The sequence below is a fragment of the Paenirhodobacter hankyongi genome, from assembly GCF_003664585.1.
Lineage (GTDB): Bacteria > Pseudomonadota > Alphaproteobacteria > Rhodobacterales > Rhodobacteraceae > Rhodobacter > Rhodobacter hankyongi.
Genome location: NZ_RCHI01000006.1, coordinates 1 through 56,208 on the forward strand (window position 1 = coordinate 1; position 56,208 = coordinate 56,208).

At 68.2% G+C, this 56,208-nt stretch carries 50 protein-coding genes and 1 tRNA gene (1 of these 51 only partly in view); 24 read left to right on the plus strand and 27 right to left on the minus strand.

Translation table 11 applies throughout. The features are described from left to right. Positions 1–343 precede the first annotated feature (343 nt). The 4 genes from DYS74_RS07730 (at position 344) to DYS74_RS07745 (ending at position 5,557) form a co-directional block, all read left to right on the plus strand. Positions 344–1,858, plus strand: coding sequence for a sulfatase-like hydrolase/transferase (locus DYS74_RS07730; protein ID WP_183077485.1), 1,515 nt, complete (start codon positions 344–346; stop codon positions 1,856–1,858). Positions 1,859–1,921: 63 nt separating this feature from the next. Further along, positions 1,922–2,791, plus strand: a complete 870-nt coding sequence (locus DYS74_RS07735) for a formate/nitrite transporter family protein (RefSeq protein ID WP_121532552.1) — start codon at positions 1,922–1,924, stop codon at positions 2,789–2,791. Between the two features lie 207 nt (positions 2,792–2,998). Beyond that, positions 2,999–3,571 carry a CHAP domain-containing protein gene (locus DYS74_RS07740; protein ID WP_245965232.1) on the plus strand — a complete coding sequence of 191 codons (573 nt, stop codon included), beginning with the start codon at positions 2,999–3,001 and terminating at the stop codon, positions 3,569–3,571. Positions 3,572–3,700: 129 nt separating this feature from the next. Beyond that, a complete protein-coding gene (locus DYS74_RS07745) occupies positions 3,701–5,557 on the plus strand; it encodes an OmpA family protein (protein ID WP_121532554.1) in 1,857 nt (618 codons plus the stop codon). A 109-nt stretch (positions 5,558–5,666) separates the two neighbouring features. On the opposite strand, the gene DYS74_RS07750 is transcribed toward DYS74_RS07745, so the two are convergent. From DYS74_RS07750 to xdhA, 8 genes are all read right to left on the minus strand, one after another. Further along, the gene (locus tag DYS74_RS07750) at positions 5,667–6,950 is read right to left on the minus strand and encodes an NAD(P)/FAD-dependent oxidoreductase (RefSeq protein WP_121532555.1); all 1,284 of its coding nucleotides are present in this window, start codon (positions 6,948–6,950) and stop codon (positions 5,667–5,669) included. Between the two features lie 170 nt (positions 6,951–7,120). Then, positions 7,121–8,203, minus strand: coding sequence for a BMP family ABC transporter substrate-binding protein (locus tag DYS74_RS07755; RefSeq protein ID WP_121532557.1), 1,083 nt, complete (start codon positions 8,201–8,203; stop codon positions 7,121–7,123). Between the two features lie 43 nt (positions 8,204–8,246). Further along, complete coding sequence (locus DYS74_RS07760; protein ID WP_121532559.1) at positions 8,247–9,179, minus strand: ABC transporter permease; 933 nt, start codon at positions 9,177–9,179, stop codon at positions 8,247–8,249. Beyond that, positions 9,176–10,255, minus strand: coding sequence for an ABC transporter permease (locus tag DYS74_RS07765; RefSeq protein WP_121532561.1), 1,080 nt, complete (start codon positions 10,253–10,255; stop codon positions 9,176–9,178). Before DYS74_RS07765 ends, DYS74_RS07760 begins: the two co-directional genes overlap by 4 nt. After that, entirely contained in the window at positions 10,252–11,769 is a 1,518-nt protein-coding gene (locus DYS74_RS07770) for an ABC transporter ATP-binding protein (protein ID WP_121532563.1), read from the minus strand. Before DYS74_RS07770 ends, DYS74_RS07765 begins: the two co-directional genes overlap by 4 nt. Continuing rightward, positions 11,769–12,713, minus strand: a complete 945-nt coding sequence (xdhC, locus tag DYS74_RS07775) for a xanthine dehydrogenase accessory protein XdhC (RefSeq protein ID WP_121532565.1) — start codon at positions 12,711–12,713, stop codon at positions 11,769–11,771. Before xdhC ends, DYS74_RS07770 begins: the two co-directional genes overlap by 1 nt. After that, positions 12,710–15,058: a xanthine dehydrogenase molybdopterin binding subunit gene (gene xdhB, locus DYS74_RS07780; protein WP_121532567.1), complete on the minus strand. Its 2,349-nt coding sequence runs from the start codon at positions 15,056–15,058 to the stop codon at positions 12,710–12,712. Before xdhB ends, xdhC begins: the two co-directional genes overlap by 4 nt. Next, on the minus strand, positions 15,055–16,443 hold the full coding sequence (gene xdhA / locus DYS74_RS07785) for a xanthine dehydrogenase small subunit (RefSeq protein WP_121532569.1): 1,389 nt from the start codon (positions 16,441–16,443) through the stop codon (positions 15,055–15,057). The genes xdhB and xdhA overlap by 4 nt, the downstream gene beginning before the upstream one ends. 218 nt (positions 16,444–16,661) lie before the next feature. Between xdhA and dnaE the strand changes: the two genes are divergently transcribed. Then, positions 16,662–20,162, plus strand: a complete 3,501-nt coding sequence (gene dnaE, locus DYS74_RS07790; RefSeq protein WP_121532970.1) for a DNA polymerase III subunit alpha — start codon at positions 16,662–16,664, stop codon at positions 20,160–20,162. 50 nt (positions 20,163–20,212) lie between these two features. On the opposite strand, the gene DYS74_RS07795 is transcribed toward dnaE, so the two are convergent. Beyond that, positions 20,213–20,419: a SlyX family protein gene (locus DYS74_RS07795; protein WP_121532571.1), complete on the minus strand. Its 207-nt coding sequence runs from the start codon at positions 20,417–20,419 to the stop codon at positions 20,213–20,215. A 73-nt stretch (positions 20,420–20,492) separates the two neighbouring features. Between DYS74_RS07795 and hisS the strand changes: the two genes are divergently transcribed. Genes hisS through hisG form a run of 3 tightly spaced genes read left to right on the plus strand, consistent with a single transcriptional unit; the run spans position 20,493 to position 23,748 of the window. After that, complete coding sequence (hisS, locus tag DYS74_RS07800) at positions 20,493–21,986, plus strand: histidine--tRNA ligase (RefSeq protein ID WP_121532573.1); 1,494 nt, start codon at positions 20,493–20,495, stop codon at positions 21,984–21,986. Next, a complete protein-coding gene (locus tag DYS74_RS07805; protein WP_121532575.1) occupies positions 21,986–23,059 on the plus strand; it encodes an ATP phosphoribosyltransferase regulatory subunit in 1,074 nt (357 codons plus the stop codon). Before hisS ends, DYS74_RS07805 begins: the two co-directional genes overlap by 1 nt. Then, entirely contained in the window at positions 23,056–23,748 is a 693-nt protein-coding gene (hisG, locus tag DYS74_RS07810) for an ATP phosphoribosyltransferase (RefSeq protein WP_121532577.1), read from the plus strand. Before DYS74_RS07805 ends, hisG begins: the two co-directional genes overlap by 4 nt. A gap of 3 nt (positions 23,749–23,751) precedes the next feature. Here hisG and DYS74_RS07815 read toward each other — a convergent pair whose 3' ends face one another. From DYS74_RS07815 to DYS74_RS07865, 11 genes are read right to left on the minus strand one after another with little or no spacing between them, the layout of a single operon-like run. Next, a complete protein-coding gene (locus tag DYS74_RS07815) occupies positions 23,752–24,591 on the minus strand; it encodes an urease accessory protein UreD (protein WP_121532579.1) in 840 nt (279 codons plus the stop codon). After that, positions 24,591–25,277 (minus strand): urease accessory protein UreG, encoded by a 687-nt coding sequence (gene ureG / locus DYS74_RS07820; RefSeq protein WP_121532581.1) that lies wholly within the window; start codon positions 25,275–25,277, stop codon positions 24,591–24,593. Before ureG ends, DYS74_RS07815 begins: the two co-directional genes overlap by 1 nt. After that, on the minus strand, positions 25,274–26,986 hold the full coding sequence (gene ureC / locus DYS74_RS07825) for an urease subunit alpha (protein ID WP_121532583.1): 1,713 nt from the start codon (positions 26,984–26,986) through the stop codon (positions 25,274–25,276). Before ureC ends, ureG begins: the two co-directional genes overlap by 4 nt. Before the next feature lie 3 nt (positions 26,987–26,989). Continuing rightward, entirely contained in the window at positions 26,990–27,685 is a 696-nt protein-coding gene (locus tag DYS74_RS07830) for an urease subunit beta (protein ID WP_121532585.1), read from the minus strand. Positions 27,686–27,698: 13 nt separating this feature from the next. Next, positions 27,699–28,367 carry an urease accessory protein UreF gene (locus DYS74_RS07835; protein ID WP_121532587.1) on the minus strand — a complete coding sequence of 223 codons (669 nt, stop codon included), beginning with the start codon at positions 28,365–28,367 and terminating at the stop codon, positions 27,699–27,701. After that, entirely contained in the window at positions 28,364–28,822 is a 459-nt protein-coding gene (gene ureE, locus DYS74_RS07840) for an urease accessory protein UreE (RefSeq protein WP_121532589.1), read from the minus strand. The genes DYS74_RS07835 and ureE overlap by 4 nt, the downstream gene beginning before the upstream one ends. A 48-nt stretch (positions 28,823–28,870) precedes the next feature. Next, positions 28,871–29,566: an urea ABC transporter ATP-binding subunit UrtE gene (gene urtE / locus DYS74_RS07845; RefSeq protein WP_121532591.1), complete on the minus strand. Its 696-nt coding sequence runs from the start codon at positions 29,564–29,566 to the stop codon at positions 28,871–28,873. Then, complete coding sequence (gene urtD, locus DYS74_RS07850) at positions 29,566–30,315, minus strand: urea ABC transporter ATP-binding protein UrtD (protein WP_121532593.1); 750 nt, start codon at positions 30,313–30,315, stop codon at positions 29,566–29,568. The genes urtE and urtD overlap by 1 nt, the downstream gene beginning before the upstream one ends. A gap of 3 nt (positions 30,316–30,318) precedes the next feature. After that, positions 30,319–31,464 carry an urea ABC transporter permease subunit UrtC gene (gene urtC, locus DYS74_RS07855; protein ID WP_121532595.1) on the minus strand — a complete coding sequence of 382 codons (1,146 nt, stop codon included), beginning with the start codon at positions 31,462–31,464 and terminating at the stop codon, positions 30,319–30,321. Positions 31,465–31,469: 5 nt separating this feature from the next. Further along, a complete protein-coding gene (urtB, locus tag DYS74_RS07860; RefSeq protein WP_121532597.1) occupies positions 31,470–32,363 on the minus strand; it encodes an urea ABC transporter permease subunit UrtB in 894 nt (297 codons plus the stop codon). Between the two features lie 60 nt (positions 32,364–32,423). Next, the gene (locus tag DYS74_RS07865; RefSeq protein WP_121532599.1) at positions 32,424–33,671 is read right to left on the minus strand and encodes a transporter substrate-binding domain-containing protein; all 1,248 of its coding nucleotides are present in this window, start codon (positions 33,669–33,671) and stop codon (positions 32,424–32,426) included. Between the two features lie 847 nt (positions 33,672–34,518). On the opposite strand from DYS74_RS07865, the gene DYS74_RS07870 reads away from it, so the two are divergent. The 4 genes from DYS74_RS07870 to DYS74_RS07885 all read left to right on the plus strand — a co-directional run bounded on the left by DYS74_RS07870 (position 34,519) and on the right by DYS74_RS07885 (position 38,572). Further along, a complete protein-coding gene (locus DYS74_RS07870) occupies positions 34,519–35,562 on the plus strand; it encodes an aliphatic amidase (protein ID WP_121532601.1) in 1,044 nt (347 codons plus the stop codon). 63 nt (positions 35,563–35,625) lie between these two features. Continuing rightward, complete coding sequence (locus DYS74_RS07875; RefSeq protein WP_121532603.1) at positions 35,626–36,732, plus strand: AAA family ATPase; 1,107 nt, start codon at positions 35,626–35,628, stop codon at positions 36,730–36,732. A gap of 33 nt (positions 36,733–36,765) precedes the next feature. Further along, entirely contained in the window at positions 36,766–37,914 is a 1,149-nt protein-coding gene (locus DYS74_RS07880) for a transporter substrate-binding domain-containing protein (RefSeq protein WP_121532605.1), read from the plus strand. A 7-nt stretch (positions 37,915–37,921) separates the two neighbouring features. Further along, entirely contained in the window at positions 37,922–38,572 is a 651-nt protein-coding gene (locus tag DYS74_RS07885) for an ANTAR domain-containing response regulator (protein ID WP_121532607.1), read from the plus strand. An 87-nt stretch (positions 38,573–38,659) separates the two neighbouring features. On the opposite strand, the gene DYS74_RS07890 is transcribed toward DYS74_RS07885, so the two are convergent. From DYS74_RS07890 to DYS74_RS07900, 3 genes are all read right to left on the minus strand, one after another. Then, a tRNA-Glu gene (locus DYS74_RS07890) sits at positions 38,660–38,734 on the minus strand. A 156-nt stretch (positions 38,735–38,890) separates the two neighbouring features. Then, on the minus strand, positions 38,891–40,633 hold the full coding sequence (gene recJ / locus DYS74_RS07895; RefSeq protein ID WP_121532972.1) for a single-stranded-DNA-specific exonuclease RecJ: 1,743 nt from the start codon (positions 40,631–40,633) through the stop codon (positions 38,891–38,893). Between the two features lie 43 nt (positions 40,634–40,676). Further along, positions 40,677–41,264: a TetR family transcriptional regulator gene (locus tag DYS74_RS07900; RefSeq protein WP_121532609.1), complete on the minus strand. Its 588-nt coding sequence runs from the start codon at positions 41,262–41,264 to the stop codon at positions 40,677–40,679. A gap of 115 nt (positions 41,265–41,379) precedes the next feature. On the opposite strand from DYS74_RS07900, the gene DYS74_RS07905 reads away from it, so the two are divergent. The 3 genes from DYS74_RS07905 (at position 41,380) to glpX (ending at position 44,051) form a co-directional block, all read left to right on the plus strand. Continuing rightward, entirely contained in the window at positions 41,380–41,577 is a 198-nt protein-coding gene (locus tag DYS74_RS07905) for a hypothetical protein (RefSeq protein ID WP_121532611.1), read from the plus strand. Positions 41,578–41,653: 76 nt separating this feature from the next. Beyond that, positions 41,654–42,952, plus strand: coding sequence for a homoserine dehydrogenase (locus DYS74_RS07910; RefSeq protein ID WP_121532613.1), 1,299 nt, complete (start codon positions 41,654–41,656; stop codon positions 42,950–42,952). Positions 42,953–43,085: 133 nt separating this feature from the next. Next, positions 43,086–44,051: a class II fructose-bisphosphatase gene (gene glpX / locus DYS74_RS07915; protein WP_121532615.1), complete on the plus strand. Its 966-nt coding sequence runs from the start codon at positions 43,086–43,088 to the stop codon at positions 44,049–44,051. Between the two features lie 85 nt (positions 44,052–44,136). Here glpX and DYS74_RS07920 read toward each other — a convergent pair whose 3' ends face one another. The 3 genes from DYS74_RS07920 to DYS74_RS07930 are packed head-to-tail and all read right to left on the minus strand — an operon-like array spanning position 44,137 to position 47,071. Beyond that, positions 44,137–44,796 carry a TadE/TadG family type IV pilus assembly protein gene (locus DYS74_RS07920; protein WP_147435469.1) on the minus strand — a complete coding sequence of 220 codons (660 nt, stop codon included), beginning with the start codon at positions 44,794–44,796 and terminating at the stop codon, positions 44,137–44,139. Further along, entirely contained in the window at positions 44,793–45,341 is a 549-nt protein-coding gene (locus DYS74_RS07925; protein ID WP_121532619.1) for a TadE/TadG family type IV pilus assembly protein, read from the minus strand. The genes DYS74_RS07920 and DYS74_RS07925 overlap by 4 nt, the downstream gene beginning before the upstream one ends. An 11-nt stretch (positions 45,342–45,352) precedes the next feature. Beyond that, positions 45,353–47,071, minus strand: coding sequence for a TadE/TadG family type IV pilus assembly protein (locus DYS74_RS07930; protein ID WP_183077487.1), 1,719 nt, complete (start codon positions 47,069–47,071; stop codon positions 45,353–45,355). Positions 47,072–47,382: 311 nt separating this feature from the next. Here DYS74_RS07930 and dnaG point away from each other — a divergent pair, with 311 nt between their 5' ends. From dnaG to DYS74_RS07950, 4 genes are all read left to right on the plus strand, one after another. Continuing rightward, positions 47,383–49,389, plus strand: coding sequence for a DNA primase (gene dnaG / locus DYS74_RS07935; protein ID WP_121532623.1), 2,007 nt, complete (start codon positions 47,383–47,385; stop codon positions 49,387–49,389). Positions 49,390–49,524: 135 nt separating this feature from the next. Continuing rightward, positions 49,525–51,537, plus strand: coding sequence for an RNA polymerase sigma factor RpoD (rpoD, locus tag DYS74_RS07940; protein WP_121532625.1), 2,013 nt, complete (start codon positions 49,525–49,527; stop codon positions 51,535–51,537). Between the two features lie 32 nt (positions 51,538–51,569). After that, a complete protein-coding gene (locus DYS74_RS07945) occupies positions 51,570–52,082 on the plus strand; it encodes a mismatch-specific DNA-glycosylase (RefSeq protein WP_121532627.1) in 513 nt (170 codons plus the stop codon). Positions 52,083–52,194: 112 nt separating this feature from the next. Next, complete coding sequence (locus DYS74_RS07950) at positions 52,195–52,587, plus strand: hypothetical protein (RefSeq protein ID WP_147435471.1); 393 nt, start codon at positions 52,195–52,197, stop codon at positions 52,585–52,587. A 9-nt stretch (positions 52,588–52,596) separates the two neighbouring features. Here the strand turns inward: DYS74_RS07950 and DYS74_RS07955 are convergent, their stop codons facing one another. Then, positions 52,597–53,460, minus strand: coding sequence for an SDR family oxidoreductase (locus DYS74_RS07955; RefSeq protein WP_121532631.1), 864 nt, complete (start codon positions 53,458–53,460; stop codon positions 52,597–52,599). A gap of 105 nt (positions 53,461–53,565) precedes the next feature. On the opposite strand from DYS74_RS07955, the gene DYS74_RS07960 reads away from it, so the two are divergent. The 5 genes from DYS74_RS07960 to ribD all read left to right on the plus strand — a co-directional run. Next, positions 53,566–53,931: a winged helix-turn-helix transcriptional regulator gene (locus DYS74_RS07960; RefSeq protein ID WP_121532633.1), complete on the plus strand. Its 366-nt coding sequence runs from the start codon at positions 53,566–53,568 to the stop codon at positions 53,929–53,931. Between the two features lie 57 nt (positions 53,932–53,988). Beyond that, entirely contained in the window at positions 53,989–54,309 is a 321-nt protein-coding gene (locus tag DYS74_RS07965) for a hypothetical protein (RefSeq protein ID WP_121532635.1), read from the plus strand. Next, a complete protein-coding gene (locus DYS74_RS07970) occupies positions 54,309–54,725 on the plus strand; it encodes a secondary thiamine-phosphate synthase enzyme YjbQ (RefSeq protein WP_121532637.1) in 417 nt (138 codons plus the stop codon). The genes DYS74_RS07965 and DYS74_RS07970 overlap by 1 nt, the downstream gene beginning before the upstream one ends. Positions 54,726–54,865: 140 nt before the next feature. Further along, on the plus strand, positions 54,866–55,333 hold the full coding sequence (gene nrdR, locus DYS74_RS07975; protein ID WP_113898914.1) for a transcriptional regulator NrdR: 468 nt from the start codon (positions 54,866–54,868) through the stop codon (positions 55,331–55,333). Further along, positions 55,330–56,208, plus strand: partial view of a bifunctional diaminohydroxyphosphoribosylaminopyrimidine deaminase/5-amino-6-(5-phosphoribosylamino)uracil reductase RibD gene (ribD, locus tag DYS74_RS07980; protein ID WP_245965233.1) — the 5' portion only. Its footprint extends 210 nt past the window's final position; 879 of the gene's 1,089 nt are visible here — the first part of the coding sequence; its start codon is at positions 55,330–55,332; its stop codon lies off the right edge, out of view. Before nrdR ends, ribD begins: the two co-directional genes overlap by 4 nt.

Consider the following 56,208-nt stretch of genomic DNA (forward strand, 5'->3'; position numbering starts at 1 on the left):
TCGTCGAGCTCGCCGATGGCGTGACCGAGGAGCAGCTGCGCGCCGCGACCGAGGCGACGATCGTCGACTGATCCGACCGCCGCCCCCGATCCCGCAAGGCCCCGCCCCACCGCGGGGCCTTCGTCCTTTCTCGCCCCCGGAGCTCCAGTCGCCGCAGATGTCGCCGCAGATATCGACCGCGCAAGCCGAAGGCCGAGGGGGCAGCGCCTCCTCTCCTCAGCCCCGAAAGCCCCGATGCGGTCCTGGCCATCCGATGATCGCACGGGCCGGGGCACGGCAGCGGCGTGACATTCCCCCCGCGCTGCCCGAAGATGCGGCAACTCAGACGGTGCAGGAGGTTGCGGTGCCGATCCAGGACGAAGCGGGCGTGACGAATGGCCTGAACCTGCTGCTGGTCACCCTCGATCAGCTGCGCGCCGATGTGGTTTTCGGCGCGCTTGCGGGGATCGTGCCGACGCCGGCGCTCGACCGGCTGCGGGCCGAGGGGGTGAGCTTTGCCAATTGCTTCACCGCCGCGGTGCCCTGCGGCCCGTCGCGCGCCTCGCTGCTGACCGGGCTTTACGCCTTCAACCACCGCGGCATCCGCAACGGGGCGCCCGTCGCCCGCCATCACGCCACGCTCGCGACCGAGCTGCGCCGCCTCGGCCGCGAGCCGCTGCTGTTTGGCTATTGCGACATGGCCGCCGACCCGGCCGAGCGCGACCCGCGCGACCCGGACCTCGCCACCTACGAGCTGCCCGCCCGCGGCTTTCGCGAAATCGTGGAGATGCGCTTCGAGGCGCCGCTGGCCTGGATCGGGCATCTGCGCCGGCGCGGCTACGACCTGCCCGAGCCGCTGCCGGCGCGCTGGTTCGACCTCTATCGCCCGATGGGCGAGGGGCTGCGCGCGCCCGCCTTCTACCGCGCCGAGGACAGCGACACCGCCTTTCTCACCGACCGCACGCTCGAGGCGCTCGAGGCGCGGCGCGACGGGGTGTGGAGCGCGCATCTGACCTATATCCGCCCGCACCCGCCGCTGGTCGCGCCGGCGCCGTGGAACCGGCTTGCCGAGACCGCGCGCATCCCGGCGCCGGTGCCGGCGGGTGCCGCGCATCCGTTCCGCGACGCCTGGTTCTCGGCGCCGTCGCAATTCGGGCTGCACTGGGGGTTCGACGGCCGCTGCGAGGCACTCCCCCCCGCCGCCACCGCCGATCTGCGGGCCGTCTATCTTGGCCTCGTGGCCGAGGTCGACGCGCATCTCGGCCGCATTCTCGACTGGCTCGACGCGACCGGGCAGGCCGGGCGCACCGTGCTGGTGCTGATGGCCGATCACGGCGAGATGCTGGGCGATCAGGGCTATTGGGGCAAGGACAACGTCCTGGCCGCGGCGCATCACGTGCCGCTGGTGATCCGTGCGCCGGGCGCGCAGGCGGGGCGGGTGGTCACGGATGTGGTCTCGACCGTCGATGTCACGCCGACGCTGCTCGACCTGCTGGGGGGCGTGCCGCCCGCGGCGATGGACGGGACGCCGCTGACGCCCTTCCTGCGCGGCGAGCGGCCGGAGGACTGGCGCGGGGTTGCGCTGACCGAGATCGATCTGGCCGAGCCCGGCGCCCCGACCCGCTTCCAACGCGCCTTCACCCTGCCCGAGACCCGCTGCAACGCCGCGATCCTGCGCGATGCGACGCATACGCTCGTGCATTTCAACGGCGGGCTGCCGCCGCTTCTGTTCGACCGTCAGGCCGACCCCGCCGAGACGCGCGACTTTGCCGAGACGCCGGAAGGGCGGGCGCATGTCGCGCGGCTGCGCGCTGCGATGCTCGACCTGCGGATGGAGCGCGCCGACCGGCGCCTGACCGGGATCAGCGCCTCCGGCTGAGCGGGCGGGAACCGCCGCCCCGCCCCGCGCGTTCCCCGCCCGGGAAAACCGGGGGAGGGTGCGATGAGCGGCAGCGACGGGATCAGCGAACAGGATCTGGCGGCGATCGAGGAGGCGACGCCGATCTCGGCGCCGGTGGTCTTCGAGCTCATCCGCCGCGAAGGCGTCGAGGAGCTGCAGCGCCCGGCCTCGGCGCTGATGATGTCGGCGCTGATCGCCGGGCTGGCGCTTGGCTTCTCGGTGCTGGGCAAGGCGCTGCTTCATGCGCACCTGCCCGAGGCACCCTGGCGGCCGCTGGTCGAGAACCTCGGCTACAGCATCGGCTTCCTGCTGGTGATCCTCGGCCAGATGCAGCTGTTCACCGAGAACACGATCACCGCGGTCAGCCCCTGCCTCGTCGATCCGCGGCGGGCGGTGCTGTTGCGGTTGGCGCGGCTGTGGGGGCTGGTGCTGGTCTTCAACCTGATCGGGGCCGCGGCCTTCGGGGCGGCGCTGCTGGGCTTCGAGGCGCTGAACCCGCCGCTTTTCGCCGCGCTGCTCGAGATCTCGCGCCATGCGCTGGCGCCCGGGCCGCTCGAGACCCTGCTTCTGGGCGTCGGGGCGGGCTGGCTGATCGCGGCGCTGGTGTGGATGCTGCCAAATGCCGGGGGCACCGGGGCGTTCCTGATCGTGCTGGTGACCTGGCTGATCTCGCTGGCGGGCTTCTCGCATGTCATCGCCGGCACCTGCGAGGCGGTGCTTCTGCTGCTGGCGGGGGAGGTGAGCCTTGCCCGCGCGCTCTTCGGCTTCACCCTGCCGGCGCTGGCGGGCAACATCCTCGGCGGCACCGTGATCTTCACGAGTCTGATCTGGGCGCAGATCCGAATCGAGCATGCCCGCCCGGAACCCGAGTTCAGCTATGAAAGATTCTGGCATCGGCGTGACCGCCCCTGATAACAATTCATGAAAAATCCGTTATCGGAATTGGATTGAGCGGAAATCCGCTTGTGCATTGAAACAGTTTCGGCCGTTTCTCGCCCGCTTTCCGGCCGGCGGGACATCTTGGCTTTGCTTGCGGAACCCGATCTGGAATTGCTGTGCACACGGTTTCGCCGCGATGCGGCAGGCCGTTCCTGTCGACCGATCTGCGAGAGCGAACTGATGACCTTGAAGACGCTTGTTGCGACCGCCGTTCTGGGCTGTGCGATGTTCCTGTCCGGCATGACGCCGGTTCATGCGGAAAACCGTCATCAGCAGCGGGAGCAGCAGCAGGAGCAGGTCGTGCGGGTTGCCGCAGTCGCGCCGGAGGAGCTGAAGCAGGCCGTCGCGCAATCTTCGGCGATGCAGACCCGGCGCGGCCGAATCTGGTGCGTGCCCTTCGCGCGCGAGGTGAGCGGCATCAATCTGCAGGGCAATGCCAAGACCTGGTGGCAGAAGGCGACGAACCTCTATCCGAAGGGGCAGCGCCCGGTTGTCGGCGCGGTTCTGAACTTCCGCGCCACCCGCGGCATGCCGATGGGCCATGTCGCGGTCGTCTCGCGCATCGTCTCCGAGCGCCGGATCCTCGTCGATCACGCGAACTGGCACCGCAACAAGGTGTCGCTCGACATGGCGGTGGTCGATGTCTCGCCGGCGAATGACTGGTCGCGCGTGCGGGTGGAAACGCTGCCGAACACGCTGGGCAGCGTCTATCCGACCTATGGCTTCATCTACAAGGCCGCGGCGAACGGCTGAGTTCAGCCGATCCGGGTTCACATCACGCGTATTTTTGCCGCGGATTGAACGACTCGGAACCTTTTTCCGGCAGATATGCTTATATCCCGATAACCGGCGGCCCGTGGCCGTCGTGACGGGAGTTGAGTCATGAAGATCCTCAGGATGACCACGGCGCTGGTCGCCGGTCTTTCGATCCTGCAGCCGACAGTGATCGAGGCGCAGAGCAGCATGGGGTCGGCCTGCATCGCGGCCCAGATCGCTGCCGGCAAGTCCGCAAAGCAGGCGCGGCAGATCTGTGGCGGGGGGGGTGGTGGGGGTGGTGGTGACACTGCCATGAAACCGCCGAAACAGCAGCAGCCGAAGCCGCCGAAACAGCAGCAGCCCCCGGCGCGCGCGATCCCGGCAATACCTGCCAACCCCGGGCTGAGCCCGGCGCAGCCGGCGAAACCGCCGAAGCTGCAACAGCTGCAGCCGCAACTGGTGCAGCCGAAGCCGGCAAAGCCGCAGCAACCCAAGCCCGCGAAGCCGCAGGCCTCGCAGGGCAACGGGGTGGGGTTGCAGAACCAGAACCGCCTGCCGGTGCCCGGCCAGCAGCCGCGCCCGCAGGGGCAGCAGGGCACGCCCGTGCCGACCGCCCCGACCTGGCAGACGCCGCCGCACAGCTCGCTGCAGGGTCTGCAGCAGTCGCCCGACAGCCGGAAGCCGAAACCCGCGAATCCGCAACCGGGGCTGCAGCCGCCGACCGACCAGCTGCCGGGCAACCCGCCGCCGGTGCAGCCGAAACCCGGGAAACCTCAGCCGGGCAATCAGCTGCCGGGCACGCCGCCGATCCCCGGGCAGGTCCGTCCCGGGCTGCAGCAGCCGCAGCCCGAGCGCCTGCCGCCGAACCTGCGCGATGCGCTTGATGCGCAGCAGGGCGGGCGCCGACAGCCCGGTCTTCAGGGGCTGGTGCCGGTGCCGCCGCCGCGCAACGAGGCGCTCTCGGCCGGGATCGACCCGAAGGCCCGGCCGCGCGATGGGGTGCGCGTCGAGCGTCAGGTCTTCACCCGCGACAACACCCGTCGCGCGGGGCAGGACTTCTATACCAACCTTTACGGCCAGCCGCGCGCCCGCAAGAAGGACCACGGTCTGTCCGATCTTGAAAAGCTTGCCATCCTCGGCATCGGCGCGATGGCGGTGGGGGCACTGCTGAGCAACGGCAGCCGCGTTGCCGCGAACTCGGGCGACCGGGTCGTGGTGCGCAACCCTGACGGCACCTATTCGGTGATCAAGGACGATGACGTGCTGATGCGTCAGCCCGGCACGTCGATGAGCTCGGAAAGCTATCCCGACGGCTCGCTGCGCACGGTCGCGACGAAGCCCGACGGCACGCAGATCGTGACCCTGTACGACCCGATGCGCCGGATCGTGAAGCGGGTGCGGATCGACCCCGACGGGCGGCAATATGTGCTGATCGACGATTCGCGCGACCTGGAGCCGGTGGATTACGCCACGCTGCCCTCGCCCACGGGCTATTACTCGTCGAGCAACAACGAGGCGGCGCTGCGTGAGGCGCTGGCCGCGCAGAACCCGGCGAACCGGGCCTTCAGCCTGGCGCAGATCCGCCAGATCGAGCAGGTGCGCGCGCTGGCCCCGGCGGTGACGGTGCAGAACGTCACCTTCCCCTCGGGCTCGGCCGCGATCGGGCCCGACCAGGCGCCGGCGCTGGCCGAGCTGGGCCGCACGATGCAGGACATGATCGCCGCGAACCCCGAAGAGGTCTTCCTCGTCGAGGGGCACACCGATGCGGTGGGCGATCCGGCCTACAATCTGACGCTCTCCGACCGGCGCGCGGAATCGCTCGCCCTCGCGCTGACCGAATATTACGGCGTGCCGTCGGAAAACATGGTCGTGCAGGGCTATGGCGAGGAAGAGCTGCTGGTGCCGACCTATGGATCGGAGCCCGCGAACCGCCGCACCGTGGTGCGCCGCATCACCGGGCTGCTCGACGTGCCGCAGAACTGAGCGCACGGATGAAACCGAAAGGCGGGCCTTGCGGCCCGCCTTTCCTTTGCCCGCCGTGGCGGGCTCGCTCCGAACCGGGCCCGAGTGGTCGGCCCGTCTCCTCCGGAGCTTATCCCTTCTTCGTCGCCTTCAGCTTGTCGATGCCGAGCATCTTCATCGCGGCCTTCTCGTAGAAGGTTTCCGAGGTGCCCTTGCGCAGCTTGTGCATGAAGTAGCGCTCGAACCCTTCCTTCGCCCAGTGCACCCACTTGCCCTGCGCCGACCAGTTCACGTTGCGCGGCGGGATCTGCGGCTGCGCCACGAAGGCGATGCCCTGATCGCCGAAATCGGCCAGGCAGACCGCGTTCCAGGTGCCGACCTCGTCGGGCTCGCTGCCGCGCACGAGGTTGCCGATGTTATGCGCGGTGGCGGCGACCATCGACTCGATCATGAAGCCGGTCTTCGGCACGCCGACCGGCACCGGGGTGGCGGCGACGGGCGGGATCGCGACGCAGACGCCGACGCCGAAGACGTTGCGGTATTTCGGGTTACGCTGATACTTGTCGACGATCACGAAGCCGCGCGGGTTCACCAGCCCCTCGAGCCCGATCAGCGCCGGGATGCCGCGGAAGGCGGGCAGCATCATCGCATAGCCGAAGGGCACTTCCTTCGTTGCCTTGACCGAACCGTCGTCGGCGATCTCCTCGACGGTCATCTTGCCGTCCTCGACCTTCTGCACCTTGCACGACGTCATCCACTTGATGTGCTTGTCGCGCAGGTTCGATTCCATCAGCCCCTTGGTGTCGCCCACCCCGTCGAGGCCGAGATGGCCGACATAGGGTTCCGAGGTGATGAAGGTCATCGGCACCTGATCGCGGATCTTCATCTTGCGCAACGCGGTGTCGAGGATGAAGCAGAACTCGTAGGCCGGGCCATAGCAGCTCGCCCCCTGCACCGCGCCGATGATGATCGGACCGGGATTTTCGCAAAAGCGCTCGAAGGCGGTGCGGGCCCTCTCGGCATGATCGACGTGGCAGATCGACTGGGTGAAGCCCTCGGGGCCGAAGCCCTCGATCTCGTCGAAGGCCAGTTCGGGGCCGGTGGCGATGACGATGTAATCGTAGGAGATCGAGCGGCCGTCGACCAGCTCGACGCGGTTCTCGTCGGGGTGCAGACGGGCCGCGGCGACGGGGACGAAGTCGATGTCCTTTCGCGCCATTGTCGGCGCGAGGTCGACGGTGATGTCGGTGCGGTCGCGCCAGCCGACGGCGACCCAGGGGTTCGAGGGCACGAAATGGTATTTCGGGTCCTTGGTGATGACCGTGATCTTGTCTTCCTTGCGGACGTTGTCGCGCAGCTCGTAGGCCATGATGGCGCCGCCAAGCCCGGCTCCGAGAACCACGATATGTGCCATTCCTCTTCCCTCTCTCCCTGAATGCCGCGACGGTACACGGCAGTATACATGCGCATACCTGAATGTGATGAATTGTTCTGTCAAGCGCAATGATGCAGGTCAATTCGGGAAAGTCCCAATGAAAAAAGGCGGGCCAGAGGCCCGCCTTTCGGTGCGGCAAGGGCCGCGGATCACTTCGGCAGTTCGGCCTTGATGCCTTCGACGAAGAAGTTCATCCCGGCGAGGGTGCCGTCGTCCGGGGTCGCGCCCGCGGCGAGCCAAGCCGAGCCGTCCTGCTTGTTCAGCGGGCCGGTGAAGGGGTGGTACTCGCCCGAGGCGATCTTGGCCTCGAGCGCCTCGACCTCGGCCTTCACCTCGGCGGGCACCGCCGAGCTGATCTCGCCGATCTTCACCATGCCGGTGCCGATCCCGCCCCAGGTCGATTCCGAGGTCCAGCTGCCGTCGAGCATCGCCGCGACGCGCTTCTTGTAATAGGGCTCCCAGTTGTCGATCGTCGAGGTGACGCGCGGCATCGGCGCGAAGGCCGCCATGTCCGAGGCCTGACCGAAGGTGATGACGTTGCCGGCTTCCTGGGCCTTGGCCTGCGGCGCGGTCGAGTCGGTGTGCTGCATGATCACGTCGCAGCCCTCGGCGATCAACGCGGCGGCGGCGTCGGCCTCCTTCGCGGGGTCGAACCAGGTGTAGGCCCAGACCACCTTGATCTCGACATCCGGGTTCACCTTCTTGGCGTGGATGTAGGCCGAGTTGATGCCCTGCACCACTTCCGGGATCGGGAACGAGCCGATGTAGCCGATCTTGTTGCTCTTCGTCATCCGGCCGGCGATGGTGCCCTGGATCGCGCGGCCCTCGTAGAAGCGCGCGTCATAGGTGGCGAGGTTGTCGGCGCGCTTGTAGCCGGTGGCGTGCTCGAATTTCACCTTCGGGAATTTCTTCGCCACGTTCACGGTGGCGTCCATGAAGCCGAAGGAGGTCGCGAAGATCAGCTGGTTGCCTTCGAGGGCGAGCTGGGTCAGGGCGCGCTCGGCGTCCGGGCCCTCGGGCACGTTCTCGACATAGGTGGTGACGATCTTGTCGCCGAATTCCTTCGCGATCGCCTGGCGGGCCTGATCGTGCTGATAGGACCAGCCCATGTCGCCGATCGGGCCGACATAGATGAAGCCCACTTTCAGCGGATCGGCGGCGCGGGCGGGCAGGCCCGCGGCAGCGGCGACGGCGGTCGCGGCGGTGGTCTGAAGGAAGGTTCTGCGGTTCATGGGAACTCCCCGTGGTTGAGGCCCGAAGGCCCGGATGGCTGCCTCAGGTCGAGGCATGGAACGACCGGCCGAGGGCGGCAGGCGCGGCCTGCACCCCGCGGCGGTGGATGGCGGACAGGACGACCAGCACGACGATGGTCAGCACATAGGGCGCCATCGACAGCAGGTGCACCGGGATCGCATAGCCCGCGGCCTGCAGCTGCAGCTGCAGCGCGGTGATGCCGCCGAAGAGATAGGCGCCGATCAGCACCCGCCCGGCGCGCCAGGAGGCGAAGACGACGATGGCGAGCGCGATCCAGCCGGCGCCGGCGGTCATCCCCTCGGTCCATTGCGGCACGCGCACGAGGCTGAGATAGGCGCCGCCCATCCCGGCGAGCGCACCGCCGAAGGCGAGCGCCATCAGCCGCACCGCGACGACCCGGTAGCCAAGCGCATGCGCCGCCTCGGCATTCTCGCCCACGGCGCGCAGGATCAGGCCGGCACGGGTGAACCTGAGAAAGGCCCAGACCGCGACGACAAGGGCAAGCGACAGATAGACCACCCAGTCATGCGAAAAGAGGATGCGGCCAAGCCCCGGGATCTCGCTCAGCGGGCCGAAGGGCACCTTGCCGGTGGCGGGCGGGCGCACCCCCTCGAAGCCCTTGCCGAACAGCGCCGACAGGCCAAGCCCGAACATCGTCAGGGCAAGGCCGGTTGCGGTCTGGTTCGACAGGAACACCTGGGTCAGCACGGCAAAGAGGGTGGCAAGCAGCGCGCCGGCAAGGGCGCCGCCCAGAAAGCCCAGCACCGGGCTGCCGGTGCCGACGGCCGCGGCAAAGCCCGCGACGGCGCCGATGATCATCATCCCCTCGACGCCGAGGTTCAGCACGCCCGATTTCTCGGCCACCAGCTCGCCCGTTGCCGCCAGCAGCACCGGGGTCGAGGCCGCCATCAGCGTGGCAATCAGCGTGACGATGTCGATGCCGCCGAGGATCATGCGCGGGCCCTCCCGATGCGGACACGGTAATTGGTGAGCAGGTCGAAGCCCAGCAGGAAGAACAGGAGCATCCCCTGGAACACCTGGATCGCCGCCGAGGGCAGCGACAGCATCAGCTGCGCCATGTCGCCGCCGATATAGGTCAGCGCCATCAACAGGCCGGCAAGAAGGATGCCGATCGGGTGCAGCCGGCCGAGGAAGGCGACGATGATCGCGGTGAAGCCATAGCCCGCGTTGAAGCTGTCGGTGATCTGCCCCGAGGGGCCCGAGACCTCGAAGAGCCCGGCAAGACCCGCGAGCGCGCCCGAGAGCCCGAGGCAGAACACCACCAGCCGCGCCGGCACCACGCCGGCAAAACGCGCCGCCCGCGGCGCCTCGCCCGCGACGCGGATACGGAAGCCCGCGATGTGGCGGTGCATCAGGATATAGGCGCCGATCACCGCGATCAGCGCCGCGACCACGCCCCAATGCGCGCCGGTGCCCATGATCAGCTCGGGGTTATGGGCCGAGGCATATTGCTGCAGGTTGCGCGAGCCCGGAAAGCCATAGCCCTCGGGGTTCTTCAGCGGCCCGAAGGCCATGTAGGCAAGCAGGTTCTGCGCGACATAGACCAGCATCAGCGAGACGAGGATCTCGTTCGTGCCGAAGATCACCTTCAGAAGGGCGGGGATCAGCCCCCAGAGGAACCCGCCAAGTGCGCCGAGGATCACCATCGCCGGGAACAGCCACGCACTTTCGGTGGGATAGACGGCGAGCGCCAGCGCCGCGCCGCAGATCGCGCCGATGATGTACTGGCCTTCCGCACCGATGTTCCAGATCCCGGCCCGGAAGCCCACGGCAAGCCCCGAGGCGATCAGGATCAGGGGCGCCGCCTTCACCAGCAGCTGGCCGCGGAAATAGCCCGCGTTCGGGCCGAAGAGCGGGTCCCAGAAGATCACCCGGATCGCCTCGACCGGGTTCTTGCCAAGCGCCGCGAACAGGATGCCGCCGGCGATCATCGTCGCCAGAACGGCAATCAGGGGCGTCGCCCAGGACCATGCCTTCGAGGGCACGGGCCGTTTCACCAGCCGGATCATTGCGCCGCCTCCGCCATTCCATGGGCCCCGCCCAGCATCAGCCCGATCTCGTCGATCGTCAGCCCCTCGGTCGGGCGCGGATCGCTGAGCCGCCCCTCGTTCAGCGCGCAGAAGCGGTCGGCAATTTCCATCAGTTCGTCAAGGTCTTGCGAGATCACGATCACCGCCGCGCCCTTCGCGGCAAGGTCCAGAAGCGCCTGCCGGATCGCCGCGGCCGCGGCCGCATCGACGCCCCAGGTCGGCTGGTTCACGATCAGCACCTCGGGCGCCTGCAACACCTCGCGGCCGATCACGAATTTCTGCAGGTTCCCGCCCGAGAGCGCGCGCGCCGCCACATGCGGGCCCGGTGTGCGCACGTCGAAGGCCTGGATGATCTCCTCGGCGAAAAGCCGCGCCGCGGTCATGTCGAGGAAGCCCTTGCGGGTCAGCGGCCGGCGCACCGTGCCGGTCAGCAGCGCATTGTCGGTCAGGCTCATGTTCGGCACGGCGGCATGGCCGAGCCGCTCTTCCGGCGCCCCCTGCAGGCCCAGCCGGCGCCGGTCGTTCGGCCCGAGGTCGGAAATGTCCTGCCCGTGCAGTTTCACCGTGCCGGGGGCCGACGGCACCTCGCCCGAGAGCGTGGCCAGCAGTTCCTCCTGGCCGTTGCCGGCGACGCCGCCGATGCCCAGCACCTCGCCCGCGCGCAGCGACAGCGACACCTCGCGCAGCGACGGGCCGAATTGCGACATCGAGGGCAGGGAGAGCGCCTTGACCTCGAAGATCGTCGCGCCAAGTGCGCGGCCGCTGCGGTCGGTGGTGGTGAACTCGCCGCCCACCATCATCTCGGCCAGCTCGCGCGCGGTCTTCTCGCGCGGCACGCAAGAGCCCACCACCTTGCCGCCGCGCAGGATCGTCGCGCCGTCGCACAGGCTGCGGATCTCCTCGAGCTTGTGGCTGATGTAGAGGATCGCCGTGCCCTCGGACGACAGTTTGCGCAGGGTGTGAAAGAGGATGTCGACCTCCTGCGGCGTCAAGACCGAGGTCGGTTCGTCCATGATCAGCAGCTTCGGGTCCTGCAGCAGGCAGCGGATGATCTCGACGCGCTGACGCTCGCCCGCCGACAGATCGCCCACCAGCCGCTCGGGGTCGAGCGGCAGCCCGTAGGCAGCGGAAATCTCGCGTATGCGGCGCGCAAGGTCGCGCAGCGGCGGCGGGTTCTCCATGCCGAGGGCGACATTCTCGGCGACGTTCAGCGCCTCGAAGAGCGAGAAGTGCTGAAACACCATCGCCACACCGGAAAGCCGCGCCGCGCGCGGTTCGGCCGGGGTGTAGGGGGCGCCGTTGAAGGTCATCGTGCCCGAATCGGGCTTCACGAGGCCGTAGATCATCTTCACCAGCGTCGATTTGCCGGCACCGTTCTCGCCCAGAAGCGCGTGCACCTCGCCGCGGCCGACCTCGAATCCGACGCCGTCATTGGCCACGACCCCGGGATAGGCCTTGGTCAGGCCCTCGATCTTCAGAAGTGTTGTCCCCATCACCCGGCGCGTCCTTCCAATCTGCTGGCCGTTCCGGCTCTTGTGGCGCTCAACTCTCTCAGTAGCGCGGCGGCGACCGAAATCGCAATGGCCTGCGGTGCCTTCCCGAAGGTCGGATCGCCTATCGGACAGGCAATGCGGGAAATTTGGGCTTCGGAATGGCCCAGATCTGCCAGTCTGGACCGGAACCTTGCCCATTTCGTCGCCGAGCCGATCAGCCCGCAGGCGGCAAAGCCGTGGTCGAGCAGGCGGTGGCACAGCTCGAAATCAAGCGCATGGGAATAGGTCAGGATCAGGTGGCGCGCGCTCAGGGGGGCAAGCGGGACAAGATCGGCCGGGTTTTCGGCGATCAGCGTCTCGACGCCCTCGGGGATCACCTCGGGAAAACGCTCGGCCCCGGTGTCGGCCCAGCGAAGCCGCAGCCCGGGCAGCGGGGCCAGCACGCCGGCGAGCGCCCGCCCGACATGGCCCGCGCCCCAGATCCACAGCTCGGTCGCGCGCGGCGCGACCTCCTCGATCAGCCAGCCCTCGATCAGCAGGGCAGGGGCCTCGCCGCGGCCGCGGGCGCGGGCAAGGGCCCGGCGCAGCGCGAGCGGCATCTCGGCCGGCCCGCCCACCGGGCGCGCATGCCAGCCCGGGGCAAGGGCGGCGACCGTCGCGGCCGTCATCGGCTCATAGGCCAGTACCACGGCGCCGCCGCAGCACTGCCCCATCGCCGGCCCAAGCGCGATGCGCTCGAGATGCGGCGCCGGCGTCGCGCGGGCGCGGGCGATCGCCTCGAATTCCAGCCGCCCGCCACCGATCGTGCCCTCGGTCCGGTCGGGCCAGACCAGCATCGCCGCGCCCGGCTCGCGCGGGGCGGAACCGCGCACCTCGGCCACGGTGATGCGCACGAAGGGGCCGCGCGCGGCGGCCCGGATCAGCGCGTCGGGATCGAGGCTCATGCTGCCGCGCCCCGGGCCCGGGCGACGGCGGCCAGCACCGCCTCGGCTGTCGCCGGCGCCTGCAGATCGGGCCAGGTCGGGCCACAGGCCGCGCAGGCCGCGTTCAGTGCAAGGAAGGCCGAGATCCCCAGCATGAAGGGCGGCTCGCCCACGGCCTTCGAGCGGAACACCGTCTCCTCGCGGTTCGGCGCATCCCAGAGCCGCACGTTGAACACCCGCGGCCGGTCGGAACAGGCCGGGATCTTGTAGGTCGAGGGGGCGTGCGTCGTCAGCTGCCCCTTCGCGTTCCATACCAGCTCCTCGGTGGTCAGCCAGCCCGCGCCCTGCACATAGGCGCCCTCGACCTGCCCGATGTCGAGCGCGGGGTTCAGCGACGATCCCGCGTCATGCAGGATGTCGGTGCGCAGGATCCGGTTCTCGCCGGTGAGCGTGTCGATCACCACCTCGGTCACCGCCGCGCCATAGGCGAAGTAATAGAACGGCCGGCCGCGCCCGGCGACGCGGTCCCAGCTGATCTTCGGCGTGGCATAGAAACCGGTCGCGGACAGCGACACCCGCGCGCCATAGGCGGCCAGCGCCACCTCGGCAAAGGACCAGTCCTTGCCCGGCACCGCGACGCGGCCCCCGGCAAAGACCACCTCGCCCGGCGCGCAGCCCTCGCGCGCTGCCAGGAACCCCGCCAGCCGCTCGCGCACCGTCTCGCAGGCGGCCTGGACCGCCATGCCGTTCATGTCGGCCCCCGACGAGGCCGCCGTGGCCGAGGTGTTGGGCACCTTCGCGGTGTCGCTCGCGGTGATCCGCACGGCCTCGCTGTCGATGCCGAAGACCCGCGCCGCGACCTGACAGACTTTGCGGTGCAGCCCCTGTCCCATCTCGGTGCCGCCGTGATTGAGCAGGACCGAACCGTCGGAATAGACATGCACCAGCGCGCCGGCCTGGTTCAGATGGGTGAGCGTGAAGGAGATGCCGAATTTCACCGGGCTCAGCGCGATGCCGCGCTTCAAGGTTCGATTTTGGCTGTTCCAGACGGCGATCTCGGCCTTTCGGGCGGCGTAATCGCTTGATTTCTCCAGGTCCGCCAGCAGCCCGTGCAGGATGAAATCCTCCACCTCCTGACCGTAATGGGTCGCCTGCTTTTTCCTGGCCGAAATGCTCTCGGGGGGGCTCGGGGGGGCAGACGGCCCCGCCGCCGGCGACAGGGGCGTGGCCTCGTCATAGAAGTTGCGACGGCGCAGCTCGGCGGGCTCGATGCCGATCACATGCGCCAGATGCTCCATCGCGCGCTCGATACCCAGCATCCCCTGCGGCCCGCCGAAGCCGCGATAGGCGGTGTTCGACTGGGTGTTGGTGCGCAGCCGGTGGCTCTCGACCCGCAGCGCCGGGATGAAATAGGCATTGTCGGCGTGCAGCATCGCCCGGTCGCAGACCGGCAGGCTGAGATCGGGCGACCAGCCGCAGCGGGCCAGCTGGATGAACTCTGCCCCCAGCAGCTTGCCCTCGGCATCGGCGCCGATCCGGTAGTGGATGCGGAAATCGTGGCGCTTGCCGGTGATGACCATGTCATCGTCGCGGTCGTAGCGCATCTTGCATGCCCGCCCGGTCAGCCGCGCCGCCACCGCGCAGGCAATGGCCAGGTGATTGCCCTGGCTCTCCTTGCCGCCGAAGCCGCCGCCCATGCGCCGCATCTCGACCCGCACGTCGTGCATGTGCAGGCCGAGCGCCTCGGCCACCTTGTGCTGCACCTCGGTCGGGTGCTGCGAGGAGCAGCGGATGGTGACGCCCACGTCCTCGGGCAGGGCCAGCGCCGCCTGACCTTCCAGATAGAAATGCTCCTGACCGCCGATCTCGACCGTGCCTTCGGCGAGATGGGGGGCTTGGGCCAGCGCCGGTTCGACCTCGCCGCGCGACCACACCACCGGCCCGCCCTCGAACCGGCTGTTCGCCGCAAGCGCCGCGTCGAGTGTCAGGATCGGCGTGCGGGGCGCATAGCGGATCCGGCCCTTGCGCGCCGCGATGCGGGCGGCGCGGTGACTTTCGGCGACGACGAGGAACATCGGCTGGCCGATGTAATGCACCTCGCCCTCGGCCAGAACGGGTTCGGGCAGCGGCGCGGGCGAGGCATCGTTGGCAAAGGGCATGTCGGCTGCAGTCAGCACCGCGACGACGCCGGGGCTTTGCCGCACGGCGGTGAGATCCATCTCCTCGATCGCCGCGCTTGCCTCGGTCGAGAGACCGAAGGCCAGATGCAGCGTGCCTGCCGGGCAGGGGATGTCGTCGACATAGCGCGCGCGGCCGGTGACGTGCAGCTCGGCCGAGTCATGGGGCAGGGGGGCGCCGACGCTCATGCCTGCACCTCCAGCACCGAGACAGGCTCGCCCGAGCGCTCGCGGAGATAGCGCAGCGCCATCGCCTGCGCGGCCTGCATCCGATAGGCGGCCGAGGCGCGCATGTCGCTCATCGGCGCGAAATCCTCGGCCAAGCTGGGCAGAGCGGCGGTGACTGCCTCTTCGGTGAAGGGCGCGCCGGTCAGCGCCGCCTCGAGCGCCGAGGCGCGTTTCGGCACCCCGGCCATGCCGCCGAAGGCGATCCGCGCGCTTGCAATTTTCGAACCTTCCACGGTCAGATTGAAGCAGCCGCAGACAGCGGAAATGTCCTGATCGAACCTTTTCGACAGTTTGTAGCAGGCAAGCCCCGGCGCCGATTTCGGCACGCTGATGCTCTCGACGAATTCGCCCGGGCGGCGGTCCTGCTTGCGGTAATCGAGGAAGAACTCCTCGAGCGGCAGGCTGCGGCGGCTGTCGCCAAGGCGCAGGGTCAGGGTGGCACCCATGGCAATCAGCGCCGGCGGGCCATCCCCGATCGGCGAGCCGTTGGCGATATTGCCGCCGATCGTCGCGGCCTGGCGCACCTGTTCCGAGGCGAAGCGGCGCAGCAGCCCCGCGAGCGCCGGGTGTGGCCCGGCGGCCCAGGCCCGCAGCGCGGCGATGGTGACGCCGGCGCCGATGGTGAAGCTGGTCTCGGTCTCGGTGATCTCGGCAAGATCGGTGCAGCCGCCGAGGAAGGCAACCTCGGGCAGGGTGCGGAGCTGTTTCGTCACCCACAGCCCGACATCGGTCGCACCGGCGATCAGCACCGCCTCGGGGTGGGCGGGATACCAGGCGGCCAGCTCGTCGGCGGAGCGGGGCAGGAAGGCGGGGGCTGTCTGCCCCCGCGCCCCCGAAGGTGTTTCAGGCAAGGTGAAGGCGCGGTCGGCCGCGAGCCAGTCGGCGGCGGGGGCGTCCTTTGCCGCCTCGGCGGCGCGGATGATCGGCGCATAGCCGGTGCAGCGGCACAGGTTGCCGGCAAGGATGTCGTCGTGATCGGTGCGGCGGTTCAGGTGCGCGGTCGCCATCGAGACGACGAACCCCGGGGTGCAGAAGCCGCACTGGCTGCCGTGGCACTCGACCATCGCCTTCTGCACCGGGTGCAGGGTGCCGTCGGGGGCGGCGATGCCCTCGACCGTGCGCAGCGCCTTGCCGGCGATCTGCGGCATCATCATCAGGCAGGCATTCACCGCGCGCGCCCCCGTGGCGTCGCTCACCATCACCGTGCAGGCGCCGCAATCACCCTCGTTGCAGCCTTCCTTGGTGCCGGTCAGCCCCTCGGCGCGCAGCCAGTCGAGCACGCTGAGGGTGGGCTCTTCGAACCGCGCCACCCGGGTTTCTCCGTTCAGAAGAAACGAGATTTCCATGGTCATGTCCGCCGCGATACCGATGTTTTCGACCCCGCGCCCGATGCGGCATAGAGCGGGGGGCTCTCCCATCCGACCAGCAAAACCCAAGCGCCGGGTCTTGGCAAGGGCAGGGGCGCAGAATGCTGCGAGAATTTTGACCTGTTGATTAAATTTCAGGCATGCCGGCGGCGGCGCGCCCTCTTCCGCCCGCCGCCGCACCCGCTTATCGTGCCGCCATGGCCGATCCCCGATTCATCCACCTGCGCGTGCACACCGAATATTCGCTGCTCGAGGGCGCGATGCCGGTGAAGAAGCTGATCAAGATGTGCGATGCGGCGAAGATCCCCGCCGTCGCCGTCACCGACACCAATGTCATGTTCTCGGCGCTCGAGTTCTGCACCACCGCGAAGGAATACGGGCTGCAGCCGATCATGGGCTGTCAGACCGATGTGACCTTCGAGGAGAGCCGGCCGGGCGAGAAGCCGAAGCTACCCGCCCCCGTCGTGCTGCTGGCGCAGTCCGAGGCGGGCTACATGAACCTGATGAAGCTCTCGACATGTCTCTACATCGACAAGAACGGGATGCTGCCGCAGGTATCGCTCGAGGATCTGCAGGCACATTCCGAGGGGATCATCTGCCTGACCGGTGGCGCCGAGGGGCCGGTGGGCAAGCTCATCCAGTCCGGCCAGCTGCCGAAGGCGCGGGCCTTCCTCGAACGGCTCGCCGCGATCTATCCCGACCGGCTCTATGTCGAGCTGCAGCGCCATCCGGGCGAGGGCGGGAGGCTGATGGACGGCGAGCGGGCGACCGAGCGGCCCTTCCTGGAGCTGGCCTATGAGATGGGGCTGCCGATCGTCGCGACGAACGAGGTGTTCTTCCCGAAGACCGAGATGTTCGAGGCGCATGACGCGATGCTGTGCATTGCCGAGGGCACCTATGTCGACCAGATCGAGCCGCGCCGGCGCCTGACGCCGCAGCATTACTTCAAGTCCGAGGCGGAGATGGTCGCGCTGTTCGCCGACCTGCCGGAGGCGGTGGAGAACACCGTCGAGATCGCGAAACGCTGTGCCTTCGCCGTCTACAAGCGCCCGCCGCTGCTGCCGAAATTCGCCGATAACGAGGTCGAGGAGCTGCGCCGCCAGGCCTGGGAAGGGCTGAAGAACCGGCTTGCGGTGATCCCGCATGCCTGCCCGGTCGAGGAATACGAGGAGCGGCTGAAATTCGAGCTGGGCATCATCGAGCAGATGGGCTTCCCCGGCTACTTCCTGATCGTGGCCGACTTCATCAAGTGGGGCAAGGCGCATGACATTCCGGTCGGACCTGGGCGTGGCTCGGGCGCGGGCTCGCTTGTCGCCTATGCGCTGACCATCACCGACCTCGACCCGATGCGCTATGCGCTGCTGTTCGAACGCTTCCTGAACCCGGAACGCGTCTCGATGCCCGACTTCGACGTCGACTTCTGCATGGACCGCCGCGAAGAGGTGATCAAATACGTGCAGCAGAAATACGGGCGCAACAAGGTGGGCCAGATCGCCGCCTTCGGGGCGCTGCTGTCGAAGGCCGCGGTGCGCGACGTCGGCCGCGTGCTGCAGATGTCCTATGGTCAGGTCGACAAGCTGTCGAAGATGATCCCGGTCGAGGGGGTGAAGCCGGTCTCGATCGAGAAGGCCCTGGCCGACGAGCCGCGCCTGCGCGAGGCGGCGAAGGAAGAGGTCGTCGGCCGCCTTCTGAACTATGCCCAGCAGATCGAGGGGCTGTTGCGCAACGCCTCGACCCACGCCGCGGGCGTGGTGATCGGCGACCGGCCGCTCGACGAGCTGGTGCCGCTCTATCAGGATCCGCGCTCGGACATGCCGGCCAGCCAGTTCAACATGAAATGGGTGGAAAAGGCCGGTCTGGTGAAGTTCGACTTCCTCGGGCTGAAGACGCTCACCGTGATCCAGAACGCGGTGAACCTGATCCGCAAGTCGGGCCGGCCGCTGCATGTCGATGCCGCGGGCAACACGCTCTACGAGCCCGCCGAGGGCGCCGAGAACCAGATCAACGCGATCCCGATCGACGACGCGAAGACCTATGACCTCTATGCCCGCGCCCATACCGTCGCCGTGTTCCAGGTGGAATCGACGGGGATGATGGACGCGCTGCGGCGCATGAAGCCCACCTGCATCGAGGACATCGTGGCGCTTGTGGCGCTCTATCGTCCGGGCCCGATGGAGAACATCCCGGTCTATTGCGAGGTCAAGCACGGGCTGCGGCCGCTCGAATCGCTGCACCCGACGATCGACCCGATCCTGAAGGAAACGCAGGGCATCATCGTCTATCAGGAACAGGTGATGCAGATCGCCCAGGTCATGGCGGGCTATTCGCTGGGCGGCGCCGACCTGCTGCGCCGCGCCATGGGCAAGAAGATCGCCGAGGAGATGGCGAAGGAGCGTCCGAAGTTCATCGAGGGCGCGAAGAAGACCCACAACATCGACGCGAAGAAGGCCGGCGAGGTCTTCGACCTGCTCGAGAAATTCGCGAACTACGGCTTCAACAAGTCGCACGCCGCGGCCTATGCGCTGGTCTCCTATCAGACCGCCTGGCTGAAGGCGAACCACCCGGTCGAGTTCATGGCCGGCGTGATGAACTGCGATATCCATCTGACCGACAAGCTCTCGACCTATATGGGCGAGGTGCGGCGCGCGCTTGGCATCACCGTGGTGCCGCCCTGCGTGAACCGCTCGCTCGCCACCTTCGACGTGGTGAACCAGCAGCTCGTCTATGCACTCGGCGCGCTGAAGAACGTCGGTGTCGAGGCGATGAAACTGATCGTCGAGGCGCGCGACGACATGCCGTTCCGCGACCTGTTCGACTTTGCCCGGCGCTGCGACCTGAAGCGGATCGGCAAGCGGCCGCTCGAGATGCTGGCCCGCGCCGGCGCCTTCGACCAGCTCGACCCGAACCGGCGGCGGGTGTTCGAAAGCCTCGAGGGGCTGATGGCCTGGTCCGCCGCGGTGGCCGAGGCCAAGGCCTCGGCGCAGGTGTCGCTGTTCGGTGATGCGGGCGACGACCTGCCGCCGCCGCGGATTGCCGATGTCGACGACTGGCTGCCCTCCGAGCGGCTGGCGGAAGAGCACAAGGCCATCGGTTTCTATCTGTCGGGCCACCCGCTTGACGACTATCTGCCTGCGCTGAAACGCAAAAACGTGATGACCCTGGCCGAGATCGCGGCCAAGGCGCAAGGCGGGCCGTTCATCGGCAAGATCGCGGGCCAGGTCGCCGTGCGGCAGGAACGGAAGTCCGCGAAGGGCAACCGTTTCGCCTTCGTCTCGATGTCGGACCCGACCGGCCCCTTCGAGGTGACGGTGTTTTCCGACACGCTCGAGGCCACGCGGCAATACCTCGAACCCGGGCAGGCGGTGGTGCTGACGGTCAAGGTCGATGTCGAGGGCGAGACGGTGAAGATGCTGGCGCAGGGCGCGCAGCCGATCGACCAGGTCACCGCCGATGCCGGCAGCACCGGGCTGATGATCCATGTCGAGACGCCCGAGGCCGTGGGCTCGATCGCGTCGCTGCTCGAGCGGATCAGCGGCGAGGGCAAGGTGCGCTCGCGCGGGCCGGTGCATTTCACCGTCTACGACAGCGAGCGCAATTGCCGCTATCAGCTGTGCGCCGGCAAGGAGTTCCCGGTGAACCCGAAGGTGAAGGGCGCGATCCGCTCGCTGCGCGGCGTGGCGCTGGTCGAGGAGATCTGAGCCCGGGGCGGGGCGGGGCGGGCCGGGCCCGGGGCCAGGCCGGCCGTGCATCAGTAATGCGGCGGCTTCTGGTCGGCGAGCGGGATCTGCCCGCCGTCCGAAAATTCGCGCTCGGCCTCGCGCTCCATCAGCATCCCGAGACCGCGCGACAGGCGTGCAATCTCGCGCTCCTGCCGGGCGACGACGTCGCTCAGCTCATCCACCGTCTTCACGAGGAACGCCATCTGTTCCTCGAGCCGCTCGATCCGGTCCGTCATTTTCCCTCCGGCGCTTGCCGCGCGGCAGCCCATCCGCTACACCCTCGCCCGAGAAACGATCGGGTGCAAGACCATGTCCAGCGAGAAGAAACCGCGCCGTCCGCGCGCGGAAACGCCGAAGGGGTTTCGCGACTATTTCGGCTCGGAAGTGACCGAGCGGACCGAAATGCTCGCCACCATCGCGGACGTCTATCGCGCGCATGGCTTCGATCCGCTGGAAACCTCGGCGGTCGAGACGGTCGAGGCACTGGGCAAGTTCCTGCCCGATGTCGACCGGCCGAACGAGGGCGTTTTCGCCTGGCAGGACGAGGGCGGCGACTGGCTGGCGCTGCGCTATGACATGACGGCGCCGCTCGCGCGCGTCGCGGCGCAGTTCCGCAACGACCTGCCCAGCCCCTACCGGCGCTATACGATGGGCCCGGTCTGGCGCAACGAGAAGCCCGGCCCCGGCCGCTTCCGCCAGTTCTATCAATGCGACGCCGACACCGTGGGCGCGCCCTCGGTCGCGGCCGATGCCGAGATCTGCGGCATGCTGGCCGATGCGCTGGAGGCGGTGGGCATTCCGCGCGGCGACTATGTCGTGCGGGTGAACAACCGCAAGGTGCTGAACGGGGTGATGGAAGTGGCGGGCGTGCTCGACCCGACCGACCCCGAGAAATTCGCCGAGGAACGCGGCATCGTGCTGCGCGCGATCGACAAGTTCGACAAGTTCGGCGAGACGGGCGTGCGCGCGCTGATCGGCAAGGGGCGGCTTGACGAGTCGGGCGACTTCACCAAGGGCGCCGGGCTGACCGACGCACAGGCCGACGTGGTGATGGGCTTCATGGAGGCGAAGCGCGACACCGGCGCCGCCACCGTCGCGCGGCTGCGCGAGCTGGTCGCGGGCTCGGCCCTTGGCGCCGAGGGGGTGGACGAGCTTGAACTCATCGCCGCGCTTCTCGACGGGCAGGGCTATGGCCCGGACCGCATCGTCATCGACCCCTCGGTGGTGCGCGGGCTTGGCTATTATACCGGCCCGGTGTTCGAGGCCGAACTGACCTTCGAGATCCTCGACGAGAAGGGGCGCAAGCGCTCCTTCGGGTCGGTCGCGGGCGGCGGGCGCTATGACGACCTCGTCAAGCGCTTCACCGGCCAGACCGTGCCGGCGACCGGCGTCTCGATCGGCGTCGACCGGCTGCTGGCCGCGCTGCGCGCCAAGGGGCGGATCGGTGGCACGGAACAGGGCCCCGTCGTCGTGACGGTGATGGACCGCGACCGAATGGGCGATTACCTCGCCATGGCCTCCGAGCTGCGTCGCGCCGGGCTGCGCGCCGAGGTCTATCTGGGCAATCCGAAGAACTTCGGCAATCAGCTCAAATATGCCGACAAGCGTGAAAGCCCGGTCGCGATCATCCAGGGCACCGACGAGGCCGCGCGCGGCGTCGTGCAGATCAAGGACCTGGTGCTCGGCGCGAAGATCGCCGCCTCGGCCAGCCTCGAGGAGTGGAAGAACCAGCCCGCGCAGGTCGAAGTGCCGCGCGACGAGATGGTCGCCACGGTGAAACGCATGCTGGGGCTGGGCCTGTGATGGCGTCGAAACCCCGTTCCCGCGAGATCGGCGAGCGCCTTCTGGGCGCCTTCCTGCGTGCCGGCGCCGCCGAGGTCACGCCCGACATCCTGCAGCCGGCCGAGACCCTGCTCGACCTTTACGGCGAGGATATCCGCGCCCGCGCCTATGTCACCTCGGACCCGCTGCGCGGCGAGATGATGCTGCGTCCCGATTTCACCGTGCCGGTGGTCGAGGCCCACATGGCGGGCGGGGCGGAACCTGCGCGCTATTGCTACATGGGCGAGGTCTTCCGCCGTCAGGATCACCGCGGCGCGGCGCGGGCGAACGAATACCTGCAGGCGGGCTATGAGGTCTTCGACCGCGAGGACCCCGAGGCCGCCGATGCCGAGGTCTTTGCGCTCTTCGCCCGTCTGCTGGCGCATCTGCGGCTGACCAGCACGATCGGCGACATCGGCATCCTGCGCGCCGCGGTCGAGGGCATCGACACCATTGCGCCGCGCAAGGCGGCGCTTGCCCGTCACATCTGGCGGCCGCGTCGCTTCCACGGCCTGCTGCAGCGCTATGCGGGGATCACCCCGGTGCCGGGCGGGCGCGCCGCGCTGCTGTCCGCCGGGGCGCCCGAGGGTGCGCCCTGGATCGGGCTGCGCAGCCCCGAGGAGATGGCGGCGCGTATCGCCGTGCTGCGCGCCGATGCCGCCGCCGCGCCGATCCCGACCGAGGTCGTCGCACAGCTTGACGCGCTTTTCGCGCTGAGCTGCCCGGCCGAGGAGGCCCCCGCGCGGCTGTCGGCGCTTGGCATCGCCGCGCTGCCGCCGGCGATCGCCCGGCTCGAGCGGCGCCTGGCCGCGATGGCCGCGCGCGGCATCGACACCTCGGCGCTGCGCTTCGAGGCGAGCCACGGCCGCACCACGATGGAATATTACGACGGCTTCGTCTTCACCTTCACCGCCGCCGATCCGGCGCTGCCGCCGGTGGCCTCGGGGGGGCGCTATGACGCGCTGACCCGCTTCCTCGGGCAGGGGCGCGAAATTCCGGCCGTGGGCGGGGTGATCCGTCCGGGGCTGGTGGCCGATCTGGAGGCGCAGGCATGAGCGCGATCAAGCTGGGCGTGCCCTCGAAAGGGCGGCTGATGGAGAAGACCTTCGACTGGTTCGCCGAGCGGGGCATCCGCCTGCGCCGCATCGGGTCGGAGCGCGAATATGCGGGCGCGGTCGATGGCGCCGAGAAAGTCGAACTGGTGCTGCTCTCGGCGGGCGAGATCCCGCGCGAGCTGGCCGCGGGGCGCATCCATCTGGGCGTGACCGGGTCCGACCTCGTGCGCGACAAGCTCGCCGACTGGCAGACGCTGGTCGAGGAGCTGGCGCCGATGGGCTTCGGCCATGCCGATCTGATCATCGCGGTGCCGGCCTGCTGGGCCGATGTCGACACGCTCGAGGATCTGGACGCCGCCGCGCATGCCTTCCGCGCGGCGCATGGCCACCGGCTGCGGATCGCGACGAAATATCACCGTCTGGTGCGCGAGTTCCTGACCCGCGAGGGGATTGCCGACTGGCAGTTGGTCGACAGCCAGGGCGCGACCGAGGGCACGGTGAAGAACCTGACCGCCGAGGCGATCGCCGACATCACCTCGTCGGGCGAGACGCTGCGGGCGAACCACCTGAAGATCCTGTCGGACGGGCTCATTCACAGCTCGCAGGCGACGCTCTTCGCCTCGCGCATGGCCGATTGGGCGGGGCTCGAGGCGCCGCGCGCGGCGCTGATCGCACAGCTCGGGGTCTGAGCGCTATTTCCGCCGCGCCGCGCTGTCCCATCCGGTCAGAGCGGCGCGCAATGCGGGCAGCAACGGGGCGGTGAGCGCCCCGAGCCGCCGCCCGTCCGGGGCGAGAAGGCGCAGCGCGACAAGCGCGCGACCGGGCATCGCCTCGATCCCCCAGAACACCTCCCGCGCGGCGGGCCAGTCGCGCAGCCGCGCGTTCAGATCGGCCGCCACCGCCCGTGCATCCGTGCAGCCGGCAAGGTAGAAGGTCGCAAGCGCGCCGGCGCAGCGCCGGGCCCAGTCGGCACCGCCTGTGCATTGCCGGTCGATCAGCCCCGCGGCCCCTTCGGTGCGGATCGAGACGGTGGTCTCCAACGCCTCGAACAGACCGCCCGCGCCCGCGGGATCATGGGTCAGGAAGCTGTCGCACAGGATCGCCCGCGCGCCGGGGGCAAGGTCGAGCTCGAGCGCGCCGCAGAAGGCCGCGCCCGGAAACAGGATCAGCGGGTCGGGCAGGTATTCGGCATGGGCCCCCGCCCCAAGCCGCAGCCGGCACGATTGCCGCGCCACACCGCCGCGCCCGGCATGGACGACGCTCGAGGCCTGGGTGGTCAGGTGCAGCCGCGCCCCGGGCTCGAGCGTCACCGACAGTCGCAGGTCGTCGTCGCCGTAAAGCCCACCCGAGGAGGATTGCAGATACAGGCTGGCCAGCCCCTCCGGATCGCCCGGCAGCGCGAAGGGGCGGGTGATGTGGAACGGGTGCGGGGTCAGCTGCGCGCCAAGGAAGGTGCGCCCGTCCAGGCAGCGGAACGCCAGCCGCGCCTCGAGCCGGCGGCCCGGCGGGCGCGACGGCAGGTCGCGCGCCATCAGCCCGCATCCTGCCGCGCGGCGCGGGTGAACAGCACCTCGCGGTCGATCAGGTCGACGATCGCGTCGATGCCGTCGGTGCCGTCCGCCCCGTCGCGCCCATAGGGACGGCAGCAGCAGCCAAGCACCGGACGCGCCGCGCGGATCGCCCGGGCCTCGCGCAGGATCGCGGCGGCATCGACATGGACATAGGGCGCCAGGTCGAGCTTGTTGATCACCAGCAGGTCCGATTGCATGATCCCCGGGCCGCGCTTGCGCGGGATGTCGTCGCCCTGGCCGACGTCGATCACGAACATCCACCAGTCGACCAGATCGAGCGAGAAGGTCGAGGCGAGATTGTCGCCGCCGCTTTCGAGAAGGATCAGGTCGAGCCCGGGGAAGGCGGCGTCGAGATCCTCGGCCGCCGCGAGGTTCAGCGTCGGATCCTCGCGGATCACCGTATGCGGGCAGGCGCCGGCCTCGACCGCGCGCACCCGCGCCGGGTCGATCAGCCCCGAGCGGCGCACGCGCTCGGCATCCTCGTCGGTGACGAGGTCGTTGGTGATCACGGCGAGCGAGATCCCGCGGCCGGTCAGCGCGGGGATCAGCCGCTCGATCAGCGCGGTCTTGCCCGAGCCGACGGGGCCGCCGATGCCGATCCGGGCCGGGCCCGCGGGGGCGGTGAAATCGGGGAAGGGATGGGTCATCGCAGCATGTACCTTTGCGCCAGGGGCACCTCGCGGGCGGGCTCGCAGGTCGCCAGCTCGCCGTCGACGAAGACGTCGAAGGTGGCGGGGTCGACGGTGATCTTCGGGCAGGCGTCGTTGAACAGCATGTCGGATTTGGCCAGCTTGCGGGTGCCGCGCACCGGCAGCAGCCGCTTGCGCAGATCGAGCGTGCCGGCAAGATCGGCCGCAAGCGCCAGCGGATGCACGAAATTCACGCCAAGCGCCGGCGCGGCGCGGCCGAAGGCGCCCCATTGCGGGCGCTGGATCAGCGGCTCGCAGGTCATCAGGCTGGCGGCGCTGTCGCCCATGGCGCCCCAGGCGATGAAGCCGCCCTTCACCACGATCTCGGGCTTGATCCCGAACAGCGCCGGCCGCCACAGCACGACATCGGCGATCTTGCCGGTCTCGAGGCTGCCCACATGCTCCTCGATGCCGAAGCAGCGCGCGGCGTTGATCGTGTATTTCGCGATGTAGCGCTTGATCCGGGCGTTGTCGCCGCGCAGGGCGGTCTCGCCGGGCAGGCGGCCGCGCTGGTCCTTCATCTTCGAGGCGAGCTGCCAGGTGCGGCAGATCACCTCGCCGATGCGGCCCATGCCCTGACTGTCCGAGCCCAGCATCGAGATCGCGCCGATGTCGTGCAGCACGTCCTCGGCGGCGATGGTCTGGCCGCGGATCCGGCTTTCGGCGAAGGCCACGTCCTCGGGGATCGCGGGGTTCAGGTGATGGCACACCATCGTCATGTCGAGGTGTTCCTCGAAGGTGTTGACGGTGTAGGGGTTGGTCGGGTTGGTCGAGGAGGGCAGGCAGTTCATCTCGCCCGCGACGCGGATGATGTCGGGGGCATGGCCGCCGCCCGCGCCCTCGGTGTGATACATGTGGATCACCCGCCCGGCGATGGCGGCGAGCGTATCCTCGACAAAGCCGCTCTCGTTCAGCGTGTCGGTATGCAGCTGCACCTGGAAGTCGAGATCGTCGGCGACCGAGAGGCAGCAGTCGATCGCCGCCGGCATCGCGCCCCAGTCCTCGTGGATCTTCAGCCCCATGCAGCCGGTCTTCATCTGCTCGACCATCGCCTCGGGGCGGTGCGCGTTGCCGCGGCCGAGGAAGCCGAAGTTCATCGGCCAGTGTTCCGAGGCCTGCAGCATCTTGCCGGTGTTGAACGGCCCGCCGCTGTCGATGCCGACGGTGATCGGGCCGAGCGAGCCGCCGAGCATCGTGGTGATGCCGCTGGCAAGGGCGTGCTCGACCAGCTGGGCGCTGTCGAAATGCACATGCACGTCGATCGCGCCGGCGGTGGCGATCATGCCCTCGCCGTCGCGCACCGTGGTTGCGGCGCCGACGATCAGGTTCGGGTGCACGCCGTCCATCACCGCCGGGTTGCCGGCCTTGCCGAAGCCCGCGATGCGGCCGTCCTTGATGCCGAGATCGCCCTTCACGATGCCCAGCACCGCGTCGATCACCACCACGTTCGAGATCAGCATGTCGAGCACGCCGTCGGCGCTGGTCCACCCGGCCGCGAGCCCCATCCCGTCGCGCAGCGTCTTGCCGCCGCCGTGCAGGCATTCCTCGCCCGGGATCGCGTGGTCATGCTCGATCTCGGCCAGAAGCGAGGTGTCGCCAAGCCGCACCATGTCGCCCGTCGTGGGCCCGTAAAGCGCGGCATAGGCCGCGCGGGTCATCGTCGCCATCGCTCAAGCTCCCCTGAAACCGCCCTGCCGCGCCCGTTCAAGCGCAGCTGCCTTCACCGCCGGATCGCGGCTGTCGCCATTCGTCAGCCCGTTCAGCCCGCCGACCTCGGCCCGCCCGCCGATCGCGACGAGCGTCACCTCGCGGCCATGGCCGGGCTCGAAGCGCACCGCGGTGCCGGCGGGGATGTCGAGGCGCATGCCGAAGGCCGCGGCGCGGTCGAAGTCGAGGGCGCGGTTGACCTCGAAGAAATGGAAATGGCTGCCGATCTGCACCGGCCGGTCGCCGGTGTTGGTGACCGCGAGCGTCACCTTCGGGCGGCCGGCGTTCAGCTCGATCTCGCCCTCGGCGGCGATGATCTCGCCGGGCAGGGGGCCCGGGGCGGGGGCGGTGGCGCCCGGCCGGATCGGGTCATGCACGGTGACGAGCTTGGTGCCATCGGGGAAGGTCGCCTCGACCTGCAGCATCGGCATGATCTGCGCCACGCCCGGCATCACCTCGTCGCTGGTCAGGATCGTCGAGCCGAAGGAGATGAGCTCGGCCACGCTCTGCCCGTCGCGCGCGCCCTCGAGGATCTCGTCGGCGATCAGCGCCGCGGCCTCGGGATAGTTCAGCAGCCGGCCGCGGGCGCGGCGGCGGCGGGCGAGTTCGGCGGCCGTGAAGATCGTCAGCCGTTCGAGTTCCGTCGGGGTCAGTTGCATCGGATCCTCCTGTTCAGACGGCGAAAAGCCGCAGCGGGGTCTGCCCGTGGCGCATCGCGGCGATGTCGGCGCGCGGGCTGAAGGTGAAGGGGGCGGCGGGCGGCGGGGCGGCGAGCAGCGCGGCCATGGCCGGGCGGGCGGCGGCAAGGATCTGCTGCGCCTGCATCGCGCCAAGCGCGCCAAGCCGCACCGCGGCCGAAAGCGTGGCGAGTGCGAGGGCGTGGAGCGTGCCGGCCTCGAGCGGGGCAAGCGCCAGGCCAAGGCCGTTTCCGGCCAGCCCCTGCACCACCGCCGCGTGCCCGGGCGTCTGCCCGGCGCGCACCTGCGCCAGAAGCGCGGCACAGCCCGGGGTGCCAAGCCGGGTGTGGGTCGAGAGCGCCGCCCGCCCGGTCCGGCGCGAGGCCGAGGCAAGGCTTTCCACCGTGCTGTGCAGCTCGCAGTCGGCGTCGATCCGGGCGATCTCCTCCAGGTCGCGGGTGGCATGGGTGCGGCGCAGGAAGACCCGGTCGAAGCCGGCCCAGCGGGGCAGGACCTCGTCGGTCAGGAAATCGCCGACCTGTGCCGCGCCCTGCACCCGGCCCTCGCCCACCAGCGCCTCGAGCCCGCCCGAGAAGGCGAAGGCGCCGGAGGGGAAGGCGGTGTCGCACAGCTGCAACAGGGCGAGAAGCGCGGTGTCGCTCATCCGGCGGCCTGTTCCACCTGCTGCACGCGGCCCTCGGCCAGCCGGTCGCGCAGCCGCTCGAGATAGGTCGCCAGCGGGTGCTCGACAGCGACGAGCAGATCGCCGCCCTCGAACCGCGCGCGCCAGTGCAGGTTGCCGGCGAAATAGCCCAGCGACAGTGCCTCGGCCCCGTCACGCGGGCGCAGCCGCAGCCAGTTTTCGGCCTCGACGCGCAGGATCACCGCCCGGTCGGGATCAAGGAGCAGCACCGCCCGGTCGACCAGCGCCACCTCGCGCGGCAGGGCGATCGCCAGATCGCTGCCGCGGTCGGTGCGCAGCCGCAGCCGGCGCCGCGCCAGGTCGGCGCGGGGCAGGGTGACGGTCTCGACCGCGCCGCGGTGTTCGAGCCGGTGCACGGCCTCGCCAAGCCAGGGATCGGCAAGCGTGCCGAGAAGGCGGTTCACGAGCAGGGTCATCGCGATGCTCCGGCGCAGGAAAGGGGGGGGGCGGAGGCCGCCCCCGGCTCAGATCGTCATGTGTTTCGAGATCAGCGCTTCGGTCAGGTCGGCGGTGGCGCCGGTCGCGACCGAGCGGCCGTTTTCCATCATCACGAAGCGGGTGGCGGCGGCGCGCACGAAGCGGATGTTCTGCTCGACCAGCAGGATGGTCAGGCCGAGCTCCTTGTTCAGCCGGATGATCGTCTTCTCGATCTGCTCGACGATATTGGGCTGGATACCCTCGGTCGGTTCGTCGAGCAGCAGCACGCTCGGTTCGGTCGCCAGCGCGCGCGCGATGGCGAGCTGCTGCTGTTGCCCGCCTGACAATACGCCCCCGGGCCGGTCGAGGTTCTCGATCAGATAGGGGAAGATCTCGTAGACGATCTCGGGGATGTCCTTGCGCCCGTCCTTCGCCGCGAAGCGCCCCATCAGGATGTTCTCGCGGATGGTGAAGTCAGGGATGATCTGGCGGCCCTGCGGCACATAGCCGAAGCCCGCGAAGGCGCGCTTGTTGGTGGGCTCGCCGATCAGCTCCTGACCGTTCAGCTTCAGGCTGCCGGTGGCGCGGGTGGTCATCCCCATGATCGTGCGCAGGAGCGTCGTCTTGCCGGTGCCGTTGCGCCCGAGGATGCCGACAAGCTCGCCCTTGCCGGCCTCGAGGCCGACGCCGTGCAGGATGTGGCTTGCGCCGTAGTAGCTGTCGATGTCGGTGATCTGCAACATCAGTGGATGCCTCCGCTTCCGAGATAGGCCTCGCGCACGGCGGGGTTCTGTTCGATCTGCTCGACCCGGCCCTCGGCCAGGTGCTTGCCCAGGTGCATGACGGTGATCTTGCTGGCGATCTCGCGCACGAAGGCCATGTCGTGCTCGACCACCAGCATGGTGTAGTCGCCGCGCAGCCGGTTGATGAGCGCCGCGGTCTTCATCGTCTCGCCCACGGTCATGCCGGCGGTGGGTTCGTCGAGCAGCATCACCCGCGCGCCCTGGCCGATCAGCATGCCAAGCTCCAGCCATTGCGTCTGGCCGTGCGAGAGCACACCCGCGACGCGGTCGAGCACGTCGCCAAGTGCCGTCAGCTCGACCACCTCGTCGAAGCGGCGCCTCTCGGCGGCGTTGCGGCGCAGGCGCAGGTTGCCCAGCACCGAGGGCTGGCGGGCGCAGGCGACGATCAGGTTCTCGCGCACCGTCAGGTCGCGGAACACCGAGGGGATCTGGAACTTGCGGCCGACGCCGGCCTGCGCGATCTGGTGTTCCTCGAGATTGGTGATCTCGCGGCCGAAGAGATGGACCGAGCCTTCGGTCGATTTCGTCTTGCCGCTGATCAGGTCCATCAGCGTGGTCTTGCCGGCGCCGTTCGCGCCCAGCAGCACCCGCACCTCGCCCTCCTCGATGACGGTGGAAAAGCCGTCCACCGCCTTGAAGCCCGAGAAGTCGACGCCGATGCCGTCGATGACCAATGCGTTCTGCGCCATGGCTCACTCCGATTTCTGAAGGGGTTGCGCGGCGGGGGTGCCGCGGCCGAGGAGCGCGGCCAGACGCATCGCGATGTCGCGGGCAAGCCCGGCGATGCCGCGCGGCAGGAACAGCACGACCAGCACGAAGATCAGCCCGATGATCGCCTTCCAGGCTTCGGCCAGCATCTCGCTTTCGCTCACCGTGGCCTGGATCGTGTTGATCAGGATCGCGCCGATGCAGGCGCCGAGCAGCGAGTTGCGCCCGCCGACCGCGGCCCAGACCACCATCGAGACCGAGAAGGTCAGATCGAGGAAGGTGGGCGAGGCGAATTCCGAGGCGATCACGTAGAAGGCGCCGGCGATCCCAGCGATCAGCCCGGAGACGGTGAAGAAGAACACCTGATAGCGCGCCACGTCATAGCCGAGATAACGCGCGCGGTTCGCGTCGTCGCGCGTCGCCTGCAGCACCAGCCCGGCGCGCGTCGCCACCAAGAGCCGGGTGAGCAGCAGCACCGCCACCGTGCCGAAGGCGACGAGGTAATAGGTCGGCACCACATAGGGGTCGAACTCGAAGCCGCCGAAGGTCAGCCAGCCAAGGTCGGTCAGCCCGTTGAAGCCGTTCGTCACCGGTTGCCAGTCGACGATCAGCAGCCGCACCAGCAGCACGAGGGCGAGGGTGATGATCGAGATGAACACGCCCGAGATCCGCAGCCGGAAGATCGACCAGCCGATCAGGAAGGCGACCGCGGTCGGCACCAGCAGCACCATCGCGATGCCGAAGGCCTGCGACTGGAACGGGATCCACAGCCAGGAGCCGGGGGCGATGCAGCACAGATCCTTGAGTGCGCCGGGCTGCGAGTTCCAGGCCATGAAATCGGGGATCGGCGTGTCGGCGCCCTGCTGCATCGAGGTCTCGCTCTGCAGCTTCAGCGTCATCGCGACCATGTAGGCGCCAAGGCCGAAGAACAGCCCCTGACCGAGGTTGAGCACCCCGGCATAGCCCCAGGACAGCGCCACCGCGATGCCGAGCATGCCATAGACCAGATATTTGGCGAAACGGTTCAGCCAGAACACGTCGGCGACGGTGGGCAGCAGCAGGATCACGAGGATGAAGGTGCCGTAGGCGGCGGCCTCGAGCGCGCCGCGGGTCGTGAGTCTGAGTTTCATCGCCTTCAGCGTCCCTTGAAGTTGAAAAGCCCGGTGGGCTTCCACATGATCACCCCGATCACCAGCGCGAGGACCACGGCGCGGGCGAGGATGTCGTTCGACACCAGCGACACGATGCCGTTGATCTCGCCCAGGATCCCGGCCGCGGCGGCGGTGCCGACGAGGCTGCCGACGCCGCCCACGACGACGACCATGAAACCGTCGACGACGAGGGTCGCCCCCATCTCGGGCGAGACGGTCTTGAAGCCCGCAAGCAGCACGCCCGCGACGCCGGCAAGGCCCGAGCCATAGGCGAAGGTCATCGACGAGACCTTGCGCACGTCGATGCCGCAGGCGGCGGCCATCTCGGGGTTGCGCATGATCGCGCGCACCTGGATGCCCCAGCGGGTCTTGTAGAGCAGCGCCCAGGTGGCCACGGCGAGGGCGATGGTGACGAGGATGATGAAGCTGCGATAGGGCTGGATCACGAAATCGCCGATCTTCCAGGACTGCTGGAAGAAGGCGGGCAGGCTGACGTTCTGCAGCCCGGTGCCGAGCCCCGGGATGTTGACGCCGAAGAAGGTCGCGCCGAACTGCAGCCGGATCGCCTGCTGCAACAGCAGCGCGATGCCCCAGGTCGCCAGCAGCGTGTCCATGATCCGCTTGTAGAGATGGCGGATCACCAGCCGCTCGATCAGCCAGCCCACCCCCGCGGTGACGAGGAAGGCGAGCGGGATCGCCGCGATCAGGTTCAGGTGCAGATAGATGCCGGACAGCACCGCCGTATAGGCGCCGATCATCGCCAGCTCGCCATGCGCCATGTTGATGACGCCCATCGAGCCGAAGATGATGGACAGCCCGAGCGCGACGAGCAGCAGGATCGACGCCAGCGACAGGCCGATGAAGAGGGTGTCAGCCATGGAGGTCCCCGTGAATGCCTGGGCCGGAGGGCGACGTCGTGCCGCCCTCCGGGACTTGGATCAGAGCTTGGTGGAATCGAGCCCCGAGCCGGTGCAGAACAGGTTCTCGGCGGTCTCGCCGTAGGCGCTGTAGGGCAGCGGCTTGATCGGGGCGGGGGCGGCGTCGACGATCTTGCTCTGGCCGTCGGCCTGCCACTGCGCGATGCGCGGGGTCAGGTAGAGGTGCAGGTTGTCGGGGTCGACCTTGACCTTGCCCACCGGCGCGTCGAACTCGACACCGCCGATCGCGCCGATGATCGCCTTCGGCTCGGTCGCCGCGGCCTTCTCGGCGGCAAGCTTCCACAGATAGACCTGCATGTAGCAGCTCATCATCGCGAAATGGGTCACCGCCTTCGGATCATTGGTGAACTTGCGGTAGTTCTCGACGAAGGTCTGGTTCTCGGGCGTGTCGATCGACTGGAAATAGGGGAAGGAGGTGTAGCTGCCCGCGGCATATTCCGGCCCCATCGCGGCGATCTCGATTTCCGAGGTCACCGAGGCGCAGATCGGCAGCGTGGCGTGATCGAGGCCCTGGTTCTTGAACTCGCGGTAGAAGGCCACGACCGAGTCGCCCACCACGTTCGACAGCACCACGTCGCAGCCGCTGTCCTTGATCTTCGAGACCATCGCGCCCCATTCGGAATGGCCGAGTTCCAGATATTCGTCGGCCACCCATTCGGCGCCGTTCTGCTCGATCAGGATCTTGCAGACCTTCGACATCTCGCGCGGATAGATGTAGTTCGAGCCGACGATGAAGAACTTCTTCTTGCCCAGCGTCTTGATGATCCAGGGGATGAAGACGTCGAGCTGCTGGTTCGGTGCCGAGCCCGTGTAGACCACGTTCTTCGAGCATTCCGAGCCTTCGTAATAGGTCGGGTAGAAGAGCAGGTTCTTGCGCTTTTCGAAGACCGGCAGCACCGCCTTGCGGCTGGCCGAGGTGTAGCAGCCGAAGACCGCCGGCACGCGGTCCTGCAGCACCAGTTTCGAGGCCTTCTCGTTGAAGGTCTTCGGATCCGAGGCGCCGTCCTCGATCACCGGCTTGACCTGCATCCCGTTCACGCCGCCCGCCGCGTTGATCTCCTCGATCGCCATCAGCGTGGCCTTCTGCATGCTGTCCTCGATGATCGAGAGCCCGCCGGTGGCGGAGAACAGCACGCCGACGTCGATCGTGCCGGCGGCGAAGGCGCGGCTGCCGAGGAACGGCGCGGAAAGCGCGCCTGCGCCGAGCGCCGAGCCGGTCTTCAGGAACTGTCTGCGGGAGAAGGTCATTGTCAGGTCCTCTGCTGGAGGGCGGCCCGCAAGGGGTCGCGATGGGATGTGGGGAATGGCATTGCGGTCCGGATCGCGAGATCTGGCCGGCACGGATCGAAACGGAGCCAGCGAAACCGCCTGCGGCGCGCGACGGGGCGCAGGTGCGGGCAGAGTGCCGATGGCTCGGAGATGAGACGATGGAAGTGCCGGAACAGTTTCGGTCCGGGAGCGGAACACGGGAAGGCGGGTCCGCAGCGGCAGCGTCCTTGGTGCCGTGAAGAAAGGCTAGCGACACCGATTTTCGGTTTTCAAGGCCGGGCCGGGATGGGCGGGCGGAAAAGACGCGTTTTTCGGATCTGCGTCACGAAATGATTAATTTCTGACCGGCGTGGCCGGGGGAAATCTCGGTAACTGTGCGTTTTCCGAAAGATCCGGGTGGCGAATCGCGGCTCGGTTCCCCCTCGCACAGGCGCGTGCGTGCACGCGCGGGCGTGCAACCCGCGCGCGAAGTTCCTTTTCCAGGTGCCGTCGCCGCGGCCGAATCGCATCGGTGGCATCCGGGCTGGGCCAGGGGCGCTTCGACGATGTTGTCGGGGTGTTTATTTCAAGTATTTGATATTAAATGATATATTTTTCTTGAAAAATCATGGATTCGGGGTCGTAATGAAGCGGCAGGGATCAACAGCGATCCCTCGGACAGCGAGCAAGAGGGCTCTCTCACACGTCCCGATCCGGGCGTTGAGGAGCCCTTTCTTCATTCCGGACCATGATCGGCCCCGGTCCAGCGAGACCGGAACGCGCCTTGCCGCGTGCCCGCCGCGTGTTCCCCGACATCACCCATCCGCCAACAGGAAAGGTTCGCATCATGCGACACGGAGATATCACCAGCACGGACGACACCGTCGGCGTCGCCGTCGTCAACTACAAGATCCCGCGGCTGCACACCCGCGCCGAGGTTCTGGAGAACGCACAGAAGATCGCCGACGTGGTCGTCGGGCTGAAGCAGGGCCTGCCGGGGCTCGATCTGGTGATCTTCCCCGAATACTCGACCATGGGCGTGATGTATGACGGCGACGAGATGATGGCGACCGCCGCCTCGATCCCCGGCGACGAGACCGAGATCTTCGCCCGCGCCTGCCGCAAGGCCAACACCTGGGGCGTGTTCTCGATCACCGGCGAGCGGCACGAGGAACACCCGAAGAAGGTGCCCTACAACACGCTGATCCTGATGAACAACAAGGGCGAGATCGTGCAGAAGTATCGCAAGATCCTGCCCTGGACCCCGATCGAGGGCTGGTATCCCGGTGCCGGCACCTTCGTCAGCGAGGGCCCGAAGGGGATGAAGATCTCGCTCATCATCTGCGATGACGGCAACTATCCCGAGATCTGGCGCGACTGCGCGATGAAGGGCGCCGAGCTGATCGTGCGCTGCCAGGGCTACATGTACCCGGCCAAGGAACAGCAGATCACCATGGCGAAGGCGATGGCCTGGGCCAACGTCTCCTATGTCGCCGTCGCGAACTGCACCGGCTGGGACGGGGTCTATTCCTTCTTCGGCCACTCGACCATCTGCGGCTTCGACGGGCGCACGCTGGGCTCCTGCGCCGAGGAAGAGATGGGCGTGCAATATGCGCAGCTGTCAATCTCGCAGATCCGCGACGCGCGGCAGAACGACCAGTCGGCCAACCACCTCTTCAAGCTGCTCCACCGCGGCTATACCGGCGTCTACAACTCGGGCGACGGCGACAAGGGCGTGGCCGATTGCCCGTTCGATTTCTACAAGACCTGGGTCACCGACGCGAAGAAGGCGCAGGAGAACGTCGAGGCCTTCACCCGGTCGACCCTGTCGACCGCCTGCTGTCCGATCGGCGGGCTGCCGAGCGGGCTGAAGGAGGAAGAGGCGCAATAATCCCCGACTGGCGGAGCGGACCCCGCCGCTCCGCCCCTTTTTCCCTTTCTTCCCGAGACGACCATGCCTTTTCTCACCGACCGCATTGCGCAGACGCAGCGCGCGCAGAAACTTGCCGCTGCAATGAACGACGAAAACCTCCTGCCGGCGGAGGCTGCGCCCCGCGCCGCCCCGCGCTTCATGCCGGCCTCGCGCTTCACCTTCGATCTGACGATGATCGAGCGGGAGCTGCGCGGCAATATCGTCGGTCAGGACGAGATGATCGCCTCGGTGATGCGGATCATGACGGTGATCTGCGCCGACATCGGCGACCCGCGCAAGCCGCTGGCCTCGTTCCTGTTTGCCGGGCCCACGGGGGTCGGCAAGACCGAGACGGTGCGCGTCCTCGCCCGGGCGCTGCACGGCGATGCCGACGCCTTCTGCCGGGTCGACATGAACACCCTCGCCCAGGAGCATTATGCCGCCGCGCTGACCGGCGCGCCTCCGGGCTATGTCGGCTCGAAGGAGGGCACGACGATCCTCGATCAGGACAAGATCGAGGGCAGCCATGACCGCCCCGGCATCGTGCTGTTCGACGAGCTTGAAAAGGCGAGCGACGAGGTCGTGCTGGCGCTGCTCAACGTGCTCGACAACGGCATCCTGACGGTCGCCTCGGGCGAGCGCACCTATTCCTTCCGCAACGCCATCGTGTTCATGACCACGAACCTTGGCGCAAGCGAGCTGATGGAACGGGCGGGCGTGACGAAACCCGCGGGCCGCGGCAAGCGCGTACAGCCGCAAACCGGGCCCGAGCTGGTGCTCGAGAAGCTGCTCAAGCGCTTCCCGCCCGAATTCGTCAACCGCATCGACCAGATCGAGACCTTCAACGCGATCGGCACCGACTTCCTGCCGGCGATCGTCGAGGTCGAGATCGGCAAGCTGAACCGGCGGCTTCTGAAGCACGACTGCCATCTCGAGGTCGGGCCCGAGGTGATGCGCCATCTGGCCGAGCTTGGCTATGACAAGCGCTTCGGCGCGCGCGGGCTGCGCCGCACGATCCGCAAGCATCTCGAGTTTCCGCTGGCCGAATATCTGCTTTCTGCCGCCGCAACGGGCAGTTCGGTGAACCGCCGCATCATCACCGCGGTGCTCGAGGGGCAAACCTTGACATTCGTCGAGGGGGACGCCTGAGTGAGACTGCGCCAGGGGAATATCAAGGGCGTCATGTCTGACTGTTGGAAAGTTGGGATCCTGTTCTCGGAAACCGGATCGACCGCAAATGTCGAGCTGTCGCAGCTGCATGGCGCGATGCTGGCCATCGCGGAAATCAACGCGGCGGGGGGGGTGCTCGGGCGCCCGATCGAGGCGGTGCGCTATGACCCCGGCTCGGAGCCGCGCGACTATGGCCGTCTGGCCGAGAAGCTGATCGTCGAGGACCGGATCAACACGCTCTTTGCCTGCTACAAGTCCTCGGCGCGCAAGGAGGTGCTGCCGGTGGTCGAGCGGCGCAATGCGCTGTTCTTCTACCCGACGATCTACGAGGGTTTCGAGTTCTCGCCGAACGTCTTCTATGGCGGTGCCGTGCCTAACCAGAACAGCGTGCCGCTGGCGCGCTATCTGATGGCGAATTACGGGCCGCGGATCTATTTCGTCGGTTCGGATTACATCTATCCGCACGAGTCGAACCGGGTGATGCGCCATGTTCTGCGCCTGTCGGGCGGCGAGGTGGTCGAGGAGGAATATGTGCCCCTCGACAGCGGCCCGGGTGCCTTCGACGCGATCGTCGCGCGCATTCTCGAGCAGCGCCCCGATGCGATCTTCTCGACCGTGGTCGGGCAGGACAGTGCCGAGTTCTATCGCGCCTATCACCGCGCCGGCGGCCGGGGGGGAGATATTCCGGTGGCCAGCCTGACCACGAACGAGGCCGATGTCGCCGAGATCGGCGCCGAGGTGATGGCGGGGCATCTGACCGCCGCGCCCTATTTCCGCACGCTCGAGACGCCGCGCAACGCGCAGTATCTGGAAAGCTATGCCCGGCTGCACGGCGATCTGACTGATGTCACCAGCTGCGGCGAGGCGGCCTATATCCAGATGCATTTCTTCGCGCAGGCGCTGCGCGATTGCGGCTGCGACGACACCGATGCGCTGCGCGCGACGCTGGTCGGGCAGTCGTTCGAGGCGCCGCAGGGCCGGGTGACGATCGATCCCGACAATCAGCACACCTACCTGCATTCCCGCATCGCGCGGATCGACGAGGAGGGCGAATACGTGATCGAGCACGAGGTTCCGATGGCGATCAAGCCGGACCCCTATCTGGTGATGCCCGCCTCGGCCGACCTGATCGTGCAGGGGCGCAAGATCAGTCGCGGGTGAGGGGGAGATGACCGACTTCGTCCGCACCCTGCGGGACCTGAACATCGCCGTCGTGCACCCGTTCGACCGCACGGCGGAAGAGCTGCGCCAGCAGCTCAGCCGCATCGGCTGCGTGCACGACGCCTTCTGGCCGCCGCCGAAGACGCTCGCCGAGAAATACGATGTCGTCTTCGTCGACATGGCCGAGGGCAGCGCGAAATACCTGCGCGCGATGATCACGCGCGCGCGCACGGAGCTGCCGACGATCATCGCCATCGTCGGTTACGAGAACCCCTCGGTTCTGGCGCAGCTGAGCGAGATCGGCGCGCATGGCATCCTGACCAAGCCGCTGCGCGCGATCGGGGTGATGAGCGCGATCGTCATGGCGCGGCAATGCTGGAGCGAGCAGAACGCGCTGCGCGAGGAAAACGAGAAGATCCGCCGCAAGCTGGAGACCATGCAGACGATCAGCGATGCGAAACGGATCCTGATGCAGCACCATGGCGTCGACGACCGCGAGGCCTATGAGATCATCCGCAAGCACGCGATGTCGCGGCGCACGACGACGGTCGAGATCGCGCAGGCGATCATCACCGCCGATGACATGCTGAGCAATCTCAAGCCCGCGCCGGGTGCCGCCGCGCGCAAGACGCGCATTCCGAAACCAGAGCAGGACTGAGCGCCCAAGAGGCGAGGCTCAGAGGCGTCTGGATACGCGGAACCAGCCGCATCGCGATTGCTTGTCTTTGATGTTCTGGGGAAGAAGTGGCAGCCCGTAGGGGAGTCGAACCCCTCTTTTCAGGTTGAAAACCTGACGTCCTAACCGATAGACGAACGGGCCACCGTTTCCGCTTCAGCGCGTTGCTGCGCGGCGTGGAGCGGTGTTTAGGCGAGCTTCGGGTGACTCGCAAGAGGGTTTTTTCAGTTTATCGCAACTTTCTTCACGGCCGCGCGATTTTCTTGAAAAACGCCTTTGCTCAAGGGCTTGCCGATGGGCTCAGGCACGCGCGGCATCGTCGAGGCGCAGCTGCACCTTGCGCCGCCCGCCCCAGGTGTTGATCTCTAGCTTGCCCGCGAGGTGAAAGCGCCCCGCTCCGCCCGCGCTCAGCGTCGGGCCGAGCGGGCCGTCGAAGGCGCCGAAGGCCACCGCTTCGATCCGCGATCCGAGCCCGTCGCCCAGCGAGAAGCGCAGGTGGCTTTCGCCGATCCGGCGCGGGCCGGTCACCTCCATGTCGGGGAAGGCGAAACGCGGGGCAGGGGCGCCCTGGCCGAAGGGGCCGGCGCGCTCGAGCTCCTCGATCAGCTGGGCGGTGGCGGCGCCGGGCATCAGGAGCCCGTCGAGGCGCAGATCGCGCGGCCCGCCGGCGCCGGCGCCCTGCCGCGCCAGCAGCTCGCTCAGCCGCGCCATGGCGGGTTCCAGCTGCTCCGCCGCGACGGTGAGGCCGGCGGCCATCCGGTGCCCGCCGCCCTTCAGCAGCAGCCCCTCGGCCGCGACGCGCTGCACCGAAGCACCAAGGTCGACGCCAGCGACCGAGCGGGCCGAGCCCTTGCCGATGCCGTTCTCGAGCCCGATCACCACCGCCGGACGGTTCGTCGCCTCCTTCAGCCGGGCGGCAACGATGCCCACCACGCCCGGGTGCCAGCCCTCGCCCGCCGCCCAGACGAGCGGCGCGTCAAGCCCGCGCTCCTCGGCCTGGGCAAGGGCGGCATCGCGCACCCGGTTCTCGATCTCGCGGCGCTCGGAATTCAGCTGGTCGAGCCGGGCGGCGAGCGCCTCGGCCTCGGCCCGGTCGTCGGTCGACAAAAGCCGCGCGCCAAGATCGGCCGCGCCGATCCGCCCGCCCGCATTCACCCGCGGGCCAAGGACGAAGCCCAGATGATAGGCCGAGGGCGCCTGATCGAGCCGCGCGACGTCGGAGAGCGCGACCAGCCCCGGCCGCTCGCGCCGCGCCATCACCTTCAGCCCTTGCCGCACCAGCGCCCGGTTCACCCCGATCAGAGGCGCGACATCGGCCACCGTCGCCAGCGCCACGAGGTCGAGAAGCCCCATCAGGTCGGGCCCCTTCACGCCCTTCTCGCGCAGCTGCCGGTTCGCCTCGACCAGCATCAGGAAGACGACCGAGGCGGCGCAGAGATGACCGAGCGAGCCGTCCTCGTCGAGCCGGTTCGGGTTCACCACGGCCAGCGCCTCGGGCAGGGTCTCGGCGCCGAGGTGGTGGTCGAGGATCACCACGTCGGCGGGTTTCGCCGCGGCCACCGGCTCGTGGCTGAGCGTGCCGCAGTCGACGCAGACGATCAGCGGGTGGTCCTTGGCCAGCGCCTGCATCGCCGGCACATTCGGGCCATAGCCCTCGTCGATGCGGTCGGGGATATAGAGCGTCGCCTCGCGGCCTATGGCGCGCAGCCAGGTCAGCAGAAGCGCCGCCGAGGACCCGCCGTCGACGTCGTAATCGGCAAAGACGGCGATGCGCTCGCGCCCGTCGATCGCGCGCAGGAAGCGGGCGGCGGCCTTTTCCATGTCGCGCAGGCTGCGCGGGTCGGGCAGCAGCTCGCGCAGGGTGGGTTCGAGGAAGCCCGCGGCCTCTTCGGGGGCGACGCCGCGGGCGACGAGCACGCGGGCAAGCGGCAGGGGCAGGCGCGTCTCGCGCGCCATCGCCTCGGCAAGGCGGTCGGCCTCGTCCGTGGGGCCGATCCAGCGCCGCCCGGTCAGCGACGCTTCGACATCAAGGAATGCACTCATGCCCTTCCCATAGCCGATCGGCGCGCGGCCTGCCAGCATTGGCTCAGGCGCCGACGGCCTTGCGCACCATGTCCCAATAGATCGCCTCGACGGTGTCGAGGCTGAGCCGCCCGCCCTCGCGATACCAGGTGTTCACCCCGGTCAGCATGGCGATGATCGCGAGCGTGGCAAGCTTGGTGTCGGGCAGGGCAAAGGCCCCTGCCGCGCGGCCGGCGATCAGGATCTTTTCCAGCTCGGTCTCGTAGGCGCGGCGCAGCCCCTCGATCACCGCGAAATTCCCGGGGCCGAGGTTGCGCAGCTCCATGTAGCTCAGGAACACCGCCTCGGCCCGGGTCAGGTTGAAGCGGATGTGAAAGCGCACGAAGGTTTCAAGTGCTGCAAGCGGCTCGCCCTGTGGCGCGACCTCGGCCCAGGCGGAGAGCAGCTCTTCCATGTGGCTTTTCAACAGGTCGAAAAGCAGCGCCTCCTTGTCGGGGGTGTAGAGGTAGAGCGCGCCGGCCTGCACGCCGACCGCCGCCGCGATCTGCCGCATCGAGACCGCGGCAAAGCCGTGGCGCGCGAACAGACGCTGCGCCTCGGCGCGGACGCGCGGGCCGGTGATTTCGGAATGGGAGCCTGTCTTGCGTGCCATCTGCGCAGATTATCTGAACATCTGTTCAATATCAAACCCCGGCTGCGGGGACGTCTTGCGGCTCTGGTCAGCGCCGGCGGGCGGGCTTATGGTCGGGCCGTTGACAGGAGCCGCCATGACCCGCCTTGCCCTTGCCCTCGGTCTTCTCGCGCTTGCCGGTTGCGGCGCCTCGGATGCGGACTATCCCGCGCTGGTGCCGATGGAGACGCTCCTTTCCGAGGCGCCGCTGACGCCCGATCCGGCGCCGGTGCTCGAGGCTCGGGCGGATGCGCTGCGCGCGCGGGCTGCGGCGATCCGCGCCGAGCAGCCCTGAGCCGGCTTCGACGCGTTGCAAGGTCGCGCCCGACAGGCTAACAGGGCTCAAGACCAATCCAGCGCAAGAGGTTCCCATGTCCGCCCCCGACGTTTCCCCGCTCCGCCTCGGCATCGCCGGGCTCGGCACCGTCGGCATCGGCGTGGTCAAGATCGTGCAGCGCCATGCCGATCTGCTGGCGGCGCGTTCGGGCCGGCCGGTGGTGATCACCGCGGTCTCGGCGCGGGACCGCACGAAGAACCGCGATGCGGACCTGTCGGGCTATGCCTGGGAAAACGATCCGGTGGCGCTGGCGCAGCGCGACGACGTCGACGTCTTCGTCGAGCTGATGGGCGGGCACGAGGGCGCAGCGAAGAACGCGATGGAAGCGGCGCTGAGCTCCGGCAAGGACGTGGTGACGGCGAACAAGGCGCTGCTGGCCCATCACGGCCAGGCACTGGCCGAAAGCGCCGAGGCGCTTGGCCGGGTGATCCGCTTCGAGGCGGCGGTGGCAGGCGGCATCCCGGTCATCAAGGCGCTGACCGAAGGGCTTGCGGGCAACGCGATCCGCCGCGTGATGGGTGTGATGAACGGCACCTGCAACTATATCCTGACCCGGATGGAAAGCGCGGGCCTGCCCTATGAGACGGTGTTCGAGGAGGCGCGCGCGCTTGGCTATCTCGAGGCCGACCCGAACCTCGATGTCGGGGGCATCGACGCGGGGCACAAGCTGGCGATCCTCGCCGCCATCGCCTTCGGCACCAAGGTCAGCTTCGACGCGGTGCAGCTTGAGGGCATCGGCAAGATCTCGATCGACGATATCCGCCGCGCCGATGACATGGGCTACAAGATCAAGCTGCTCGGCGTGGCGCAGATCACCGGCCGCGGGCTCGAGCAGCGGATGATGCCCTGCCTCGTGCCCTCGTCCTCGCCCTTCGGACAGCTGCAGGGCGGCACCAACATGGTGCTGCTCGAGGGCGATTCGGTCGGCCAGATCGTGCTGCGCGGTGCCGGTGCGGGCGAGGGGCCGACGGCCTCGGCGGTGATGGGCGACGTGGTCGACCTCGCGCGTGGGCTGCGGATGCCGACCTTCGGTCAGCCCGCGGCGACGCTCGCCGAGCCGGTCGCGGCGGTGGCCTCGGCGCCGGCGGCCTATTACCTGCGGCTCGAGCTGATGGACAAGCCGGGCGCGCTGGCCAAGGTCGCGACGGTGCTGGGCGAGGCCGGGATCTCGATCTCGCGGATGCGCCAGTACGGCCATGCCGATGCGACCGCGCCGGTGCTGATCGTCACCCACAAGACCACGCGCGACGCGATCGATCTTGCCATTGCAGGCTTCCCGGCGACCGGCGTTGTGGCCGGCGAGGCGGTGGCGATGCGGATCGAAGAGGTCTGATCGCCCCGGCGGCGGGGCAGGGGGCGGCGCTGTGCCGCCTGTGCGCCCGCCGTTAGCGTTCTCAGGGTTGTCTCTCGCGCGCGCTCGGGCTTAGCTGTTGGCGGCCCTTCGCATTCCGAGACAGGACACAACCATGACTCCCCCCATCGATTTCAACGACCGCATGCTCTCGCTGGGCCTTGCCCGCGTCTCCGAGGCCGCGGCGCATGCCTCTGCCCGGCTGATCGGCCGCGGTGACGAGAAGGCCGCCGACCAGGCCGCCGTGAACGCCATGCGCGAACAGCTCAACAGCCTCGACATCAAGGGCGTCGTGGTGATCGGCGAGGGCGAGCGCGACGAGGCGCCGATGCTCTATATCGGCGAGGAAGTGGGCACCGGCGAGGGCCCGGCCGTCGACATCGCGCTCGACCCGCTCGAAGGCACCACGCTGACGGCCAAGGACATGCCGAACGCGCTGACCGTCGTCGCCATGGCGCCGCGCGGCACGCTCTTGCACGCGCCCGACGTCTACATGGAGAAACTGGCGATCGGCCCGGGCTATGCCAAGGATGTCGTGAGCCTCGAGATGACGCCGACCGAACGCGTGCTGGCGCTGGCCAAGGCGCAGGGCGTGCAGCCCGGCGACATCACCTGCTGCATCCTCGAACGTGACCGCCACGCCGAGCTGATCCGCGAAGTGCGCGAGACCGGCGCCGCGATCCGGCTGATCACCGATGGCGACGTCGCCGGCGTGATCCACTGCGCCGAGCCCGATTTCACCGGCATCGACATGTACATGGGCTCGGGCGGCGCGCCGGAAGGCGTTCTGGCGGCCTCGGCGCTGAAGTGCATGGGCGGGCAGATGTGGGGCAAGCTGCTGTTCCGCAACGACGACGAACGCGGCCGTGCGGCCAAGGCCGGGATCACCGATCTCGACAAGATCTACACCCGCGACGAGCTGGTGAAGTCGGACGTGATCTTTGCCGCGACCGGCGTCACCAACGGCTCGATCGTGCGCGGCGTGAAGCGCGAACCGAACTACATCGAGACCGAGACGATCCTGATGCGCTCGAAGACCGGTTCGGTGCGGCGGGTGATCTATCGCAACCCGATCCGCTGAGCGCGTCCCGCGCAAGGCCGCCAAGATCGAACGCCGGGCCCGAGGGCCCGGCGTTTTGCACTCGGGCGCTGTCGGGAGGGGCGGACTAGTTGCTGTCGAACCACTTCGTGCGCGGTCCGCGCGGGCGGGTGACCACGAACTCGCCGAATTGCAGGTTCGATTTCAGCCCCATCTCGACGGTGTTGTTGCCGCCAAGCGACAGCGCCTTGTCGCCGATGTTGAAGATCGGCGAATAGAGATAGCCGGCCTCGACGATCGCCGCGGAATCCCCTGCGGCCATCATCGGGATGACGTTGGCCTTGGCGTCGAGTGTCGACTGGGTGTAGGCGGCGTGGCCGCCGGTGGCGAAGGAGGCAATCGAACCCGCCGTCGAGTCCGAGCTGCGCAAGGTCACCAGCTTGTTGGTGCCGTCGCAGGCCCGGGCATCCGTTTCGGTTTCGACGCAGGAGATCAGCGTCACCCGGATCCAGCTTTGCGCGTCGCCGCGCGAGCGGGTGGCGGCGTCGAAGATCGTCTTGATGCCGGCGACATAGGCGGGCCCGATCGGATCGCGCTCGCGCGAGATCAGGTCGGCCACGGTATAGGTGGCGCGCGACACCACCGCGCGCATGCGGAAGGCGTCGTAGATCTGGTAGGCGGTCATGAACCAGCCCAGAAGCAGCACGCTGCCGAACAACCCCTCGATCACGGCCGAGCCGCGGCTTTGTTTCAGGAACCGGCGCAGGAACCGCAACGTCGTCATCATTCCCTCGGCTCGTTCACATAGGCGGTCATCGCGACCAGGGCGAAGCGGCCGCTCGAATCCTTCACCAGCGCTGCGCCAAGCGGGTCCATGTCGGACATCGTCTTCAGCTTCAGACAGGCCCGCACCACCATCAGCTGGTTCGACCCGCCGTAATCGAGCGTCGGGTTCAGCACATCGGTGCTGCTCGAATCGGTGCACAGGGGGCGGCCGGTGTTGCTGAACTGCCAGGTCGTGGTATCGACCGGGAAGATCTCGACTGCGAGGTTCGCGGTGCAGTCGGGCACGAAGCGGATCGCCGCGCAGATCTTCTGCTTCAGCTGGTCATGCGTCAGGTTGACCATGTTGCCGATCCGCAGCTCGCGCGTGGCCACGTCGACGGCGCGCTCGAGCAGGAGCTGGCGCAGGTTCGTCACCATCATCTCGACGCCGGCCAGCATGATCATGAAGAACAGCGGTAACCAGAAGATCGTCGGGATGGTGACGGCGCCATCCTCGCGCCGCAGCCGGCGCAGCAGGGACGGTCCGGGGCGGTGTGTCGCGCGCATTCTCCGCCCCCTCAGTTCGTCAGTCGCAGCGCGTTGATCGCCGAGGCGATCGAGGAGAAGGCGTCGGTCAGGTCCTCGGCGTTGACGTCATAGGCATAACCCTCCGACGTCGCGCATTGACGCAGGATCGTCTTGCCCGCGGTCGGCGCATTCACCGCGACGGTGAAGATATAGATCCCGTGCAGATCGTTCTTGGCGACCTCGCACAGCTTCAGCAGCGCCGAGTCCTTCTGTGTGAACTCGGACTGCACGGACATGTCGTTGTAGATGCTGCCGGTCGTGACCGTCGAGTCGATCGCCTTCATCGGATTGTAGAGGAAGGTGTTGATCACGTATTGCAGCGTGTAGTTCTTGCTCCAGATCGTCTCCCAGGTGATCGGGTAGAGGGTGCCGCTCGGCGTGCTGTACCAGGTCTTGTCATAGAGGCGGTAATAGGGCTTTGTCCGGCCGGGAGCGTAGTAATAGAGCTTGCTCCACGCCGTGCTGTTCGAGCTGTCGGCGAAGGCCGTTGCGCTCGAGGTCGACACGAAGCCCGACGCGCCGGTGCGATAGGCGGATTTGGTCGAATAGGAACGGGTGTTCTGCCCGTCGGTCATCAGCACCAGCACTTTCATCGCGCTGTCGCTGACCGTCTGGCTGCCGGTGCTGTAGTCGAAGGGGCGTCCCGAGAGGTCGGAGCTCGCGTAGCCCTTGACGATCAGCTTGTCGAGAGCGGTGCGCGCGGCCGGATCGAGCAGCGCGAGGCCCCAGCGGGCGCCGACGTCGATCGCGGTGTCGCCGCCCGGGGTGAGGGCGTTGATCGCGCTGTTGATTGTCGTCTGGTTGTTGGCAAAGGCCAGGACTGCTGCCGCGGTGGCGTTCGGGCAGTTCTCGATATAGGTGGTCTTCTGCACCGACCAGGTGCCCTGGCCAAGCGCGGACTGCCCTGCATAGTCGAAGCTGTCGCCATACATCGTTCGCTGCAGCGCCCGCGACGCGGAGATGGCGAAATCGCCGTCGGACAGGGCCTCGATGTCGGCGCAGGTGTTCTTCGTGTGATCGGTCGAGAGGCTGAACGCGGCCGAGGTCTTGGTGCCGAGCGTCACCTGCTGGTTGTAGGGCACGATCGAGATCGAGAGCCGGCCGGCCGGTGCGCTTGAGGGCTGCACCGTGTCGAACATCTTCTGCACGAAGGCGAGGGCGGCCGGGCGCAGCTTGTCCATGCGCGTCGGGTAGCGGCCGTCATAGCTGCTGTTCGTCGGGTAATAGATGTTCTCGTTCATCGAGCCCGAGATATCGAGCACGAGCGAGATCTCGACGTTGCCGATCTCTTCCTGAGCGGTGCTGGCGACGGCCACCTCGAGCGAGTTGATGTTGATCAGCCCGCCGAAGATGGTGTGCATGTTGTCGGTGGCCTTGACGGTCACCCGGCGCCATTCGCCGAGACTGCCTTGCGCGACCTCGGGCGTCACGTCGAGATAGTCGAGCCCGGCCTTTTTCAGGTAGTCGTCGACCACCAGCGCCGGGTCGAGTTGCTGCGACAGCGAGGCGGCGGCCAGCGCGGCGCGGTCAAGCGTGTTCTGGATCTTGGTGCGCCGTTCTTCCTGGCGCACGAAATCGATCGAGATGCCGGTGCAGATCAGCATGACGAGGAAGATCTGCATCGCCAGGTGAATCAGCGCGCCGTCCTCCTCGCGCAGGAAGCGGGCGAGCCGACGGGCGGTTCTGCTCTCGTGCCGGAAAGTCACCATGCTGCTCTCTCCATCCCGTTCCGGCGGCGGACCGCAGGGCGCGAATAGTCTTTTCCGGGGAAGGGTATGCGCGTGCTTCGGGGCGGAATTGGGGCGCTGTTCTGGCAAATTCGCCCGATTGTCCCGGGTGGACGGGGCAATTGCCCGGATTCGCGGGCATCGTTTTGCTGGCATTGGGCAATGCGCCACAATTCCGGCATGCTCTGCCGGGGGCGTTGAGGAATTTCTTAACGTTTTCTTGCGCCGCCGCATGCGCCGATTCGCTGTTCCCCCCTCTCGACAGGGGGGCGGGGCGGGCCATATTAGGGGGCATGAGTCTTCCGCCCGGCTTCCTTGACGAATTGCGCAATCGCGTCTCGATCTCGCAGGTGGTCGGGCGCAAGGTCGTATGGGACATGCGCAAGTCGAACCAGGCCAAGGGCGACTTCTGGGCGCCGTGCCCGTTCCACCAGGAAAAGAGCGCCTCCTTCCACGTCGACGACCGCAAGGGCTATTACTATTGCTTCGGCTGCCAGGCGAAGGGCGACGCTCTGACCTTCCTGCGCGAGACCGAGAATGTCGGCTTCATGGAGGCGGTCGAGATCCTGGCGCGCGAGGCGGGGATGCAGATGCCGGCGCGCGATCCGGTCGCGGCGCAGAAGGCCGACCGGCGCAGCGAACTTGCGAAGGTGATGGAAGAGGCGGTGAAGCATTACCGGCTGCAGCTGTCGATGCAGGGCGGGGCCGTCGCGCGCGACTACCTTGCCCGCCGCCGCCTCGGCCCCGAGGCGCAGGCGCGTTTCGAGATCGGCTTTGCCCCCGACCAGCGCCAGGGCCTGTTCAACGCGCTGAAGGCGAAGGGGATCGCCCCCGACCTGATCGTCGAGGCCGGGCTTTGCGCCCGCCCCGAGGATGGCGGCGCGCCCTATGACCGCTTCCGCGGCCGCATCATCTATCCGATCCGCGATGCGCGGGGGCGGGCGATCTCGCTGGGCGGGCGGGCGATGGACCCGAACGCGCGGGCGAAATACCTGAACGGCCCCGAGACCGCGCTCTTCGACAAGGGCCGCAACCTCTACAACCACGGCCCCGCGCGCGAGGCCTGCGCGAAGGGCGCGCCGCTCATCGTCTGCGAAGGCTACATGGACGTGATCGCGCTGGTCGAGGCGGGCTTTGGCGGCGCCGTTGCGCCCTTGGGCACCGCGGTGACCGAGGAGCAGCTGCACCTGATGTGGCGCATCCACGACGAGCCGGTGATCGCGCTGGATGGCGACGCGGCGGGGATGCGCGCGGCGCTGCGGGTGATCGACCTGGCCTTGCCGCTGCTCGAGGCGGGCAAGGCGCTGCGCTTTGCCATGCTGCCGGGCGGGCAGGACCCGGACGAGCTTATCCAGGCGGGCGGACGCGCCGCGATGGAGCAGGTGATCGCCGGCGCCCGGCCGATGGTCGACCTGCTCTGGGCGCGCGAGATCGAGGGCAAGGTCTTCGACAGCCCCGAACGCCGCGCCGCTCTCGACAAGACGCTGCGCGCGACGATCAGCCGGATCAAGGATCCCTCGATCAAGGTGCATTACGGCGAGGAGATCAAGCGGCTGCGCGAGGATCTCTTCGGCATGAACCGGTCCCGCGGCGGGCGGGACGAGGGGCTCCGCTCTGCCCCGCGTGATGGCGGCGGATGGCAGCCCCCGCGCGAGGGCGGCGGCTGGCAGTCCGCACGCGGGCGGGGCTTCGGTCGCGCCCCGGCGCCCGCGCTGCCGCTGCCCGCGACCCGCTCGACGCTGCTCGCCGCCGCCCCGGACGAGCGCGTGACCGAGGCGCTGCGCGAGACGATGATCCTGGCGATTCTCGTCGCGCATCCGGTGCTGGTGGCCGAGTTCGAGGCCCGCCTCGATCGCATCGTCTTTGCCGATCCGGGGCACGAGCGGCTGCGCGGCCTGATCCTTGCCCATTGCGCCGAACCGCCCGAGGCGATCGCGGCGGCCCTTGCCCGGGCGGGCGATGACCTTGAAAAGCTGCTCGCCCAGCCCCATGTGCGCTCGGCCCCCCCGGTCCTGCGCCGCGACGACACCGATTTTGCGCGCATGTGCCTTGCCGAGGAGCTGGCCAAGCTGCAGGCGGCGCGTGCCGTGCGCAGCGAGACCGAGGAGGCGATGGAAGAACTGGCCGGCCTGGCCGACGAGGGGCTCACCTGGCGAATCACCCAGGCGACCCAGGCGCTGCATCAGGCCGGGAAATCGAGACTGGAGGACACCAGTGATCTGGGCGAGGACCGTGAAGCGATGTCTGCCTTTTTGCAGTCTCTTCTGGAAAAACATGGCGGTGGAAGCGGCAGCGCCTGAGACGCTGCGCAAAAGGGCCGATTCGGCCCTGTGATTCGACCCCGTGATTCGATAAGACAGATCAACCGATTCGATCCCGTCGCGCCCCGGCCCACCGGCGTGACGACGCCCGAGAGAGCCCGAGCAGGAGCGCACATGGCCGCCAAGGACATCGACGAGAACAAGCCCGACACCGCCGCGGACGAGGACACCTCCTTCGACATGAGCAAGGCCGCGGTCAAGCGCATGATCGCAGAGGCGAAGGAGCGCGGCTACATCACCTACGACCAGCTGAACGCCGTGATGCCGCCCGAGCAGGTGTCGGGCGACCAGATCGAGGATGTGATGTCGATGCTCTCGGAGATGGGCATCAACGTCGTCGAGGCGGAAGAAAGCGAAGAACCCGAGGCCGGCGGCGCCGTGGCCGAGACCGGCTCCGGCTCGCGCGAGATCACCGTCGCGACCTCGACGAGCGAGACGCTCGATCGCACCGACGACCCGGTGCGGATGTATCTGCGCGAGATGGGCTCGGTCGAACTGCTGTCGCGCGAGGGCGAGATCGCCATCGCCAAGCGCATCGAGGCCGGCCGCAACACGATGATCGCGGGCCTGTGTGAAAGCCCTCTGACCTTCCAGGCGATCACCATCTGGCGCGACGAACTTCTGAGCGAAGAGATCCTGCTGCGCGACGTGATCGACCTCGAGGCGACCTTCGGCCGCTCGCTCGACGGCGAGGAGGACGACCTGGAAGCCCCGGTCGAGGGGCTCGAGGTCGACGAGACGCAGGCGGGGGCAGCCACCGCGGCCCCGCGCCGCACCTCGAACGAGCCCGAGCTCGATGCCGACGGCAACCCGCTGATGCGCTCGGACGACGACGAGGAAGACGACGAAGGCTCGAACATGTCGCTCGCCGCGATGGAAGCGGCGCTGAAACCGAAGGTTCTGGAAACCCTCGAGGTGATCGCGCGCGACTATGCGACGCTCGCCGAGATGCAGGACCTGCGCATGTCGGCGACGCTGAACGAGGATGGCACCTTCTCGGTCGCCGAAGAGGCGGCCTATCAGAAGCTGCGCTCGGAAATCGTCGGCCTCGTCAACGAGCTGCATCTGCACAACAACCGCATCGAGGCGCTGATCGACCAGCTCTACGGCATCAACCGCAAGATCATGTCGATCGACAGCGGCATGGTGAAGCTCGCTGATGCCGCCCGCGTCAACCGCCGCGAATTCATCGAGGAATACCGCGGCTACGAGCTTGACCCGACCTGGGTCGACCGGATGCAGGCGAAGGGCGGCCGGACCTGGGCGACGCTGTTCGAGAAATCGGGCGACAAGGTCGACGATCTGCGCGCCGAGATGGCGCAGGTCGGCCAGTATGTCGGCGTCGACATCTCCGAATTCCGCCGCATCGTGAACCAGGTGCAGAAGGGCGAGAAAGAGGCGCGTCAGGCCAAGAAGGAAATGGTCGAGGCGAACCTGCGTCTGGTGATCTCGATCGCGAAGAAATACACCAACCGCGGGCTGCAGTTCCTCGACCTGATCCAGGAAGGCAACATCGGCCTGATGAAGGCGGTCGACAAGTTCGAATACCGCCGCGGCTACAAGTTCTCGACCTATGCGACCTGGTGGATCCGTCAGGCGATCACCCGCTCGATCGCAGATCAGGCGCGCACGATCCGCATCCCGGTCCATATGATCGAGACGATCAACAAGCTGGTGCGCACCGGCCGCCAGATGCTGCACGAGATCGGTCGCGAGCCGACGCCCGAGGAACTGGCCGAAAAGCTGCAGATGCCACTCGAGAAGGTTCGCAAGGTGATGAAGATCGCCAAGGAGCCGATCTCGCTCGAAACGCCGATCGGCGACGAGGAAGACAGCCAGCTCGGCGATTTCATCGAGGACAAGAACGCGGTCCTGCCGCTCGATAGCGCCATTCAGGAAAACCTGAAGGAGACGACGACGCGGGTTCTGGCCTCGCTCACGCCGCGCGAGGAACGCGTGCTGCGCATGCGCTTCGGCATCGGCATGAACACCGACCATACGCTCGAAGAGGTCGGTCAGCAGTTCTCGGTCACCCGCGAACGTATCCGCCAGATCGAGGCGAAGGCGCTGAGGAAGCTCAAGCACCCCTCGCGCTCGCGCAAGCTGCGCTCCTTCCTCGACCAGTGACACGAGGCGCCCCCGCAAGGGGGCGTTTTGCCATGCTGCCCGATTTCGCCGCCCCCGGCCTGCGCACGATCATCTGTGGCACCGCCGCCGGCCGCCGCTCGGCCGAGCTCGGGCGCTATTACGCCGGGCCCGGCAACAAGTTCTGGCCGGTGCTCTTTCGCGCGGGCCTTGTGCCCGAACCGCTCGCCGTCGGTGACGAGGCGCGGCTTCTGGGCTTCGGCATCGGCCTGACCGATCTCGCCAAGGGCGTGTCGGGCGGCGACGCCCAGATCCCGGTGCAGGCCTATGATCCCGCGCGGCTGCGGGCCTTTCTTGCGCAGCACCGCCCGTATAGCTTCGCCTTCAACGGCAAGAACGCGGCGCGCCGCTTCCTTGGTGCGCCCCGCGTCGGTTTCGGCCCGATCGAGCACGACGGCCTTCCGGTCTGGATCCTGCCCTCGACCTCGGGCGCGGCGAACGGGGCCTGGGACGAGGGCATCTGGCGCGCCTTCGGCACCTTCCTGCGCGAAATCCCCTTCTCCTTGCCGAAAATACCTCGGGGGTGAATTCGGCATAGCCGAAGAGGGGGCAGCGCCCCCTGCTTCCTCTTGGACTTCCTCTCCGGCAGGTCTACCCTTGCTCTGCCCGGCCATGCCGGGCGGCTTCAGGGAGTGTTCCATGCGTGCCCTTGCCCCATTGCTCACCGCCGCGGCTCTCGCCCTTTCCGCGGGTACCGCATCGGCCGGCGATTTCCTCGCGCTGAACGGGCTGCGCGTCGTGCCCGCAGGCGGGCAGGAGTTCCATGTCGCCTTCGGCGGCCTCACCGGCAATGATGATTTCTGGTGTGCCGCGGGCGATTTCGTCCTGCGCGGGCTCGGCCTGCCGCCCTCGACGCGGATCTACCGCACCTCCCCCCCGCCGCGCCGTGCGGGCGAGGGGGTGGATTTCTCGCTCAGCGATGCCAGGGCCGCCGACAGCGGCTTCACCCGCTTCGGTGCGCGGGACAAGGGGATGAGTGCCGCGGCCGCGCAGCATTTCTGCCCGCTGGTGCCGTTCTTCCCCTTCAACTAGGGCAGGGGCTCAGGCCAGCGCGCGGGCGATGGTCTCGGCCATCGGCTCGGTCGGATGCCCGATCAGCGCCGAGAGCGTGTGGCTTTCGTCGAAAAGCGCACCCTTCGCCGCCTGCGCATCGCTGTCGGCCAGGATCTTCGCAAAGCCCTCGGGCAGGCCCGCGCCGATCAGCGCCGCGGCATAGTCGGCCTCGGGCAGGTCGACATAGGTGACCGGCTTGCCCGCCGCCTGCGACAGCAGCGCTGCGAACTCGGCCAGCGTCACGCTCGCGTCGCCCGCAAGCTCATAGGTCTTGCCCTCGTGGCCCGCGCCCGCGAGCACCACCGCCGCCGCCTCGGCATAGTCGTGCCGCGGTGCGGTCGAGAACCGGCCTTCGCCGGCCGCGCCGAAATGCTTGCCAAGGCCCAGGTCGGTTTCGAGTGAGGCCAGCAGGTTCTCGGAATACCAGCCGTTGCGCAGGAAGGTATGCGCGATGCCGCTCTCGAGGATCATCGTCTCGGTCGCCTTGTGCTCGGCCGCCAGCGCCATCGCCGAGCCCTGCGCGTTCAGGATCGAGGTATAGGCGATGAAACCGACGCCCGCGGCCTTTGCCGCCGCGACCACATTGCCGTGCTGGCGCGCGCGCTGGCCCACGGCCGAGCCCGAGATCAGCAGCAGCCGGTCAACCCCCGCAAAGGCGGCGGTCAGGCTGTCGACGTCGTCGTAATCGCCAAGCCGCGCGCCGAGGCCCTGCGCCTCGAGCGCCGCCGCATCCTCGGGGCGCCGCACGAGGCCGATGATCTGGCCGGGCGCCACCCGCGCCCGCAGCGCCGCAATCACCAGTTGGCCCAGCTGCCCGTTGGCGCCGGTCACCAGGAAGGTCTGTTCGCTCATCTCCGTTTCCTCCGGTTGCGAATCGTGTATAAGTCTCTTTTAGAGACCGTATCATCATGCGGAAAGGAGGCAGGTTTTCCTGCCAAGGTTACCTGGAGGGAACCGATGCGCGACATGCTGGACCAGATGGACCTCGCCAATTGCCCGGTGCGCCACGTGCTCGACCATATCGCGGCGAAATGGACGACACTGATCCTGCTCGAGCTCGAGCCGGGCCCGTGCCGCTTCAACGCGCTCGCCCGCAGCCTGCCCGACATCTCGCGCCGGATGCTGACGCAATCGCTGCGCGATCTCGAACGCGACGGGCTGATCGCGCGGCAGGTCTTCCCGACGAAACCGCCGAGCGTCGAATATGCGCTGACCGATCTGGGCCGCTCGCTGCTCGGCCCGCTTTGCGCGCTGATCGACTGGGCCAAGGCCTCCGCCCCCGAGATCGCCACCGCGCGCGCGGCCTTCGCGGCGCAAGCCTAGGGCTTTCGCCGCGCGCGCGGGCCTGCTACCTCTGGGAAAAGACTTCCGGAGGATCCGATGACCGCGCGCCTGTTCCTGCTTTTCCCGATGCTGCTTGGTGCCTGCACGCTCGAGGGGATGTCGACCGACCCGACCGCGCCGAGCCTCGACAAGGCGGGCACCTGCTTTGCCCTGGTCACGGCCGAGCAGGATGGCAGCTATACCCTGATGACCGGTATCGCCGATGGCTCGAAAGCGCCGGTGGGCGTGCCGAAGGCCGGGCTCGATGCCGCGGCGGTCGACAAGGCCTTCGCCAGGGAACGCGCGATCATGGACATCAACCCCGAGTGTCTGGCGATCTATGCCAAGGGGCGCGAGGCCGCCCAGCCCGGCGCGTGATGCACCGCCGCGTCGAGATCCCGACACGCGGCCCCGGGCTTTACGAATTCACCGGCGCGCTGCGCGCCTGGGTCGAGACGGCGGCGCCCGAGGAGGCGCTGCTGACCCTCTTCGTGCGCCACACCTCGGCCAGCCTGGTGATCCAGGAGAATGCCGACCCGGAGGTGCGCCGCGATCTGACCGAGGCGTTGCACCGGCTGGTGCCGCCCTCGGACCGGCCGGAAAGCGCCTGGATGACCCACACCTACGAGGGGCCGGACGACATGCCGGCCCATGTGAAGGCGGCGCTGTTGCCGACCAGCTTGCAGATTCCCGTCATTTCCGGGCAAATGGCGCTTGGGACCTGGCAGGGAATATACCTTTTCGAACATCGGCGCGCGCCCCAGCGGCGCGAGGTGGTGGCGCTGCTGCGCTGAGTCCCGGCCGCCACACCCGGCCCACCGGATCTGGTGGTCTCACATTTATGCTACCCAAAAGCTCGCCTCCCCCCTATAGTCCTGTGGATAACCGGGGCACCAGACCCCACATGCGGCGGGAACAGGAAAAGGGAGAAGCCATGCGCTGCCCGTTTTGCGGAAATGTCGACACACAGGTGAAGGACAGCCGCCCGGCCGAGGACCATGTGGCGATCCGGCGCCGGCGCTTTTGCCCGGCCTGTGGCGGGCGCTTCACCACCTATGAACGCGTGCAGCTGCGCGACCTCGTGGTGATCAAGTCCTCGGGCAAGCGCGAGGATTTCGACCGCGACAAGCTGGAACGCTCGATCCGCATCGCCATGCAGAAGCGCCCGATCGAGCCCGATCGCATCGACCAGATGATCTCGGGCATCGTGCGGCGGCTGGAAAGCCTGGGCGATACCGACATCCCGTCGCGCACCATCGGCGAGATCGTGATGGAGACGCTGGCCCGGATCGACACCGTCGCCTATGTCCGTTTCGCGAGCGTCTACAAGAACTTCCAGGCTGCCGACGATTTCGACAAGTTCGTCTCCGAGCTGCGGCCGCAGACGGGCGAGAGCGAGTGACCGACGCCGACCGGCGCTTCATGGCGCTTGCGCTTGGCCTTGCGTCGCGCGGGCTGGGCAATGTCTGGCCGAACCCGGCGGTGGGCTGTGTCATCGTGAACGACGGCCGCATCGTCGGTCGCGGCTGGACCCAGCCGGGCGGGCGGCCGCATGCCGAACGCCGCGCGCTCGACATGGCCGGGGCGGCGGCGCGGGGGGCGACGGCCTATGTCACGCTCGAACCCTGTTCCCATCACGGCAAGACACCGCCCTGTTCCGAGGGGCTGATCGCCGCCGGCATTGCCCGGGTGGTCAGCGCGCAGGAAGACCCCGACCCGCGGGTCTCGGGCCGTGGCCATGCGATGCTGCGCGCGGCGGGGCTTGCGGTCGATGTCGGGCTGATGGAGGCCGAGGCGCGGGCGCTGCAGGCGGGGTTTCTCAGCCGCATCACCCGTGGCCGGCCCTGGCTGGCGCTGAAGCTCGCCACCAGTTTCGATGGCCGCATCGCGCTTGCGAATGGCGAGAGCCAGTGGATCACCTCGGCCCCGGCGCGGGCGCGGGTGCATGCGCTGCGTGCGCGCTTCGATGCGGTTCTGGTCGGCGGTGGCACGGCGCGGGCGGACGACCCGCTGCTCACCGTGCGCAGCTTCACCCCGCTGCGCCAGCCGGTGCGGGTGGTAGCTTCGGCCGGGCTTGACCTGCCGCGCGACCGGCTGGCGGGATCGGTTTCCGAGGCGCCGCTGTGGCTGGTGCATGGCCCTGCCGCGCCCCCCGAGGCGCGCGCCTTCTGGGCCGGGATCGGCGCCGAGCTGATCGAGGTTCCGCTGTCCGGTCAAGGGCTTGATGTGGTCGCGCTGAGCGCGGCGCTTGGCGCGCGCGGCCTGACCCGGGTGTTT

Bases quoted from the DNA above. Each gene is read 5' to 3' on its own strand.
- DYS74_RS07735 (WP_121532552.1), top strand. From the start codon at position 1,922: ATGAGCGGCAGCGACGGGATCAGCGAACAGGATCTGGCGGCGATCGAG.
- DYS74_RS07740 (WP_245965232.1), top strand. From the start codon at position 2,999: ATGACCTTGAAGACGCTTGTTGCGACCGCCGTTCTGGGCTGTGCGATG.
- DYS74_RS07745 (WP_121532554.1), top strand. From the start codon at position 3,701: ATGAAGATCCTCAGGATGACCACGGCGCTGGTCGCCGGTCTTTCGATC.
- DYS74_RS07750 (WP_121532555.1), bottom strand. From the start codon at position 6,950: ATGGCACATATCGTGGTTCTCGGAGCCGGGCTTGGCGGCGCCATCATG.
- DYS74_RS07755 (WP_121532557.1), bottom strand. From the start codon at position 8,203: ATGAACCGCAGAACCTTCCTTCAGACCACCGCCGCGACCGCCGTCGCC.
- DYS74_RS07760 (WP_121532559.1), bottom strand. From the start codon at position 9,179: ATGATCCTCGGCGGCATCGACATCGTCACGCTGATTGCCACGCTGATG.
- DYS74_RS07765 (WP_121532561.1), bottom strand. From the start codon at position 10,255: ATGATCCGGCTGGTGAAACGGCCCGTGCCCTCGAAGGCATGGTCCTGG.
- DYS74_RS07770 (WP_121532563.1), bottom strand. From the start codon at position 11,769: ATGGGGACAACACTTCTGAAGATCGAGGGCCTGACCAAGGCCTATCCC.
- xdhC (WP_121532565.1), bottom strand. From the start codon at position 12,713: ATGAGCCTCGATCCCGACGCGCTGATCCGGGCCGCCGCGCGCGGCCCC.
- xdhB (WP_121532567.1), bottom strand. From the start codon at position 15,058: ATGAGCGTCGGCGCCCCCCTGCCCCATGACTCGGCCGAGCTGCACGTC.
- xdhA (WP_121532569.1), bottom strand. From the start codon at position 16,443: ATGGAAATCTCGTTTCTTCTGAACGGAGAAACCCGGGTGGCGCGGTTC.
- dnaE (WP_121532970.1), top strand. From the start codon at position 16,662: ATGGCCGATCCCCGATTCATCCACCTGCGCGTGCACACCGAATATTCG.
- DYS74_RS07795 (WP_121532571.1), bottom strand. From the start codon at position 20,419: ATGACGGACCGGATCGAGCGGCTCGAGGAACAGATGGCGTTCCTCGTG.
- hisS (WP_121532573.1), top strand. From the start codon at position 20,493: ATGTCCAGCGAGAAGAAACCGCGCCGTCCGCGCGCGGAAACGCCGAAG.
- DYS74_RS07805 (WP_121532575.1), top strand. From the start codon at position 21,986: ATGGCGTCGAAACCCCGTTCCCGCGAGATCGGCGAGCGCCTTCTGGGC.
- hisG (WP_121532577.1), top strand. From the start codon at position 23,056: ATGAGCGCGATCAAGCTGGGCGTGCCCTCGAAAGGGCGGCTGATGGAG.
- DYS74_RS07815 (WP_121532579.1), bottom strand. From the start codon at position 24,591: ATGGCGCGCGACCTGCCGTCGCGCCCGCCGGGCCGCCGGCTCGAGGCG.
- ureG (WP_121532581.1), bottom strand. From the start codon at position 25,277: ATGACCCATCCCTTCCCCGATTTCACCGCCCCCGCGGGCCCGGCCCGG.
- ureC (WP_121532583.1), bottom strand. From the start codon at position 26,986: ATGGCGACGATGACCCGCGCGGCCTATGCCGCGCTTTACGGGCCCACG.
- DYS74_RS07830 (WP_121532585.1), bottom strand. From the start codon at position 27,685: ATGCAACTGACCCCGACGGAACTCGAACGGCTGACGATCTTCACGGCC.
- DYS74_RS07835 (WP_121532587.1), bottom strand. From the start codon at position 28,367: ATGAGCGACACCGCGCTTCTCGCCCTGTTGCAGCTGTGCGACACCGCC.
- ureE (WP_121532589.1), bottom strand. From the start codon at position 28,822: ATGACCCTGCTCGTGAACCGCCTTCTCGGCACGCTTGCCGATCCCTGG.
- urtE (WP_121532591.1), bottom strand. From the start codon at position 29,566: ATGTTGCAGATCACCGACATCGACAGCTACTACGGCGCAAGCCACATC.
- urtD (WP_121532593.1), bottom strand. From the start codon at position 30,315: ATGGCGCAGAACGCATTGGTCATCGACGGCATCGGCGTCGACTTCTCG.
- urtC (WP_121532595.1), bottom strand. From the start codon at position 31,464: ATGAAACTCAGACTCACGACCCGCGGCGCGCTCGAGGCCGCCGCCTAC.
- urtB (WP_121532597.1), bottom strand. From the start codon at position 32,363: ATGGCTGACACCCTCTTCATCGGCCTGTCGCTGGCGTCGATCCTGCTG.
- DYS74_RS07865 (WP_121532599.1), bottom strand. From the start codon at position 33,671: ATGACCTTCTCCCGCAGACAGTTCCTGAAGACCGGCTCGGCGCTCGGC.
- DYS74_RS07870 (WP_121532601.1), top strand. From the start codon at position 34,519: ATGCGACACGGAGATATCACCAGCACGGACGACACCGTCGGCGTCGCC.
- DYS74_RS07875 (WP_121532603.1), top strand. From the start codon at position 35,626: ATGCCTTTTCTCACCGACCGCATTGCGCAGACGCAGCGCGCGCAGAAA.
- DYS74_RS07880 (WP_121532605.1), top strand. From the start codon at position 36,766: ATGTCTGACTGTTGGAAAGTTGGGATCCTGTTCTCGGAAACCGGATCG.
- DYS74_RS07885 (WP_121532607.1), top strand. From the start codon at position 37,922: ATGACCGACTTCGTCCGCACCCTGCGGGACCTGAACATCGCCGTCGTG.
- recJ (WP_121532972.1), bottom strand. From the start codon at position 40,633: ATGAGTGCATTCCTTGATGTCGAAGCGTCGCTGACCGGGCGGCGCTGG.
- DYS74_RS07900 (WP_121532609.1), bottom strand. From the start codon at position 41,264: ATGGCACGCAAGACAGGCTCCCATTCCGAAATCACCGGCCCGCGCGTC.
- DYS74_RS07905 (WP_121532611.1), top strand. From the start codon at position 41,380: ATGACCCGCCTTGCCCTTGCCCTCGGTCTTCTCGCGCTTGCCGGTTGC.
- DYS74_RS07910 (WP_121532613.1), top strand. From the start codon at position 41,654: ATGTCCGCCCCCGACGTTTCCCCGCTCCGCCTCGGCATCGCCGGGCTC.
- glpX (WP_121532615.1), top strand. From the start codon at position 43,086: ATGACTCCCCCCATCGATTTCAACGACCGCATGCTCTCGCTGGGCCTT.
- DYS74_RS07920 (WP_147435469.1), bottom strand. From the start codon at position 44,796: ATGATGACGACGTTGCGGTTCCTGCGCCGGTTCCTGAAACAAAGCCGC.
- DYS74_RS07925 (WP_121532619.1), bottom strand. From the start codon at position 45,341: ATGCGCGCGACACACCGCCCCGGACCGTCCCTGCTGCGCCGGCTGCGG.
- DYS74_RS07930 (WP_183077487.1), bottom strand. From the start codon at position 47,071: ATGGTGACTTTCCGGCACGAGAGCAGAACCGCCCGTCGGCTCGCCCGC.
- dnaG (WP_121532623.1), top strand. From the start codon at position 47,383: ATGAGTCTTCCGCCCGGCTTCCTTGACGAATTGCGCAATCGCGTCTCG.
- rpoD (WP_121532625.1), top strand. From the start codon at position 49,525: ATGGCCGCCAAGGACATCGACGAGAACAAGCCCGACACCGCCGCGGAC.
- DYS74_RS07945 (WP_121532627.1), top strand. From the start codon at position 51,570: ATGCTGCCCGATTTCGCCGCCCCCGGCCTGCGCACGATCATCTGTGGC.
- DYS74_RS07950 (WP_147435471.1), top strand. From the start codon at position 52,195: ATGCGTGCCCTTGCCCCATTGCTCACCGCCGCGGCTCTCGCCCTTTCC.
- DYS74_RS07955 (WP_121532631.1), bottom strand. From the start codon at position 53,460: ATGAGCGAACAGACCTTCCTGGTGACCGGCGCCAACGGGCAGCTGGGC.
- DYS74_RS07960 (WP_121532633.1), top strand. From the start codon at position 53,566: ATGCGCGACATGCTGGACCAGATGGACCTCGCCAATTGCCCGGTGCGC.
- DYS74_RS07965 (WP_121532635.1), top strand. From the start codon at position 53,989: ATGACCGCGCGCCTGTTCCTGCTTTTCCCGATGCTGCTTGGTGCCTGC.
- DYS74_RS07970 (WP_121532637.1), top strand. From the start codon at position 54,309: ATGCACCGCCGCGTCGAGATCCCGACACGCGGCCCCGGGCTTTACGAA.
- nrdR (WP_113898914.1), top strand. From the start codon at position 54,866: ATGCGCTGCCCGTTTTGCGGAAATGTCGACACACAGGTGAAGGACAGC.